Here is a 57,671-nt window from a genome sequence, read left to right as displayed (position 1 = left end):
TTTTTATGATGTGTCAGCCTGGACTTTGCCGTATGCCTACAACATTGATTTTGCCGCCAGCCGCAAAGCGCCATCAGAGCTTGCAGCTGAAGCCTGGACAAAGCCTGCGGCAATAGTGCAGTCGTTTAACGACGGTGCTTACGCCTATGCGCTATCTTGGGCGGATCAACAGGCGCCAGTGCAAACCGCGCGTTTATTGCAGGCCGGCTTCCAGCTCAGAGTGGCGCCGAAGGCATTCAGTGCGGTGACGGCTCAAGGCGTCCAGCAGTTTGCCGCCGGCACTGTGCTGCTGCCTGCTGGTTTGCAGGCTGACGGCTGGCAGCAAAAGCTGCGCGAATTTGCCCAGAAACAGCCGTTAGCGCTCAGTGCATTAACTTCAGGCCTGACGCCTCAAGGCCAGGATTTGGGCAGTAATCAGGTCAAACCGCTGGTGTTACCGGAAGTGTTATTGGTAGCAGGTCCTGGCATCAATTCAACCGAAGCTGGTGAGCTCTGGTTTGCGACCGAGCGACTGGCCGGCGTGTCGCCATCGATGGCCGAGCCGGCACGGCTGAAGCGCCTCGATTTGGCACGCTACAGCCATATTCTGTTGCCGGATGGTAATTACAGCAGCTGGGGCGATGCCGAAGTGGCACAGCTAAAAAGTTGGCTGGAACAAGGCGGCGTGTTGTGGGCGCAAAAAGCGGCAGTCAGCTGGCTGGCGGAGAAGTCTCTGCTGCAAGCCAAGCTGAAAAAAGCCAGTGAATTAAAAGCCTTAGTCACAATGACCGCACCGGTTTATCAGGACAAAGAACAGCTGGCCGGCCGCCAGCGCATTGCCGGAGCGATTTTCCAGACTGAGGTCGATCTGAGCCATCCGCTGACTTTTGGTTTACCGCGTCAGCAACTGCCGGTGTTTAAAAATGACCTGCTGTTGATGGAGCCGGCTGAACAGCCTTTTGTCACTGTGGCCCGTTACAGCGATCAGGCGCAGTTAGCCGGTTATGCCGATCCGGCGCTGGTTAATGCGTTTCGCAATAGCGCCACAGTGCTGGCGCATAATGTCGGCGATGGGCGTATTGTGGCGATGACCGATAACCCGGTGTTCCGTGGTTATTTTGTCGGCTCAGGCCGGTTATTGGTTAATAGTCTTTATTTCGGCAAGTTGTTCGACTCTGGCGACGACAGTGGGGACGGCGACGAATAAAGCCAGGTTTGAGTGCCGGGCGCTGGCGTAATAGCCAGCGTGACCACGCCAATCCGTTGTACACCGGCCTTTCGCAACAGACGACAAAGCTGATTCATTGTTGCACCTGTGGTCAGCACGTCGTCGACCAACAACATCTGTGCGGGTAATGTGGCACCCGTCGATGATTTGAGCCGGAACTGGCGACGCAGCTGGGCCCGGCGCGCACTGGCGCTGGCGCCAAGCTGATGCGGCAGATGACTTTGCGCAACAAAAACATGTAACAACGGCAAGCCGGTGACTGCAGCCACTGTCGCAGCAAGTTGCTGTGACTGATTAAATCCACGTTCACGCAGCCGCTTCGGATGCACCGGCACATAAGCCACTGCGGCGAACTGGTCCTGCAAGCGCCAGAGCGGCAGAGCCAGCGCCAGTTGCTGGCGTAACAGCTGGCCACAAGCCAATTCCTGCTGCAACTTCCAGGCACTGATAAAATGGCTCCAGGGCTGCTGATACCAGCTTAAACTCCAGACGGCATCAAACTGCGGCGCTAAAAGCCCACGACCAACCGCTGGCAGCTGCAACGCATCGCCGCTCAAAGACCAGTACAGCCGCGGCAAAGCAACCTGACAGTGATCGCAAAGCTGGGCGCCGGGTTGATGCACCGGAAAATCACACCACAAACAACAATTTGGCAGGCAGCAGTGTAAAAAGCGCTGCAGCATAAGCTGTATCGCAGGCACAATAGTGGTTTGTATGGCCATCACAATCCTTGTGATTAGATAATTTACATAAATTTAACTATGACGCTGAACGCTGAAAATACCAAACCAACTGTTGTGTTAATCCATGGCTGGGGCCTAAATCATGCGATCTGGCAGCCTGTCGCCGACGCGCTGGCCACGGATTATCAGGTGCTGGCGCTGGATTTACCTGGGTATGGTCTGGCGACGAACTATCCGGATCCTTATAGTCTGGAAGCGATCACTGACCAGCTGGCGAAGCTAATCCCAGCGCAAAGCTTTGTGCTGGGCTGGTCGCTGGGGGGCTTGGTTGCAACTATGCTGGCATTGCGGCATCCGGCTAAAGTGCGGTCACTGGCGTTAGTGGCCAGCTCGCCGTGTTTTCTGCAGCAACCGGATTGGCCCGGCATGAACGCCCAGGTGATGCAGCAGTTCGCCGGCTCTTTATCTGCCAATCTGGCGCTAACAGTGGAGCGTTTTCTGGCTATTCAGGCGATGGGTAGCAGCACTGCGCGACAGGATATTAAGCAGCTGAAGCAGGCGGTGCTGAGCTTGCCATTACCGCAGGCACAGGTGCTGGCTGCTGGTCTTGAAATTCTGGCGACCACAGATTTACGCCCGGAGCTTGCCAGCCTCAGCATGCCGCTGTTTGGCTGCTTTGGCCGGCTGGATTCGCTGGTGCCGGTGGCGATGACCACTATGTTGGCAGAGCTGGCGCCACGCGCGCAGATTTCAGTGCTGGCCAAGGCGTCGCATGCGCCTTTTATCTCCCACCAGACTGAGTTTTTGCACTGGCTCAGACAGTGTTTACAGGCTTAGCAGCCACTGTAAAGTTGCTTGGCCGGATCCAGATCAGAAAAACGGCAGAAAATTGCCGCTAAAGTGGCGACTATTTGCCATTTTCCTTGTCTCAACTGCATGAGTTGGTTACTATTTAATCATAGGTTCATGTTGTGGAGATCCGTCGATGGAATTACAGTCCGCGTACAACTCAGGTTTGCAGGGTTTTCAACGCGCCTCCAATGGCATTACGGAAGCCACTGTGAATATCAATCGCGAAGCGATTAATCAGCAGCGTGCGTTAAATGCCCAGCAATCCAATGCTGCAGCGCAGCAGCCGGAACCTGTCCAGCCAGAGCCGAAAACGCCAGCGCTGGAACAAAGCCTGGTGCAACTCACCACAGAATCACTGTATGCCGAAGCCAATGTGCGGTCGATTAAAACGGCTGACGAAATGCTTGGCACCTTGATAGATGTCAGTGCCTGAGGACTAGCGCAACATGGCGATCACGTCGGTTTACCCAAATGTCACCCCATATGTCGGCAATCCGGCAGTGGATTTGGCACGCCGGGAAAATCTCAAACGTGACATCATCGAACCTGTTGCACAGATGGAACGCAACGCCGCAGAAAAGGGCGTGATTTCCGAAGATAAAAGCCGCAACTCACCACAACAAAATAACCCGACCTACACAGACGAAGTAAAAAATCGCGGCACTGAATTAAAGCAGGCGATCGAAGGCCGTTCGCAGGAGCGGGATCCGGAAGGGCGTTCGGAGCAGGGCAGTTCAGGGCAATCCGGCTCCGGTCGTGATGACCAACAAAGCGCCAGTGAACAGCGCAAACTGGACGAACTGAAAAAACGTGATGCTGAAGTCCGGGCCCATGAACAAGCGCATGCCAACACAGGTGGCGATTTAGCGGCGTCCCCGAGTTATGAGTTTCAGTTAGGGCCGGACGGCCGTCAGTATGCAGTGGGTGGCGAGGTCAATATCGATTTGGCCGTGGTGCCAGGCGACCCGCAAGCAACAATCATTAAAATGCAGAAGGTCAAAGCCGCAGCTTTGGCCCCTGCGGACCCCTCGTCGGCAGACCGGCGTGTGGCTGCGGAAGCTATGCAGCGCGTATTGCAGGCCCAGTCGGAATTGGCGCAGCAAAATGTTGCGTTAAATAACCCGCCGGCTGCTGACGCGGATTATTGGCTGGAGCAGGCTGACGAGCAGCAGCAAGCACAAAATACCCTGACCGGCAGAAACAGCCAAAACTCTCTGCAACCAGATGCGCAGCAGCTGGAACCCGGGCGGCCAGTGAATAAAGGCCCACAGGTTGAACAGCGTAGTCTTGAGCTGGCGGCCTTAATGCAAAAACGCAGTCAGGTTATCAGTAGTTATTACCAGCAGGCGGTGCAGCCGCAGGACAGGCCTTTAATGCTGACTGCCTGAAGTGCAAAGCCATCATCAGCTTACGAATAAAAACGCCGTCAATTGACGGCGTTTTTATTCGGCTGCAAGCAGATGCTGAAGTTACTTCTTCAGCTTGGCCAGTGCTGCGGCAAAAGCGTTACCCATCGCGGCATTGCCGTTGTCTTGCTGACGTGGTGCGGCTTGTGGCCGGCTGCCGCCGGATTTAGCCGGCGCTGAGCGTTCTTTCGCGCCACCAGCAGTTTTCGGCTGTGGCTGTTCGTCCATCCGCATCGTCAGCGCGATGCGCTTCCGTTCAATTTCCACTTCCAGCACTTTGACTTTGACAATGTCACCGGCTTTGACCACCTGATGCGGATCTGACACAAATTTGTCGGTCAACGAGGAAATATGTACCAGACCGTCCTGATGCACACCAATGTCAACAAAAGCGCCAAAGTTGGTGACGTTAGTGACGACACCTTCCAGCAGCATGCCGGGTTTTAAATCGGCCATGGTTTCGACGCCATCTTTAAACTGGGCAGTTTTGAACTCTGGTCGTGGGTCGCGTCCCGGCTTGTCCAGTTCCTTCAAAATGTCGCTGATGGTCGGAATACCAAAATGTTCATCAGCAAATTCAGCAGGGTTAATCGACTTCAGAAAACTGCTGTTACCGATCACGGCGTCGACCGGCTGTTGGTGTTTTGCCAGAATTTTCTCGACGAGCGGGTAAGCTTCCGGGTGCACTGCTGAAGCGTCCAGCGGGTTCGTACCGTTGTTGATTCGCAAGAAACCTGCAGCTTGTTCAAAAGCTTTAGGCCCCAGTCGCGGCACTTTCAGCAGGTCGCGGCGCTGCATAAAGCGGCCGTTGCTGTCACGGTACAGCACGATATTTTGCGCCAGGGTTTTGTTCAGGCCGGCGACGCGGGCGAGTAGGGCCACTGATGCGGTATTCAGATCCACGCCGACCGCGTTTACACAGTCCTCTACCACAGCATCCAGTGATTTGGTCAGCAGACTTTGGTTGACGTCGTGCTGATATTGGCCGACGCCGATGGCTTTGGGTTCGATTTTGACCAGCTCGGCCAGTGGGTCCTGCAAGCGGCGACCAATTGACACCGCACCACGCAGCGATACATCCAGATCCGGGAATTCCTGCGCGGCCAGTTCGGACGCTGAATACACCGAAGCGCCGGCTTCCGACACCATGATTTTGCTCAGCTGTTGTTCCGGCAGCAGCTTGATGACGTCAGCTGCCAGTTTATCGGTTTCGCGGGACGCCGTGCCGTTGCCGATGGCAATCAGTTCGACCTTAAATTGTTTGCAGTAGGCGGCCAGCGTTTTGACTGATTTGTCCCACAGGTTTTGCGGGGCATGTGGGAAAATAGTGGTATTGGCGACCAGTTTGCCGGTCTGGTCGACGACCACGACTTTCACCCCGGTGCGCAGGCCCGGGTCGAGGCCTAGCGTGGCGCGCATGCCGGCTGGTGCTGCCATCAGCAAATCTTTCATATTGCGGGCAAATACGGCGATGGCTTCTTCTTCGGCTTTTTCACGCAACTCGCCCAGCAGGTCATTCTCCAGTTGCAAATGCAGTTTCACTTTCCAGGTCCATTGCACCACAGTACGGATAAAAGCATCGGCGGCGCGGCCTTGCTGACGCAGGTCAAAATGACTGGCGACCATCTGTTCGCAGCTGGCGTGAGCGCTGGTTTCATCGGCGTCCGGCTGTAATTGCAGGTTTAAAATACCTTCATTGCGGCCACGGAACATCGCCAGAGCGCGGTGCGACGGCACGTTTTTCCACAGTTCTGTGTGGGCGAAATAATCGCGGAATTTTGCGCCTTCAGTTTCTTTGCCGGCCACCACAGTGCTTTTTAACACGGCATGTTGTGCCAGATGGCGACGCAGTTTTGCCAGCAGATTGGCGTCTTCGGCAAAACGTTCCATCAGAATATATTTGGCGCCGTCCAAGACGGCTTTGACGTCGGCAAAACCGGCTTCAACGTTGATGTATGGTAATGCGGCCTGTTCCGGCACTAAGTCAGCGTCGGCTAATAATGCATCGGCCAGCGGTAACAAACCGCCTTCAATGGCGATTTGGCCTTTGGTGCGGCGTTTGGCTTTGTATGGGCCGTATAAGTCTTCCAAGCGGGTTTTATTGTCAGCAGCCAGAATGTCCTGCTCCAGCGCCGGCGTCAGTTTACCCTGCTCGTTGATCGTGCGCAGGATCACCTGCCGGCGGTCTTCCAGTTCGCGCAAATAGGTCAGGCGCTGTTCCAGCGTCCGCAGCTGCGTGTCGTCGAGGCCACCGGTGACTTCTTTGCGGTAACGGGCGATAAAAGGCACCGTTGCGCCTTCGTCCAGCAGCTGAACTGCAGCATTGACCTGGTCCGGACGGGCTGCGATTTCAGCTGCGATCTGTTTGATAATCATCGACATGGTGTTATTGAGTTCCTTGCGACGCAGCGATATAGAGCACAGCTGCTGATAAAGTGGCGGCTATTGTCATACGCCTGCACAAAAAAATCCATCCTGTGACGGCTGACAGCAACTACGGCGCTTGGTATAAACCGCGGTGGAACAGGCAAAGTCAGGTCGTGGAGCTGTGGCGGATGAAGACAAAAGTACAAGCTAAAACCAAGTTAGTCACCCGTGAGGGCTATAACCAGCTCAAGGCGGAACATGACGAACTTTGGTTTAAAAAACGGCCCGAAGTGACCAAAATTGTCAGTTGGGCCGCGAGCTTAGGCGACCGTTCCGAAAATGCAGACTACACATTTAACAAGCGTTTGTTAAGGCAAATAGACAGCAGAATCAGATACTTAAGAAAGCGTCTCGAGGATCTGCAAATCGTCGATTATTCACCGCAACAAGCCGGTAAAGTGTTTTTTGGTGCCTGGGTCGAAGTGGAAGACGAAGAGGGCAACAGCCTGAAATTTCGCATTGTTGGCCCGGATGAAATTTATGGCCGCACCGATTACATCTCGATTGATGCGCCGATGGCGCGGGCTTTGTTAAAAAAACAAGTCGACGACAGTGCGGTGGTCACAACGCCGGCAGGCAGTAAAGAATGGTGGGTGACGGAGATTTATTATCCGCAGCAAGCCGGAGCAACTGATTGATTCAGCTGCCAATCAGCTCTAAGCCTTCACTTTAGAACTGTGAATTCACCGCCAGAGGTTGTTATGTCTAAGTATGTCTTGTTGCTGTTTGCGTTGTTTTGCGCTCAGGCCCAGGCCGATGATGAAGCTTATCAACAATGTTTGCTGCAGTATCAGAGCCAGGTGGAGATCCCGGAAGCGGCGGCCTTTGTGCGTAACGCCTGCAACCATGTGCATCGGGAACTGGTGATGCTGCCGCGCAAAAAGGCCTACTGGCAATGTGTGCTGGATTATGTGGCGCCGGTGAAAACCCGTGAAGTGATGGCAGATTTATTACAGGTTTGTCGCGAACGACATGATTTCAGAAAATAAATTCTTTTAAAAACATATAGATAAAATTATTTTTAAAATTTCAGTTTTTGTCATCTACGTGTCACAAAAATATGCTGGCGATCCGGTGAAGGCCTTCGCTATATTCAATCCGAACCTTGAGTTCCAAACTCACCTGCGGAGACAGCAACATGATGAACAAAACTGTATTTACTGTCGTAGCCGTTGCAGCTGTGTTGCTGAGCGGCTGTGCTACTGTGAAACCTGATTATGCTTTTGTGGTAGACCAGGATCAGGTCGCCAAAGCGGATAATCTGAAGCGCCAACAGCGCCAGGTTGCCCATGTAGTCTGGATTAATCCTCCGGTGCGCAAAGTGGCATTAGCGGAGCAACCAAAGCCCTGAGGCCTTAACCACAAAACGGAAAGAATTTGTAACACCTGTACCCGCAATGTCTCGTCAACATTGCGGGTTTTTCGTTTATAGTGGGAAAAATTCTGTGAAAAGGATCCATCATGCAAACTCAGGAAACTACCAAAATTCTGGTTGTCGATGACGATATGCGCTTGCGCGCTTTGCTGGAGCGTTATTTAGTCGAGCAAGGATATATAGTGCGTACCGCCGCCAATTTTGAGCAAATGAACCGGCTGATGGAGCGGGAGAATTTTCATTTACTGGTGTTGGACCTGATGTTGCCGGGTGAAGATGGCTTATCGATTTGCCGGCGCCTGCGTCAGCAGGAAAATGAGATCCCGATCATTATGCTGACCGCCAAAGGCGACGAAGTCGACCGCATCATCGGCCTCGAGATGGGCGCGGACGATTACCTGCCAAAACCATTTAACCCACGTGAATTGCTGGCCCGTATCCGCGCCGTGCTAAGACGGAAATCAAAAGAACTACCGGGCGCGCCGACACAGGAAGAAACTTTAGTCAAATTCGGGCCTTTTGTGTTTAACCTGGCGACCCGCGAGATGCACAAAGGTGACCAGCTGATGCCGCTGACCAGTGGTGAATTTGCCGTATTAAAAGTACTGGTCAGTCACGCCCGTGAACCTCTGTCACGCGACAAACTGATGAATATGGCACGTGGCCGTGATTATTCAGCGATGGAGCGTAGTATTGATGTGCAGGTGTCGCGGTTACGCCGGATGATTGAAGACGACCCGACCAATCCGCGTTATATCCAGACGGTCTGGGGCCTGGGTTATGTGTTTGTGCCGGACGGTGTCGCCAGCTGATGCGGATTTTACCCCGCAGCGCCTTCGGTAAAACGGTGTTTCTGATTGGTTTGTTATTGCTGATCAATCAGTTAGTCTCCTATTTTCTGGTGGCCGTTTATGTGATTCAGCCGACGTTGCAGCAGACCAACCATCTGATCGCAAAACAGATTAAAGTGGTGTTTATCGATGTTGGTGGTGAACAGGGTCTGCTGTCTGAGGAGTTGACGCAAAAGTTTCAGCAGGCGACCGGCATCGACGTGCTGACCGAAGCACAGGCTTTGCGCCAGGGCCTGAACAACGCGATTTATTATCAGTATTTTTCTGATGAGATGTCGCGTGAATTAGGCGGGCCGGCCGAAGTCCGCATTGAGCAGGACCAGCAATTCTCGTTCTGGGTGCGGCCACCGCAGGCACCGCAATACTGGATCAAAGTACCGCTGACCGGCCTCAATGAAACCGACTTCTCCCCGCTGCAAATTTATATCCTGCTGATTGGCTTTTTAAGTGTGGCCGGTGGCTGGTGGTTTGCCAGGCAGTTAAACCGGCCGCTGCAGCAGCTGCAACAGGCTGCGATCCGGGTTGGTCGCGGTGACATTCCGGATCCGTTGCCGGAAGAGGGCTCGACCGAAATCATTGCGGTGACCCGCGCTTTTAACCACATGGCCAATGGCATCCGCCAACTGGAAAAAGACCGCAGTTTGCTGATGGCCGGTGTGTCGCATGATTTGCGTACGCCACTGACGCGTATTCGTTTGGCCAGTGAAATGGTCAGCGAGCAGGATAGCTGGATCCGCGATGGTATCGTCAGTGATATTGACGATATGAACGCCATTATCGACCAGTTTATTGACTATATCCGCCATCACAAAGAAGAGACGTTGGCCGAGGAGAACCTGAATCAGCTGGTGCAGGAACAAGTCGAAGCCGACCGGCTGCAACAGCGGCAAATCAGCGCCGAACTGCTGGACGGTTTGCCGTTGGTGCCGATCCGGCGTATTGCTATCAAGCGGGTGCTCAGCAATCTGATTGAAAATGCGCTGAAATATTCCGATGGTGCCGTCGAAGTACGTACTGGTTATGAAAAAAACCGCCAACGTGTGTACCTGCAGGTGCGGGACCACGGTCCCGGCATTCCGGAAGACCAGATGACACGGATGTTTGAGCCCTTTACTCAGGGCGATACCGCGCGCGGCAGTGCCGGTTCAGGCCTGGGCCTGGCGATTATCAAAAAGATTGTGGATATGCATCATGGTGAGATCCGCCTGCACAATCATGCCTTTGGCGGACTGGTTGCCACGGTCTATCTGCCTGTTCGTAAGGTGAAGCCAACGGCCTGACCCAGAGTAAACATCATAAAAACAACAAAGGCCGCAAATGCGGCCTTTTTGTTGTGTCAGCTATAACACACTCAGGCTTTTGGGCCTGCGCTGCGGATAGCTTCTGACACATCGTACTTTTTGAAGTTATTGGCAAATTCTGCGGCCAGTTTAGCGGCGTATTGGTCATACTGCGCTTTGTCTGCCCAGGTTTCCCGTGGATTCAGCAGTTTGCTGTCAACGCCTGGGATGGCCACTGGCACATTCAGATTCAGCTGCGGCAGGTGAATGGTTTCCACATTCGCCAGCTCACCAGACACGATAGCGTCGATAATGGCGCGGGTCGTCGGGATGTCGAAACGCTGACCAACACCATGTGGACCGCCGGTCCAGCCGGTATTAACCAGGTACACTTTCGAGTTGAATTCACGCACGCGTTTGATCAGCAGTTCTGCATAAACACCAGCCGGACGCGGGAAGAATGGCGCGCCAAAGCAGGTAGAGAAGGTAGATTCGATGGCTGAAGTGGAACCGATTTCGGTTGAACCCACTTTTGCGGTGTAGCCTGACAGGAAGTGGTAAGCCGCAGCTTCTTCAGACAGCACAGACACTGGTGGTAATACACCAGACACGTCACAGGTCAGGAACACGACAGCGCGTGGTTCACCGGCGCGGTTGGCTTCCACACGTTTTTCTACGTGAGCCAGCGGGTAAGCGGCGCGGCTGTTTTGTGTCAGGCTGGCGTCTTTGTAATCCGGTGTGCGGTGAGCATCCAGCACAACGTTTTCCAGAATAGTGCCAAAGCGGATCGCATCCCAAATCACCGGCTCGTTTTTCTTCGACAGGTCGATACATTTGGCGTAGCAACCACCTTCGATGTTAAACACGCTGCCTGGCGCCCAGCCATGCTCGTCATCACCGATCAGGAAGCGTTTTGGATCTGCAGATAAAGTGGTTTTACCGGTACCAGACAGACCAAAGAACAGCGTGACATCACCGGCTTCGCCGACGTTGGCTGAACAGTGCATTGGCAGCACGCCTTTGGCTGGTAACAGGAAGTTCTGCACTGAGAACATCGCTTTTTTCATTTCACCGGCATAACGCATGCCGGCTAACAGCACTTTGCGCTCGGCAAAGTTGATCATCACAGTGCCGTCTGAGTTGGTACCGTCACGGGCCGGATCACAGGCAAAACCTGGTACGTTCAGAATTTGCCAAGCCGTTTTACCGGCAGCATTCCAGCTCACAGGGGTGATAAACAGGTTTTTGGCGAAGATATGTTGCCATGCAGTTTCAGTGCGAACGACCACTGGCAGGTAATGTTCCGGATCTGCGCCGACTTCTAAATGGGACGTGAAGTGCTCACGGTCGTTCAGATAATGTTCTACTTTGCTCCACAGCGCGTTGAAGACGTCTGCGCTGACCGGCTGGTTGACGTTGCCCCACTGAATATCGTTTTCAGTGCTGGCTTCACGGACGATAAAACGGTCTTTTGGCGAGCGGCCTGTTCTGTGACCGGTGCGCACAACGAGGGCGCCGTTGTCTGCCAGAACACCTTCGTTACGGCGGATGGCATGTTCAACCAGATCTGCCACAGATAAATCATTGTGGCTGTTTGTTTGCGTGGTCATTCTCAACAGACTCCTTCGGGTACAGAGCAGGGATTAGAGTTCCTGATCATTGTACCGTAAGTCGACAGGTCGGGCGACAAAAAAATATGCGAAAGACTGATCGGATCTGTGGCTATATAGCCATAAATGCGTGATTTATGCATAAAAATGCATATTAAAGGTACGGTTTTATGCCTTGGTTCTGTTTTTTCTGCGTAATTATTACTGGTTTTGTTTCAGAATTACCCAATAAAATCGTTGTTTGAATTTTCGGTAAAATTGCGACTTAACCGCAATACAACGAAATTTTGTGATTTTTTGGCATCTTTGTGTTAACTGTTTCGCCCAATAACAATAAGTAGTAACAACCAGTTCCTCTGGAGGGAAACATGCAACAACTCGTGAAATCAGCGCTGGCAACGGCGGTAGGTCTGGCTATCAGCGGTAGTGCGGCCGCAGCGACGCTGGACCAGTACCGGATGAATTCGCCATTAGTCACTGATTACATCCCACAACAACAAGATGCAGTTGCACTGACCGATAGCTTTGAAGCTGCCACCCCATCGGGTTTTTATGTCGTGTTAAAGCAGGCTGCTTTATCCGAATTACGTGCCGTAAAAGCTGATGATGCCGCTCTGAATAACCTGACTGCTGATATCGACAGTCTGCAGCAAGCAGTCACCCAGCAACTGCTGACCTTAGACCGCGATGCTGAAATACTGCTGAGTACACGCAATCTGGCATCGGGTCTGGTAGTAAAGGCCTCTGACAGCGCGTTAGAAAGCCTGCGCCAATCAGCGGCGGTCGAAGCGATTTATCCTTTGTATGACAGCAAACCAATGTTGGCACAAAGCGTTGAATATATGAATGCCAAAGGCCTGATCACCTCAGGCACCGCCACTGGCAAAGGCATGCGTGTGGCAGTGTTGGACAGTGGTGTTGACTACACCCATAAAGCTATCGGTGGCGTCGGCACTGTTGCTGCTTACACAGCAGTTGATCAAAAAGCGGCACCGGCCTGGCCACAAGGCAAAGTGTTGGGTGGCTATGATTTTGTTAACAACGACCCAAACCCGATTGACCCAACCACTGGTGGTCATGGCACGCAAGTGGCGTCTTCTGTGTTAGCGACAGCGCCTGATGCCAATTTATATGCTTACACGGTTTGTACCGGCACATGTCCTGCGGCGGCGCAAATCGGCGCGCTGGAAGCGGCGATGGACCCGAATGGCGACGGTGATATGTCTGACCGCGTTAACGTGGTCAATATGTCTTTGGGTGGTCAATTTGGCTCTGCGACCGCAGTGTCTGGTACCCAATTCCTCATTCAGAAAGCGGCAGAGCTTGGCGTCAATATGGTGATCTCGGCCGGTAACGACGGCCCGAATCCGTTCCGTGTCGGTGGCCCGAGCACCACACCAAACGCTTTGTCTGTTGGTGCTATGACACATCCAAGCGGCACCAGCCCTGTGTTTGAAAACAACACTATTGATGGCAAAAAAATCACTATGTTGGGTTCTGCCTTTAACCCAACCAGCGCCTTTGCCTTTGATCAGGCGTCTGCCCCGCTGGTGTATATCAAAGACAACGCTTTAGGCTGCAATACTTTTGCGGCAGATTCGCTGAAAGATAAAGCGGTGTTAATTGATCGCGGTACCTGTAACTTCACAGCAAAAGTGCTGAACGCACAAAATGCTGGCGCTAAGTTTGTCATTCTGGTCAATAACGCTGCCGGTGCAGGGGCTTTCTCCGGCGGTGGTGCTGACCCTGCGGTGAAAATCCCGTCTGTCGGCATTTCGCTGGAAGATGGCGCTGCGATCAAAGCTGCGCTGGATAAAGGCGCTGTCAACTACAGCATTAAGTCGCTTGCTATCAATACCGCCGGTGGTATTGCCACTTTCACTTCACGTGGCCCGGCGATGCAGGGTTTACTGAAGCCGGAAATTACCGCACCGGGCACCAACATTCTGATGGCCGCAGTGGCCTCAGGGGATAAGTTTGCGCTGAACTCAGGGACTTCGTTCTCGGGTCCGTTGACGGCAGGTGCTGTGGCGCAGCTGCGTCAGGTGCTGCCAAACCGCACTGCGCAGGAAATCAAAGCGACCATCATGAACGCGGCGAATCCTGAAGTATACAATCTGCCAAAAGCCCACCCGCAAGCTGTCTTGGCACCAATTTCAGCCATCGGTGCCGGTTTAGTTGATGTGGATAAAGCGGCTAAATTGCCGGTTGCCGCCTGGGTTGAAGACACCGCCTTTAACACCAAACAAGCGGCGTTGTCTTTTGGTCTGCAAAGCATGACGCAGAAAACCACGCTGAAGAAAACCGTTACACTGAAAAACTTCGGCACCGCGGCTAAAACTTATAACCTGCGGATTAAAGATCGGTTTGCCGAAGATACTGCAAGCGGCGCTTTAGCCTGGACTGTTCCGGCTTCTGTCACTGTGCAACCGGGCCAGACTACCACTTTTGATGTCAGTGTCACTGTGGACCCAACCAAATTACCGGCTTTTGGTCTGCAAAACACCACACCAACGCTGCAAAAAGACGCCGCGCTGACCAAGGTTGAATACGACGGCGCGCTGGTATTTGATGATCCGTCAGTCAGCGGTGATTATGACCTGCATCTGGTCTATCACCTGATCCCACAAGCACAAGCCCAACTGGCGGTCAGCAGCAAATTTGTTGACGGCAAATCACAAATCGTGGTGAAAAACACCGGTGCCGTTGCTGCTGATTTGTACTCGACGCAGTTAGTGGCGACAGATGCAAAAGAAGCCGTCACGCACGATATCCGCGCGGTCGCGCTGGATGTGATTTCTGTACCGACCACCACCTGTGCTTCCGGCTATTTACTGGCTCCGACCATCACTTTGGACAAAGGCCTGAATCATTTACTGCAGGCTAACCTGGGTTTTGATTTAGACGTGAATAACGACGGCAAATACGATTTCTCGATGTATAGCCTGTTGTTAACCCGTCTGGGTGATGCCTATGCCGGCGTACCGGGCCTGATGGGTACTTTTGCTGTACCTTATGGCACGACTAATGGTTATGTCTACAACATGTTCCATGCCACAGGTCAGCGTAATGTGACCTTGTCGGCCTGTTTTGACCGCATTGGTCTGACGTCAGGAGATATTGGTAACAAAGTGTCGTTACGTGCTTTTGCTATCAACAATGGTCAGGCATTGGGCTTGGGGTCAAATATCCCGGCTGATGACCTGTTAACAGCACAAGCAGTTATTGCACCGGCTGCCGATGTCACTTTCTCGACTGGTGGCAAAGATCTGACGAAACTCGAGCCTGGCAGCGAAGCTGTGGTAAACGTGCCAAAAGAAGTGACTGGTAAAGGCTTTGTGCTGCTGTCTGATGTTGGTGATGCGATGTTCTCTGCCGATCTGACGCCGGTAGAAAAAGCACCGGTTATCCCAGCTGGTCAGGCGTTCAGTGTCAAAGAAAACTCGGCCAATGCGACCGTGGTCGGCCAGTTAGTGGCTGAAGCGGATTTCAGTAATGGTCTGACCGAATTCTTCCTGGCCGGCAGTACTTCTGCTTCTATCGGCGTGGAAAAAGATGGTCGTGTAGTAGTAAAAGGTCCGCTGGACTTCGATAAAGGCGTTACTTCTGCCACGCTGGAAGTCGTGGCCATGAACACGGCTGGTTTAAGTTCTGCACCGGCCAAAGTGACCGTCAGCATCACCAACGTCGCGGATGAGAAACCGCTGGTGACTTTGGGTAGCCTGGCGACAGACTTACGCGAAGGCACTGCGGCGGGAACTGTGGTTGGCAAAGTGTCAGCGGAGATCCGTGAAGCCGGCGCTACGCTGAAAACTGTCACTGTGAGCCCTGACCTGTTTGCTTATGCGAACGGTAATATCGTGTTGGCCCGTACTGTGGGTAAAGGCGATACCGGAGCTCAAAGCCTCAGTGTGACGGCAACCGATAGTTCCGGCATGACCTCGGACGCTGTTAGTGGCTCAGTGCAGATCGCGAAGAAATCCAGCGGCAGCTTCGGTTTCATCGGTTTACTGCTGTTGCCGTTGGCGCTGCTGCGTCGTGGCCGTCAAGGCTAATCAGTGAACCTGAGAATCAAAGCCTGCAGCAATCGTCAGGCTTTTTCATCAGCATAAAAAAACGCCGGTCAACTGACCGGCGTTTTCTATTCAGATATTAAAAACTTAACTCCGACGACTGCGGCGCAGCCAAACCAGTGGGAGTAACAGCAGGGACAGCAGACCTGCGCCACCACCGCTGCTTTTCTTCTCTGGTGTAACAACGGGTGCCGGCACATCCGTGATGTTCAGCGTGACAGTTGCCGGAGCCGAAGATAACTTGCCGTCACTGGCGACCACACTGAAGGTCGCGACTGTGTTGGCGGTGACTGCTGGCGTGGTGACACTGATGGAAGCTGTAGTACCGCTGACAGTCATTGCCGGACCAGAAGTCTGAGTCCAGGTGTAAGTCAGTGCATCAGCATCCACATCGGCGCCTGTTGCCGCTAAAGTTGCGGTTGAGCTTTCATTGGCGGTGACAGTTGCGCCTGTCACTGTCGGCGCGTCGTTCACTGCAGTGACTGTGACTTCAACTGCAGTCGGGACCAGTTTCAGCCCTTTGCTGTCTTCCGCGCTGTAAGTGAAAGTATCTTTACCGTTAAAGTTGGCTTTTGGCGTGTACAGCACTTTTCCTTCGACGACTTCAACAGTGCCGTTGGCTGGCTGCGCAGCAATAGTCACTTTCGACAGCGCGCCATTGGCGCCGGCAGCTGCTTTGTTGATAGCTTTGGTGGATTTGCCGTCACTGGTCACTTCAACATTGATGATCTTCACAAATGAAGTCTTTTCATTGGCTAAGACATCAATCGCAGCTGACTTGGTATCTTCTGCGGTTGTGGCGCTGTCTTTAGTGCCGAGTTCCAGTGCACCGGTCAGGTCCAGCGCATATTTCATGTCCACAGTACCCGGCGCTTTGAAAGTGACACCAGCGCCAGAGTTAGAACCCGGAGCCGTGCCGGTCGCTGTTGCACCGTTAGCAAAGTACAACGAGTTACCAAGAGTACGACTGACATCCTGCACACCTACGGTCAGTGCTGATGGCGTTGCGCCCATATTCAGATAGTTAAACCGGATATCTTCAGGGCCATTTGTCGCCAGCCAGGTCTGGAAGGTATAGGTTTTGCCTGGTTCTTCAAAGACTTCAGCACCGTTCCATTCGACGACCACATAGTTTTTACCAGCTAAAGTCGCGGTTGCAACATGGATAGTACCAGCACCGGTGGAGCCGCCTGCCAGATCAAGGTCTGTCCAGAACGGCGCTAACAGGTTGGTCGCGGCTGTGGTACTGGGCAGTTTCACGTTTGCCGCCGCAGCCGATGGGGCTGTGGCGCTGTTACTGAGCTGAACAAAACCATTGGTTGATACGTGCAGACGGCCATAAGCTACACCGCCGTAGTTGATGGTGATCCCGCTGGCGCCCAGGTTGTAACTGATGACATTGTCGTCACATTCACCGGAACAGGTTGCTGCAGCTACAGTGTCCTTCAGCACAGTGCCGGTTGGGCTTGCGGCCGCAGCGAGTGACAAACTGGGTTTTTCCACTAAGCCGGTCCAGGCGATCCGGCCTGTATTCGCATTACCGTCCAGCAGAAACTCAGTGGCGCCGTTTAATACCGCAGACTCGGAGCCGGCAACGAATTTAGTACCGGCTGGCGCTGTTGCAAGGATAGTGACTTGTTTGTCGTACACTTTATTGCCAAAAGAGGCGGTCACCTGAGAGGGTTCGCCGGCTTTCATTACGGTGCTGCTGGCGGTTGCCAGTGTCGTCGCATCGGCTGTGTTGGCGACCCGTACCGCAATCGGCATCGTTGCTGTTGGTGCTGTAGTATCAGACGAAGTCCATAACACGTTACCAAATACCCAGTTTCCATAGGTTGCCATAGTACCGTCGACAGACAAGACAAAATCGGCTTTGTCACCGGTGGTGCCGTATGGTTTCAGCGTCACCGACGTTTTATCCAGTTTGCCGGTGGTGTTGCCATCGGTGAATTGCACTGTCGCTGTCCAGGTCACTTCTTTATCCGTCATATTGCGGATTGACCGGGTGAAGTTACAGTTGATCACACATGGATTTTGCGCAAACGACGGTTTATCAAAAGTCGCAGCAGCTTTGACGGCTCTGCTCAAATCCAGCCGGCCGGCACCAATGTCAAACGGCGTTGTTGCTGTGACTGAGTCTTCTTTTTTCAGGCCGTTTACTGCAGTTGAAGTGAGCGCAGTCTTGATTTCGACCGCGGTCCATTTCGGGAATTTCTGCTGCATGATAGCGGCAGCACCAGCGACATGAGGTGCCGCCATTGAAGTGCCGCTCATCAGCTGGAAGCCACGTTTGTCAGCAAACTGATCCGGCGAGGTAGCCGACAGAATATCACTGCCTGGCGCGCCCATATCCGGCTTCAGGATATTGTTATCACCATCCGGCCCCCGCGAGGAGAAATCACTCATATTGTCAGCAAACTGAGCTGAAACTACGCGGCTGGCGAAGCGGCTTAATGTGGCAGTAGAGTTTGGTGCAGTTTCCAGTGCTTTGGCCAGTTTGGTGCCATCGGCTCTGCTGATCATCAGCGACGGAATGGTGGTATTTGGATTCGACATCGATGTCGGCTGACCGTCGTTGTTCTGCACCATAATGACGCCTTTGGCGCCGGCAGCCATGGCGTTATTGATTTTATCGGTGAAAGCACAGGTACCGCGCGAAATCAGCGCAAAACTGTCTTTAAAAGTATCGGCGGGGAAGGCGGTACAAGCCAGGGCATTGCTAGGTGCAGCTTTGGCAGCATCAATGACTTTGGCCACCGGATCCGCTGTTAACCCGCTGATAGTGGCGGCAAACTGCGAGCCGGTGATACCCAGCATCGCGGCTTCAGTGCCGAATTTCACCGTGTTGGCAAAAAAGCGGCCAGTGGTGGTACTGGCAATAGTGATGCCGCTTTCGATACAACCCGGGCAGCCTACCGATTGCGCTGTTGGGCCATTGTTGCCGGCAGAAGTAACCACCACAACACCGGCATCTTCTGCTGCTTTAAATGCGGCCTGATAGGGACTGGTGGCCGGATCGGCACCAGCGCTGCCGCCCCAGGAGTTGTTGATGACATCGGCACCATCTTTCACCGCCCAGTCCAGCGCTTCTATTAACATCACATTCGAGCCGCTGCCGGTGACAGTGCCATCGGCGCGAAACACCTGGAATAAGGCTTTATAGGCCATCAGATAAGCGCCAGGTGCCACCCCGGAGACTGTGACTTCAGTGAAACCATCTTCGCTTGGTTTGCCGTCAACAGTCGGGACTATATTGGTCGCGCCATTAAATTTAATTTTGGCGGGCACACCAACTGCAGTACCGGCGGTATGAGTACCGTGGCCGCCGTTACCGAGCGGGCTCATATATTCCTGTGGCACTGTGGCAAAAGTCGGGGTGCTGAAACGGGCGACAATTAATTTGTTGTTACAAAAGGTTGGTTCAACAGTAGCGCAGTAGTCGTTGTTGGGTTTGCTGGCCGGCGCGGCAAAACCGGTATCTTTAAACAGTGGGCTCTCTGGCCGGATACCGCCGTCAATCACCGCAACTTTGACGCCTTTACCGGCGTTCATGTCACCGCCCAATTGCTCCCATACTGTTTTGGCTTTAATCAGGTCCAGCGACGCATCCATTTGTTCATAATACATCTCTTCGCGGAATACCGCTTTGACGCCGTCAACATTCTGCAGCTGCTCATAGATGTCGTCGGTTGACGTGACGACGACGGCGTTGATGACGGTATCAAAATGGCGGTTAATCTCGGCATTGGGTAAGGCTTGTTTTAACGCGGCGGCAAAGGCGCTACGTTCCTGCGCCAGCACACTGCCTTGTTTTTGTGTGGCAGCTGCAGTGAGATCCAGTTTATTGCCCGGGCCTGCTTGTTCTGTAGCTGCAGCAGTGGCGGCTAATGGCTCACCTTGCAGCTGGACGATGAAATATTGTGGAAAATCCTGTTTTAATGCTTTGTTTTTCAACGAGGTATCAAATTGCAGTTCGCCGGATATTTCCGGTGAGAACGCCTGAGTGATTTCAACATTGGCAGACACCGGCGCGGCCAGTGCGGCGGCGATGGATATCGCCAGCAGTGATGGGGTTGAGGCTTTGACCAACATGTTGCATTTTCCTGAATTGATTATTTTTTTATCCAGCTGGCGGCTTTGAGAGGCGCCTTTGGCTGAGGGACAATGCGACAGATGCCTGTAGGTGCCACAACATCAGAGACAGATCAGGCAACGTCGCCTGAACCAATATAGACGAATATCAGCAATATTGAATGCAAGCGGGTGGAAGCTGAAACGGCAGGAAGGTACGAAACAGCAGCACGTCATTGTAACGTGCTGCTATCAATCAGAATTTTTGTTTCAGTTGCTGCAGATCTGCAGCGTCGAAATGATAAATGGTATTGCAGTACTCACAACTGATGTCCAGCTTGCCCTCAGCAATGTATTCGTCGATGACGTCAGCGCCCAGGCTGATAATGGCTGATTCTGATTTGTCGCGGGAGCAACCGCAGACAAATTGCACTGGCTGGGCTGGGAACAGTTCGACAATTTCCTGATGGAACAGCCGGTACAGGCTTTCTTCCGGCGCTAATGTCAGCAGTTCTTCGCGGGTCAGGGTGTCTGCCAGCAATTCAATATGGGCAAAATCTTCGCGCGATTTTTCCTGGTCAACTGGTAACACCTGCAGTAATAAACCCGCCGCCTGGCTTTGCTGCTCACCAATTTCGGTATGTAGATAGAGCCGCGTTGGCAGTTGTTCCGACTGATTAAAATAGGCTTCTAAGGTGGCGGTCAGGCTGTCGCTGACCAGCGGGATAATACCCTGATAACGTTCGCCCTGGTTTGGTGTAATAGTCACCAGCATATAACCCTGACCAATCAGTTCGGCGAAGCTGTCGCCCTGAATTTCACTTTGTAGCCGCGCTACACCGCGAAATTGCTGCTGGTCGTTGCCATTGACAGCAATAAAGCGCACCGGACCGTCGCCTTGCAGTTGCACCGCAATCTGGCCTTCGAATTTCAGCGTTGCCGTTAACAGACTGGTCGCAGCGACCAGCTCGGCCAGTAACTGCTTCACCGGTTGCGGATATTGATGGCCTGCCAGCATGGCATCCAGGCTGGCACCGACTTTGACCACTTCGCCGCGCACATCGCGTTCGCGGAATAAAAAACGTAGCAGCTGATCAGACTGGCTCATGGCTTCCTCAGTTTTGTGCTTTTAATAACAATAATTGCCGGCGCATTTTTTTGTCCGGCTTAGTTTCCGGATGCGGGGCAAACAACAGATTCAGTTTGCGCAGTTCAGCGCGTTCGGCGCGCAATTGCTGGCTTTCGGCAGTTTCTTCATAAAGCTGCTGCGCCAGCGGGGCGGCCTGACGTTGTTCACAAAGACCACGGACTATCACCGTTTTTTCGTCAGTCCCCTGCGTCAGGCGGATAGTGGCGCCGATTTCTACCGTTTTGCTGGCTTTGCAGCGCTGGCCATTATACTGAACTTTTCCGCCGTCTATCATGTCTTTAGCCAGACTGCGGGTTTTATAGAAACGGCAGGCCCATAACCATTTATCCAAACGTAATATAACTGTGGTATTGTCCTGATTTTGGCTGGGTTGAGTCATTCGTATGTTGCTCCGCTAATCGGCGCGAACATAGCATAATCAGGGCTTTTGCTCCAGTATGACGGGCTGTTCAGTCCGGCTTGTGACGGATATCAGATGTTTATCATCTGTAATTGCAAGGTAAATAACTTTGCTGGTCTTGTTGCTCCTGAGCCAACTGAGTAAGATAAAAACAGTTTAGATACAGAATCATTACAATGAATTGGCAACAAATTTCTGGCCTGGATTGGGCAGCACAGTGGCAGCAGTTTTACGCGAAACTGCCGGTAGCGCTGCTGAATCGTCTTTTTGCACTGATATTCCTGCTGTTACTGGCGTGGCTTGCTGCCCGCTTCAGTTGGTTGTTAATGCCTGCAGCGCCGGCCACAGCTGTCGTAGCACCGGTCGGGGTTGCAACCGCGCCGGCCAGTTCAGCACAAGACATCCAAAAACTGATCGATGCCCGTTTATTTGGCCAGTATCAGCCAAAATCCACCGAACCGGCGCCGGTCCAAACCGTGACCGATGCCCCACAAACCAGCCTGAATCTGAAACTGACCGGTGTGGTCGCGACTGCAAAAAAACCGGAACAGGGCACCGCTGTCATCGAAAATAGCGGCGTTGAACAGGTTTATGCCATCGACGAACAAATCGAAGGCACTGCTGCAGTGCTGAAACAGGTACTGGAAGACCGGGTTTTATTGCAGGTATCCGGCCGGATGGAAACACTGATGTTAGACGGCGTCGAGTACCAGAAACTCAGCGAAGCAAATGGCGCTCTGGATGAAACAGGTCTGGCAGAAGTGGCGCCAGCCCCTGAGTCTTATAGCCCGGCAGCAGAAGAAGTCGCCAGTATGCGGCGGGAAATGCTGAACGAACCTGCCAAGTTTTTTGATTATGTCCGTATTACGCCGCGTCACCGTAACGGCCAAATGTATGGTTATGCCTTGTTACCGGGCAAAGACGCTGAATTATTCGCCCGGATGGGGCTCAGGCCCAATGATGTGGCGATAGAGATTAACGGTGTGCGCCTGAATGATATGCAGCAGGCTTATGGCGTCATTAACGAATTACGCGAGGCGAGCCAAGCGTCGATTAAAATAGAACGTGACGGCGAGATCCGCGACATTCAGGTAAACCTGTCACAATAACAACCTGTACAGAATGGCATATTTTCAATGAAATCAACTATCTTTCGCCTTCCGTCTTTGAAGCTGCAACTGGGTGCCGGTGCCTTGGCGCTGCTGAGTTTTTTCAGTACTGCGGTTGAGTATCAGCCGAATTTTAAAGGCACTGAAATCACCGAATTTATTAATATCGTCGGTAAAAACCTGAACAAAACCATCATTGTCGACCCGCAGGTACGCGGTCGTATCAATGTGCGCTCTTATGAGATGCTGAACGAGCAGCAGTATTACCAGTTTTTCCTTAACGTGTTGGAAGTGTACGACTTTTCCATCGTTGAGATGAAAAGCGGCGTGCTGAAAGTGGTGCGGCAAAAAGACGCCAAAATGTCGAACATCCCGGTGGTGGGTGACAATAACAGCGGCATTGGCGATGAAATGGTGACCCGCGTCGTTCAGGTCAAAAACGTCTCGGTACGTGAACTGGCGCCATTACTGCGTCAGTTTACCGACCAGGCCGGTGGCGGCCATGTGGTGAACTACGACCCATCTAACGTCATCATGATGACTGGTCAGGCTGAAGTGGTGAACCGGCTGGTGGATATTATCCAGCGTGTCGACAAAGCTGGGAACCAGGATATTGAAATTATCCGCTTAAGTTTTGCTTCGGCTGCGGAAGTGGTGCGAATCTTAGAAAATATCTACAAAAAACAAGGACAAGGCGACCAGCCGGAATTCCTTATTCCGAAAATTGTCGCCGACGAGCGCACTAACAGCGTGATAGTTTCCGGCGAATTGCAGGCGCGTCAGCGCGTCGCTGATATCGTCAAACGACTGGATGCGGAACAGGAAAGCCAGGGCAATACCCGGGTTTATTACCTGAAGTACGCCAAAGCGGAAGATTTGGTCAAAGTGCTGCAGGGCGTTTCCAACTCGATGGTGGCGGCAGCCAATTCAGCCCAGACCCAGCAAGCGGCGCAAGGCGGTGGCGGCAGCCGCGGCAGCAACCGCGAAGTCAGTATTGAAGCCCACACTGAAAGTAATTCGGTGATTGTCACGGCGCAGCCGGATATGCTGCGCAACTTAGAAGAAGTGATCCGCCAGGTCGATATCCGCCGTGCTCAGGTGTTAGTCGAAGCCATTATCGTGGAAGTCGGTGAAACTGCCGGCATTAACCTCGGGGTGCAGTTGATTTCGGCTGAAGGCGGTATGACGCAGTTTACCAACTCGGGATTACCGGTTTCGACGGTAGCTGCGGGCGCAGCTGCAGTCGGAAGAACTCAAAAGGGTACAACCACCACAACGGTCACACCGACTGGCACGACGACAGTAACTACACCAGATCAAGAGCCGGATTACACCAATATTGCCCAAGCGCTGGCGGGGGTAAACGGTGCATTACTCGGTGTGGTGAAAGACGACTGGGGCGCCATTATCCAGGCTGTCAAAGCCGATACTGACTCGAACATTCTGGCCACGCCACATATCACCACGTTGGATAACCAGGAATCGTTTTTTATCGTCGGTGAAGAAGTCCCGGTTGAAACGACCACCAGCCCGGGTCAAAACGGTAACAGCCCTTTTACCACCAAAGATCGTAAAGAGATTGGTATCAAACTCAAAGTCACGCCGCAAATCAATGAAGGTACCGCAGTCCGGCTGACCATTGAGCAGGAAGTCTCCAGCCGCGCCGGCGCTATTGACGGAGACCTGATCATCGCCAAACGCGAAATCAAAACCACAGTGATGGCCGACGATGGCGCGACCGTGGTGTTAGGTGGCCTGATTGACGAAGACGTGCAACAAAGTGAATCCAAAGTGCCGCTGCTGGGTGATATTCCGGTACTGGGGCATTTATTCCGCTCCACCAGCACCAGCAAGAAAAAACGTAACCTGATGGTGTTTATCAAACCGACCATTATGCGTGACGGCGGCGTGATGAACGAAGTCAGCCAGCGTAAATACAACTACATGCGCGCGCAGCAGCTACAGAAGCAAGACAATGGCGTGTCGCTGATGCCGGAAACTACCACGCCGGAGATGCCGGTCTGGGGCAAGGAAAAAGCCTTACCGCCGGAAATTCAGCAGCGGCTGGAGCAAATGGACAAAGGCGAGCTGACCCCGGCCAAAGCTGAGGGCAACCAATAAATGGCGGCGGTTGACCTGCCTGAAGGCAGCATCAAAGTCCGTTTACCCTTTGGTTTTGCCAAAAGGCATAAAGTCTTGCTGCAACAGGACGCGGCCGGCTTGTGGCAATTGCTGATCGCACCGGAAACTGCGCCGACAGCCTTGCTCGAGATCCGCCGTTTGCTGAACCAGCCGTTTTCTATTCAGCGTATGAGCGCAGTCGAATTTGAAGCCATGCTGGAAGCGGCCTATCAGCGCGATTCCAGCGAAGCACAGCAGATCATGGAAGACATCGGTAACGAAGTGAATCTGGCATCTTTGGCTGATGAAATTCCGGAAACCGAAGACTTACTGGAAAACGAAGACGACGCGCCGATCATTAAGCTCATCAATGCGATGCTCGGCGAAGCCATTAAACTCGGCGCATCGGATATCCACGTCGAAACTTTTGAAAAAGCCTTAGTGGTGCGCTTTCGTATCGACGGTGTGCTGCGCGAAATGCTGCGGCCAAACCGCAAGCTGTCGAGCCTGCTGGTGTCGCGGATTAAGGTCATGGCCAAACTCGACATCGCGGAAAAACGCGTGCCGCAGGATGGCCGCATCAGTTTGCGCATTGCCGGCCGCGCGGTCGACGTGCGGGTGTCGACGATGCCGTCAAGCCACGGCGAACGCGTGGTATTGCGTTTACTCGACAAAAACAACTCACATTTGAATCTGGCTGATTTGGGTATGACCTTGTCGGTGCAGCAGGCTTTTGCTGAGCTGATTTTAAAACCACACGGCATCATTCTGGTGACAGGCCCAACCGGTTCCGGTAAATCGACCACGCTGTATGCCGGCCTCACTGATATCAATACTAAAGACCGCAATATTCTGACGGTGGAAGACCCGATTGAATACGAGCTGGAAGGCATAGGCCAGACTCAGGTCAACACCAAAGTGAATATGACCTTTGCCCGCGGCCTGCGCGCCATTCTGCGCCAGGACCCGGACGTGGTGATGGTTGGTGAAATCCGGGATCTGGAAACCGCACAAATTGCGGTGCAGGCCAGTTTGACCGGTCACCTGGTATTGTCGACGCTGCACACCAACACCGCTTCCGGCGCTATCACCCGGCTGGAAGATATGGGCATCGAACCTTTCCTGTTATCGAGCAGTTTGCTCGGTGTACTGGCGCAGCGCCTGGTGCGCACGTTATGCCCGCACTGCAAACAAAGCCACGAACCGGACAAAGAAGAACGGGCACTGCTCGGCGTGAAAAAAGCCGAAGCCGCCACGATTTTCCGCGCCGTTGGTTGCGAACAGTGTAACCAGACCGGCTATCGCGGCCGTACCGGTATTCATGAATTAATTGTCGTCGACGAGCATTGCCGTGAACTCATTCACAATGGCAAAGGTGAGCAGTCGATTGAAAAATACATCCGCAGTCAAAGCCCCAGTATCCGCCAGGACGGTTTTTCCAAAGTGCTGGCCGGCATCACCACGCTGGAAGAAGTGCTGCGCGTGACGCGTGAGGATGCATAGTGGCGGCCTTTGAATATCAGGCGCTGGATGCGCGCGGTAAATCGTCCAAAGGTGTGCTGGAAGCCGACAACGCCCGCCATGCCCGGCAGCTGCTGCGCGAGCGTAAGCTGACGCCGGTTAGTATTGAGCTGGCGTCGCAGCAGGAAAAAATTATCGCCAGTGGCCGCAACTGGTTTCAAAGCGGTATCAGTGCCGCCGATTTGGCGCTGATCACGCGGCAAATCGCCACCTTGGTGGAAGCAGCACTGCCGATTGAAAACGCCTTGCTGGCGGTGGCCGAGCAATGCGAAAAGCCGCGGCTGCGCAATATGATGATGGGTGTGCGCTCCAAAGTAGTGGAAGGTTATAGCCTGGCTGAAGGCCTGGCCGAATTTCCGCATGTGTTTGACCATTTGTTCCGCTCTATGGTGGCGGCCGGCGAGAAATCCGGGCATCTCGATGCCGTGTTAAACCGGCTGGCTGATTACACCGAGCAGCGCCAGCATATGCGCAGTCAGCTGATGCAGGCGATGTTATACCCGGCCATTCTGACCTTCTTTGCCGTGATGGTGATTAGCATTCTGCTGGCGTTAGTAGTGCCGAAAATTGTCGAGCAGTTTGACCATATGGGCCAGTCGCTGCCGGGGTCGACCTTGTTTTTGATCGCCGCCAGTGAGTTTATCCGCAGTTATGGTGTCTATCTGGTACTACTGATTATGCTGGCGGTGACTGCGCTGAAACGGGCATTGCGCAAGCCAGCGCTGAAACTGAAGTATGACCGTAGCATCTTGCGTGTGGGGCTTATCGGCAAAGTAGCGCGAGGTCTGAACACAGCCCGCTTTGCCCGCACTTTAAGTATTCTGAATGCCAGTGCCGTGCCTTTGTTAGAGGCGATGCGCATCAGTGCCGACGTGCTGGACAACAGCTATATGAAACAAATGATTGGCGAAGCGACCGGTCGGGTGCGCGAAGGTTCTTCGCTGCGCGCGGCACTGGATCAGACCAAATTATTTCCGCCGATGATGCTGCATATGATTGCCAGCGGTGAAAAAAGCGGTCAGCTCGATGGCATGCTGGAACGCGCGGCCAATAGTCAGGACAAAGAATTTGAAACCCTGGTCACTGTCTCGCTCAAAGTGTTTGAGCCGGCGCTGGTCGCGGTGATGGCCGGTATGGTGCTGTTTATCGTGATGGCGATATTGCAGCCGATTCTGGCACTGAACAATTTAGTAGGAGGAGGTTAATACAATGCAACGTTCACGTGGTTTTACCCTGTTAGAAGTGATGGTAGTTATCGTTATTCTCGGCATCATTGCCAGTATGGTGGTACCTAACCTGATGGGCAATAAAGAGCAGGCCGACAAGCAAAAAGTGGTGGTGGACATTCAGCAGCTGGAAAATGCGCTGGATCTATACAAAATGCAAAACGGTTTTTACCCAACCACAGAACAAGGTTTACAGGCGTTAACCACCCAGCCAACCTCTGAACCAATGCCACGCAGCTACCCGGAAGGTGGTTACATCAAACGCCTGCCCAAAGATCCGTGGAATGGCGAGTATCAGCTGGCAAGCCCGGGTGAGATGGGCAAAATTGATATTTTCTCGCCAGGCCCGGACCGCTCGGCCGGCACTGAAGATGATATCGGTAACTGGAACTTAGATGGTGGCGAAGAGCCACAAAACTGATGATTCCACGCCGCGCCGGAGGTTTTACCCTGATTGAAGTGCTGCTGGTGATCCTGCTCATCGGATTGCTGGCCGCCACTGTGGTGTATTCCTTCAGCGGCGAAAGCCGGCAGCAGCGGCTGGAAAAAGAAACCGAAAAATTACAGGCGCGGGTGCAGCTGGCAGCCGAACTGGCGATGCTGAAAAACGTCGAGCTGGGGCTTTATATCGATGACAAAGGCTACCGCTTTATGCTGTTTGAACAGGATAAATGGCGCAGTATCCGCGAACCGAAAGCCTTGGCCCCTTATGAATTTAAGCCGGGTTTCAGCGCGAAAATTGAACTGGAAGGCCTGGAATGGGCCGAGCAGAATCTGCTGAGCCGTGCCGAGTTTGAGCCGGAAGATGATGGTTTGTCCGAAGCCAATAGTTTTGATGAACTGGCGGTAGAAAAGCAGCTGGAAGCAGAACAAAAACAACAAGCCGAAGCGGATAAAGAGCGGGCAGACGGTAAAGTGAAAAAACCAGTGAAACGGCAAACCGGGATTCAGACCACGCCGCCGCAGAAAAAAGACCCGCGTTATCCGACGGTGTTTATTTTATCCAGCGGCGAAATCAGCCCGTTTTTACTGGAACTAAAAGAAGACAGTGAAAGGCCGGTGCTGACCCAAAGCCTCAAAGCAGTATTCAGTATTCCACTGGAACGGGGGCAGCTTGAACAGGCGCGCTAACGGCTTCACGCTGATTGAACTGATGATCGCGATGGCGGTATTTGCTATCGCCGGTGTGGCGGTGATGCGCGCCACCACCGAACATATCCGTGCTATGGGCATTATCGAAGAGATGACGATGGCCGGTTATGTTGCTGAGAATCAACTGCAGCTGGCGCGTTTAGATACACGCTGGCCACCGCAGCCGGCCGAAGGTGAAACCGAGATGGCGAAAAATCGCTGGAAATGGGTGCTGGAAGTGCTGGAAACCGAAGATGCCGAGTTTCGCATGCTGAAAGTGACAGTGCGGCCGGTGGAAGAGCCGGAACGCGTGGTCAGCACCTTACAGACCTTTATCGGACGGCAACGTGCTGAATAACCGCGGTTTCACTTTTATTGAGATGCTGCTGGCGGTAGCGATTTTTGCGTTGGTTGGGCTGGCGTCTGTGGCTGTGCTGGACAGTGTCACCCGCAGCGACGAAGCCTCCAGAGCCGCGACTTTACGCTTACAACAATTGCAGCGCGCCATGATGGTGATTGAACGTGACTTCTGGCAAATCAGTGCCAGACAAATCCGCGTTAATGGTGAAGCGCCAGTGGCACAAACCTTAGCCGGTGCCGTCAACTGGATTGAAAGCGATGACGATGGTATCACTTTCAGCCATGCCGGTTGGACCAATCCGGGTATGGTGCTGGCGCGCAGTGAAGTGCAGCTGGTCGGTTACCGGCTGAAAGAGCGTCAGTTGCAACGGTTGTATTATTTGTACCCGGATGCAGTGACCGGTACCGAACCGAATATTCAGCCGCTGCTGGAAGACATCGATGAGCTGAAATTCCGTTATCTGGTCAAAGAAGATGGTCAGGAACAATGGAAAGAATTCTGGGACCAGGCTAACTGGCCACTGGCGGTGAAAATGACGCTGAAATCGCCACAACTCGGTGTGATTGAGCGGGTATTTGGCTTGCCGCCGCAGGGGGCCCGATGAATAACCGGCTGCCATTGCGGCAACAAGGTGTCGCGCTGATCGCCGTGATGATGGTGGTGGCTTTTGTCGTGCTGATAGCGGTCAGTATGAGCGGGCGCCTGCAGCTGGAATTACAACGGCAGATTAATTTGCAGCAGCGTCAGCAGGCGATTTGGCTGGCGTTAGGCGCTGAGCAGTTCATTCAACGGTTACTGAAAAAGTCCGCCGCGGGCAAAGAAACCACCAACCTGAGTCAGGAGTGGGCGACGCAGGGTGCCGTGTTTCCGGTGGAACAGGCAACGATCAGCGGCACTGTCACCGATCTGCAGGCGTGTTTTAACCTGAACTCGTTATTGCCGGCCGGTAACAGCAATAACCCAGGCACTAACCCCGGTAACAACAGTGGTGACAACCCAAATAATAATCCGGGCCGGGATGGTAATGCGCCGAATAACAATAACAGCGGCGATAGCGCAAACAGAGCCAAACCAGGCCAGCAAACCCCGGCGCAACAGGCGTTTTTAAGGTTGCTGGAGCAAAATGCGGTGGATTTATCGCTGCCGCCGGATTATCTGGTCGCGCGGGTCACCGACTGGCTGGACCCGGACAGTACCTTACAAAGCGCCGGTGGTGCCGAAGAGAACGACTATGCCGCGCTGGAGATGCCGTATTACAGCGCCAATAGTCTGATGGTCAGCAAGTCCGAACTGCGGGTGATCCTCGATATGACGCCGGCGGATTATGCACTGGTCGCGCCACTGGTCTGTGTGATCCCACAGGTCAGCACGCTGCAGCTCAACGTCAATACGATGACCGAGCAACAGGCACCGGTGTTGGCTGCGTTGATCCCGGGCTTGAGCGAAGAGGACGCCAAAAGCGTGATCAGCGGCAGACCGGAAAAAGGCTACGACAGTGTCGATGATTTTTTCAGTAGCAACAGTTCGGTGTTCAGCCAAACGCCGACTGCTGAAGTAAAAGCATTATTTGCCGTGAAATCGGCATATTTTCAGGCAGAGATCAGCATCGATACTGCCGACAGTAATTTTAGTATGACCAGCCTGCTGAAACTGGATGATGAACAGGTGCAGGTGGTCGCGCGGCGCTTTGGAGGCCCAGGGTGAGTGAACAATTAATCATCAGACTTGGCAGTGTGCCGCAGCAGCCGTTGTGGTGGCTGATTTGGTCAGCAACGTCGGCCGAAGTGATAGCCTCAGGCCAGCTGGCGGATGCCAGTGAACTGACGGGGTTGGCTGAGCGCATTGGCGTCAACCGGCCATTAACAGCCTTGTTGCCGGCCTGTGATGTGGTACTGAAAGAAGTGGCATTACCCGGCAAACCGAACCGGCAAATGTTGCAGGCTTTGCCTTACATGTTGGAAGAGGAACAGGCCGAAGATATCGAACAGCTGCTGGTGTTACCGGCCCAGACTATTCAACGCGACAGCCAGTATCTGCAGCAAGTGGCGGTGCTCAGACGCAGTCTGCTCGAGCAATGGCTGGAGCTGTTACAACAAGCCGGTTTTGCGCCGCGCCGGTTATTGCCGGATGCGTTGTTATTACCGCTGCTGGAACAGCCGGTTGCCGTGCAGCTTGGCAGCCAATGGCTGCTGCGTCAGAGCGACTGGCAGGGCAGTTGTATTGACGACAGCTGGTGGCCGGACTATCTGCAGTTAGCAGCATTGCCAGAAATTTTGAGTTACAGCCCGTGGCCGGACAGCTGCAGCGCACAGCCGCATCAGCTGGCGCCGGCTGAATTGCCGCTGGCCTTGTTGGCACAACGCCTTGATACAGTGTCGTTTAATTTATTACAGGGCGCTTATGCGCCGAAAAAGGCCAGCAATAAACATTGGGCGCAGTGGCGCTTAAGCGGCAGTCTGGCAGCGGCTTGTGCAGTGTTGTATTTAAGCCTGGTCGGTGTCGAAGCCTGGCAGTTCAGCCGCGAAGCGAACACAGCCCGGACTGAGGCCAGTGCCTTGTATAAACAGCAGTTCCCGCAGGAACGCATCGTCAATCTGAAACGCCAGGTTGAACGCAAACTGGCGGCCAGCGGTGCACAGGGCCAAAACAGTCTGCTGGCGATGCTCGGTGGCATGACACCAGCCTTAGGCGGGGCCGAACCAGTGGTGCTGAATAACCTGAAATTTGACAGTAAAAAATCTGAATTGAAGTTGCTGGCCACTGCCGCCAGTTTTCAGCGTTTTGAAGCGTTAAAAGCCCAGTTACAGCAGCAGGGTTATCAGGTTGATCAGGGCGCGCTCAGTCAGATTGACGGCAAAGTGCAGGGTACGCTGACGCTGCGGAGTAAATCATGAAAGCAGTTTTGTTATGGTGGAATGGTCTGCAGCGCCGTGAGCAGCAATTATTAAGCGTGCTTGGTGTGGTGGGCGGTATCGGTTTGTTTTATGCGCTGGTGTGGTTACCGCTGCATCAGGCGCGCGACAGCCAGGCGCTGGCAGCGAAGACCGCGGCCGAGCAGCTGGTCTGGCTGAAAGGTAAAATGCCGCAGCTGGCCGCTGCGCCGGCAAGTGCTGGCGGCGGCAGTCTCAGCGACAAAGTGTCGCAAAGCAGCCAGCAATTTCAGATTAAAGTCAGCCGGATGCAGCCAAAAGATGAACAGCTCGACCTGATGCTGGATGATGTGCCCTTTGAGCAGTTGTTACGTTGGTTGCAGTTACTGCAAGGGGAACATGGCGTGCGACTGGTGCAGCTGGAAGTGACGGACACCGACATGCCGGGCGTGGTCCGGGTGCGGCGCCTTGTTCTGGAATAACGACTGGAATAGTGACAGGAATATCTGCTGAAATAAGGCCAACGGCCAGCTGAGCGCCCAGGGCGGTCACAGCAATTGAGAGAGATTGATGAAGAAGTTCGGATTTATTGTCACTGGTCTGTTGGCTTATGTGATTTTTATGGCGGTGCTGACGCCGGCCTCGGTCTGGCTGAAGTTAGTGCCAATGCCGCCTGAAGTGCAGCTGGGTAAAGTGCAGGGTACTTTGTGGCAAGGCCAGATGGATGTGGTGTCGCGGCCACCGGTTTATCTGACCAACCTGCGCTGGCAGCTGGAGCTCTCGTCATTGTGGCGCGGCCAGCTCGGTGTGCGGCTGCAGGCCGGTGATGTCAAAGATGACAGTCAACCCTATCTGAACCTGACAGGACAGGTCAGCCCGCGCAGCTATGCACTGCAGCAGGCAACGCTACGCTGGCCTGTGGCTGGTGTGATGCGCAATCTGCAATTGCCGATGCCGGTCGATGCCAGTGGCACCTTAGTGCTGAACATCAATAACTTTGCCAAAGGCGAGCCTTATTGTGCCGCCCTGGATGGCAGCGCCAGCTGGCAGCAAGCCAGGCTGAAATCACCGATAGGCTGGCTGGATTTACGCCAGATTGACGCCACGCTCAGCTGTGAACAAGGCAATCTGCGGCTGGTGACCAAACCGGATAATCCGCTGGCGCTGGCAGTGACGGCCGACGTAATGGCCGGCCGTTACCAGTTAGCCGGTACGTTAAAACCGGACGCCTCGATGCCGAAAGAAGTCCATGAAGCCATGCGTTTTGTGTCACAGCCGGATGCGCAAGGTCGTTACAACATTCAGTTCGGTGGCCAGATCCGTACGCAGTAACGCTAACGTTTCGGTGTTTACGAGCTCCGATAAAATAAAAGAACAGTGGGTTTTGACCTGCTGTTCTTGAATAGTCACAACCAATAGGCTAGTTCAGAGCTCTTCAGTTACCTATTTTATAGTTAAAGATTTTACTCTCCTGACCTGAATAGCTTTCAGGCAGAACACAAGCAATTGAATAACTTGCGTCGGCATAGTTCACGACGTTAGTAAAAGTAAGTGTGTAACCACCAACTGCAGTCGTCGTGGTACTTTGGTTTTGCAAGACTGATGAAGAACCGTCTGCCGCGTATGTATACAAAGAACAGCTTAGGCTCTTACTGGGATTAGCATCATAAACTCGGATAGCCACATTGTATACTGCACCTGTATTCGGCACATCACACCAATAAGACAAGGTCGTGGATGGATTTGGATTTGCCACGGAGCCGTCAGTCCGATACACCTTGTTGGGGGCATCACACCGATGTGCCGAATAAACGGTCGTATTTGCATTTGCATTACAAGATGTGGCCAAAGCGGCTAGTATTAATCCGGTGAATAACTTCATATTTAACTCTCCATTGTTAAATTATTAACATATCCGTGTAATGAAAAGTTGTCAATCCTGTTTTTCCTGCCGTTGACGGACACGGGGTGACGATTGAATAGCCGGTACCAAAGTGTGGTAGTTGCTGACAGAGTTGAATTCATCAATCTGCCGCACCGGTTGCTGGCTGTCTGGGTTGGCCACTGCCAATAAATGAGCGATACCAAACTGCTGCGCGGCGTGCAGAATCGGCAGGCTGTCGTCGACAAACAGCGTGCGTTTGGCATCAAACCCGAGCCGTGCCTGCAGCTGTTGCCACAAGGCCTGTTGTTCTTTGGTCACGCCAAATTCATGGGTCGAAATCAGTTCGTCAATATAAGCGGCGAGCGGTGTCAGTTCGACTTTCAGTGACAGGCTGTCCGGATGTGCATTGGTCACCAGCACGATGCGGCGGCCACTTTGCTGCAGCGCCTGCAGGAATGCCGGGGTGTCTTCGCGCATGGCGATTTTGTCGCTGATCTCGCGTTTAAGTGCGGTGATGGGCAAGTTCAGCCGGCGTGTCCAGTAGTCGAGGCAATACCATTCGATTTTGCCCTGCAGCACGGCGTATTCCGATCGCAAGGTGGCGCGCGCTTCGGCCTCATCGATGCCGGTTAATTCACTCCAGCGTTTAGGTAAATGCTCCAGCCAGAAGTGATTGTCAAAATGCAGGTCGAGCAAAGTGCCGTCCATATCCAGTAAAACAGTATCGATCGCCGACCAATCCAGCATAGGTTTTTCCATCTTTCCGATTTATAGTAGTGCAGGCAAAGTGATGTGCCATTGTAGCAGAGGCAGAGCTATGGCGGACAAACCGCATTCAAGGCAAAAACCGCGCATTCTGGCGCAGGAAATCGTGGCACAAAGCCGCCTGTTTAAGATTGAACAGGTGCAGTTGCAATTCAGCAATGGTGAAGAACGTTTATTTGAACGGATGCGCGGCACTGGTCGTGGTGCTGTGATGGTGGTGGCTTGCCCTGATCCACAACATTTTTACCTGATCCGTGAATATTGCGCCGGCACTGACGATTATCAGCTGGGGTTCCCGAAAGGGTTGATCGACCCCGGTGAAACTGCGCTGCAGGCGGCTGATCGCGAACTCAAAGAAGAAGCTGGTTTTGGCGCTACCTGGCTGCAGGAGCTGCGCAGTGTGGCACTCGCCCCCGGATATTTTAATGCTACAATGCAGATTGTGCTGGCTGGTGGCCTTTATGCCGAACGGCTGGAAGGCGACGAACCCGAGCCATTAGAACTGGTGCAATGGCGCTGGGACCAACTGGACGAATTGCTGGCACAGGCCGATTTTACTGAAGCTCGTAGCGTGGCCGCATTATTCCTGGCCCGCAAATATCTGGACAGCCACCCCGATGTTTTTAAGTAAACTGCTCGAACCGGTTAAAATCACGGCGCAACAAGCGGGTGAGCGCCTGTGGCAGATGTATCTCAGTGGCGAGGTTCAGGCGGAAATTAAGTCTGACAATAGCCCAGTGACCGCCGCCGACTACGCCGCCAATCAAATCATTATTGAGCAATTATCCGAACTGACACCGGACATCCCGGTGATTTCAGAAGAAAGTCATTTAGTGCCACTGGCGCAGCGTCAGCACTGGCCACGTTACTGGCTGATAGACCCGATGGACGGTACGCAGGAATTTGTTGCCCGCAGCGGTGATTTTGCCGTCAGCATTGCGTTGGTTGAGCACGGCTGGCCGGCGCTGGGCGTGATTTATTGGCCAAAAGAACAAATCTGGTATTACGCCACCCGCGGCCATGGCGCTTTTAAACAACAACGCCATCTGATTAATCACATCAAAGTACGGCAGCACCAAGAGGGCGACCCGCTGCGCATTGCAGTCAGTCGCCGCCAGCCGCAGCACCTGATCAGCGCCTTGTTGGCTCCGCAGCAACAGGCGGAATTTATTGCGCTTGGCAGTTGTTCACTGAAAAGTTGTCTGGTCGCCGAAGGCGGGGCGGATTGTTATATGCGGCTTGGCCCGACCGGCGAGTGGGACACCGGCGCCGTGCATATCATTGTCGAAGAAGCCGGTGGCCGTATTCTCGACAGCCAGTTTTTTCCACTGAGTTACAATCAGCGTGAAACCTTAGCCAATCCGGATTTTATGGTGATAGGCCAGTCTACGCTGGCCTGGCACGAACTTATCCAGCCACATCCGACTCCACGCCCGATAACCGACTGACCTCCGGCAGCAGCGGTTGCTGTTGCTCCAGCCGGGCGTGCCAGTGCTCTGCCGGTGCCGGCCGGCCAAACAAATACCCCTGCAGCAGCGGAAAACCGAGTTTTGCCAGAAACTTGCGCTGAATGTCATTTTCCACGCCTTCTGCCACTGTGGTCAGATTCAGTGCCCGGGCCAGCTGCAGCGTGGTATGCAGCACTTTGACCTGCTGACGGTGATGTGGAATGGCGGCGACAAAACGCCGGTCTATTTTCAGCGTATCTGCCGGCATATCCACTAACTGACTCAAGGACGCATGGCCGGTGCCAAAATCGTCGATGGCGATACTGAAGCCATATTGGCTGAGCGCGCGCAGCCGGGTGTGCAACGCCGGTTGCTGTGTAGCGAAATGGGTTTCAGTGATCTCCAGCTGTAGCCGTTTCGTCAGCCAGGGATAATGTGCACTTTGCGCCAGCAAATAGGCAAAAAAGCTGTCATCGAGTAGTTCCGGACCGGCCAGATTAATGGCGATGGGATAGGACCAGTGCCGCTCCTGCCACTGCGCCAGAATGTCGATGGCCAAATCCAGCACCAGCTGACTCAGTGCTTTCATACAGCCGTGCTGGGCGGCGAGGGCAATAAACAAATCCGGTGCAATCCACTGGCCCTGATGTTGCCAACGGCATAAAGCTTCAAAGGCTTTGATCTGACCTTCGCCATTGACCTTGGGTTGCAAGTGCAGTTCTAACTGGCGTTGGCGGATAGCGTCCTGCAATGCATTCGCCAGCGCATAGGTCTGTTGCAATTCAGCGGCCTGTTCCGGCGCGAATTGCACCATCGGCAGATTATTGTCAGCCTGCTCGAGCGCGATTTCGCATTGTTCGAGTAAGGTCGCAGCATCAGCGTGGCCTTCGCTCAGGCAATAACCCAGCTGGTAACGCAGCTGTACCTGCTGAGTACCGATGACCAAAGAGTCTGGCAATTGTTGATGAATTAATTCCGCTTGTTGCGCCGGTGTCAGCGGCTCGGGCTGGATCGGCAGCAACAGTGCAAATTTCACGCCGCGCAAACGGCCCAATAACGCATCCGAGCGCAGGGACTGACGCAGCTGACTGGCAAATTGCTGTAGCACCTGGCTGCCAAATTCGTAGCCAAATTGCTGATTCAGCGTTTTGATATGGCAGAGCCGGATAATGACACAGAAGCGCAGTGGCCAGCCCGGCTGGTCGTGCATCCGTTCGTCGGCCTGTTGGCGGAAAAATTCGGCTTTAGGCAGGCAAGTCAGCCGGTCATACAGTTGCCAGACGTGCTGATGCTGGTGTTGCTGGTCCAGCTGCTGTTTTAACTCGACCATCGCCGTCACATCCTGCAATTGCAACACATGATGCTGCTGACGGGTCCGCACCATATGTTTGAGCTGCAGGTGCCGCCCCGGCTGATTGCGGGCGATACAGGGTAAATCCTGCGCCAACCAGAAGGCATTATCGTTGCAGCCTTGTTCCGGCAGCAGCACCTGGCTCAGATAACAATGGCTGTCCACGTTGATACCCAGCCATTGGCAGGCCTTGGTATTGGCCTTGATGATCCGGCCATTGCCGGCACAGAGTAGCGTCGCTTCGCCATTGTTTTCAAACAGTTCTGCATAAAAATCATGGCTTTGCGACAGCTGTTTGTGCGCTTGCTGCAGACCGGCGCTATGGCGCTGAATAGTGCGGATAATCCGGGCCGACGCCAGCGGCAGGCAGAGGTTAAAAAACAGGAAAATCAGCCCGTGCAGGTAGGCGTGTGTTTGTGGCAGTGTGATGGAAAAATCGAATATGCGTGGTAACGGCTGGTTGTACAGCAAAAAAGCAAAAGGGATAAAGTTCAGCAGCATCAGGCCAACCATGACCCGCAGCGGAAAAAACATCAGTGCGATAGTCGGCAAGGCGTACAAAAATACAATGCCCAGCTTGGCCATTTCAAAGTCGGGGTTAAATAGCAGAATGGCCAACCCGGCACAGATCACCAGCAGCAAAAAACCGACGGCGCTGAAACTCAGCGATGCTTTGGAGCGGCGCAGCAGTAACAACAGCGCCAGGTAAAAACCCGAGGTGATGGCAATAATATGGTAAGCACCAATCTGCCAGGCTTGCCAGGAACTGTGTACACAAATGACCAGCACCAGCAACAAACCGGAAAGGACCATAATACGGAACACACTGAGCTGCCAGTTATCCGGGCTTGCCGTTGCCAGATCTGCTGGAGTCAGTTTGAGATATTGACGCAAGGCGCGCAGCACTACTTCAAATCCTTGCTAATGAATATTGTATCCTGAACAGGTACCATAACAAAGTTAGCGGGCTATCAGCAACAGATTGCTATTCTGTTGCCGGATCATTTTGTAATAACTGCTGATATTGGTGTTTGGTTAACAAATCAACGGATTCGTGCAGCTCTGAATACAGGATCAGCACCTGGCCTTGCTGGATTTGTTGCAGCACTGCGGCGGCTTTCTCTGCCAGGCTGACTTCTTCGTCACCATAATCTGTGCCTTCTCGCAGCACATAACTTTCAATCAGTCGTTGCAGTGTGTCAGCGTTTAATTGTTGCCATGGGATCAGCATCAAAGAGGTTCCTGTGTGTGAGAAAGATGATTCAGCCATGCTGGTACCACCTGATCCAGCCAGTACTGCGGCCGCCACGGTGTGCCACTGAGAAAACCGACGTGGCCGCCGTGTTGACACAGCTGTAATTGCACGGCCGCCGGCAGTTGTGCCGGAATTGCTGCAGGCGCTAGGAATGGGTCATCTTTGGCGTGGATCAGCAACAAAGGTTTTTGTACTCGTGGCAGGAAGTTTAAGCCACTGCAGCTGTGGTAATAATGTTCAGCATCGCGAAAGCCATGGAGTGGCGCGGTCAGCAGGTCGTCAAACTGGCGGATACTGCGGATTTTACCGATATCTTTCGGCGTCAGCGCTAACGGGAAATCGGCGTGCACGGCCAGTTTGCGCTGCATAGTGCCCTTGAGGCGACCGAGCAGATAACGCTGATAGATTTTGCTGAAACCCTGATTAATCCGGTCGCTGCTTGGCGCCAGCGCTAAGGGGGCACAGACCGCCACCGCACCGCTCAGCAGATTGTCAGCACCGGTTTCACCACAATATTTCACCAGCACATTGCCGCCGAGCGAAAAACCAACCGCTAATAAAGGCCGCTGCGGATAACGGCTGCGGCAAAGTTGTAAAAACAAGGCAAAGTCGGCGGTATCACCGGAATGATAAGCACGCGGCAATTTATTGGCGACGCCATGACAACCGCGAAAATGCATCAACACCACGCCATAACCCTGTTGGCGCAGACTATGAAACATGCCCCGCACATAGTGGCTATGAATATTGCCTTCCAGGCCATGCAATAACACTACTAAGGGTTTACTGCAGTCCTCGGCGTCCAGACTCCAGTTCAGTTGCAGCTCGTCTTTATCCGGCAGCTGCAGCATTTCTACCCGGGTGTGAAGCGGCCGGCGCGGTGCCAGATATTTCGCCAGAATAGTTTGCAGATGGGCGTTCCCCAGGCCTGATGCGGGCTTAAAAGCGGGTAATGGCGCAGACTGCGATGCGACTTGCAATTTTTAACTCCTGCTACAACAATGGTTTTTTAACTGTTCGGACCAGAATAATGCAAAGACGACAGTTTATCATGCTTGGCCTCGGCGCGGGTGTCGGCCTGAGTCTTGGCCTCACGCTTTATCCAGTGTTGCAGAGCAGCACGCAGCAACGCAGCGACGCCGCAACCTTAGTGCTGGATGCTTTGTTACCTGCGCTGTTACAAGGTGCCTTACCGGCAGAAGCTGCCGCTCAGCAGGCGGCGCTGCGGCGTAGCCGCGATGCCGTGCTGCAATTCCTGCCGTTTTTACCACGCCGGCAACAGGCCGAGTTACAGCAGCTGTTTTTGTTATTACAGCAACGGCTGGGCCAGCTGGCGTTGCTCGGGCATTGGCTCAGCCTGAATGAGATGCCGCTGCCAAGCCGGTTGCAACTGCTCAGCAGCTGGCGTGACAGTTATCTGGCAACGCTGCAGCAGGCCTATCATGGTCTGCGCGAATTATTGTACGGCGCTTATTATGGCCAGCCGCAACATTGGCCCGCGTTAAAGTACCAGCCGCTGGAGTTTAATCCTTATGTATGATCCGATCGCCGAAGGGCTGACCCGCGGCTGGCGGCATATTGATGCCAGTACGCTGACAACCGATCAGACATTTGACACCGACGTGGTGATCATCGGTACCGGCGCCGGCGGCGGTATTGCCGCAGAGTTGCTGACGCAGGCCGGCTTTAAAGTGCTGATGTTAGAACACGGCGCTTTGTATTCCAGCAGTGATTTCCGCCAGCAGGAACGTTGGGCCTACCCGCAGCTGTATCAGGATGGCGCCGGCCGCAAAACCAAAGATCAGGCCATCTCAATTTTGCAGGGCCGTACCGTCGGTGGCTCGACCACGGTGAACTGGACTACCTCAATCCGCACGCCAGCCAACACGCTGCAATACTGGGAAGACACCTTCGGGCTGGATTTTGCCAGCAGCGGCGCACTGGAGCCTTTTTTAGATTTAGCGACAGGCCGGCTGAATATCAGCGAATGGGCTTTGACGCCCAATCACAATAACGGCGCGCTGCAACGTGGCTGTCAGGCGCTTGGCTGGCAATACACTGTGATTCACCGTAACGTCAAAGGCTGTGCCAATACCGGTTATTGCGGCATGGGCTGCCCGCTGAATGCCAAACAGTCAATGCTGGTGACCACTATTCCGGTGGCGCTCGATGGCGGTGCCACGCTCATCAGTCGGGTGTCGGCACGGGAGCTGGTCTGGCGCGGCAATCAAATTCAGCAGCTGTGGGCGGTGCCGGTCGATGCACAGTTCCAAACCGACCCGCGGCTTAAAATCCGCATCCGCGCCCGCCACTATGTACTGGCGGGCGGTGCGATAAACAGCCCCGCCTTGTTATTGCGCTCAAAAGTGCCGGACCCATCCGGCCGGCTTGGCAAACACACTTACTTGCATCCCAGTGTGATCTCCGGCGCTTTGTTTGCGGAAGCCGTAAACGGCCATCAGGGTGCGCCGCAGTCGATCTATTCTGACCAGTTTGTCTGGGCTGACGCTGCGCAGGCTGGCTTTAAACTGGAAGTGCCACCGTTACATCCGGTGTTGATGGCCAGTAAATTGACCGGAATGGCCGAAGTGCACGCCGATCTGATGCGTCAGTTTAATCATCTGCAAGTGATGATTGCGTTGTTACGTGACGGTTTTCACCCGGACGCTCAGGGCGGTGCAGTACAGCTCGACAGCGACGGCGAGCCGCAGCTGGATTATCCGCTGACTGATTATTTATGGGATGGGGTGCGGCGGGCTTATCTGGCGATGGCCGAGTTGCAGTTTGCCGCGGGCGCAGCTGCGGTCTTGCCGGTGCATGACGACGCACAGCTGTATCGCAGCTGGTCCCAGGCTAAAACCGCGATTGCGGAACTGCCGCTGCAGCGGTATCGGGCAACCTTAGCCTCAGCTCATGTGATGGGCGGCTGTAATATGAGTGCCGACCCGGCGACTGGCGTCGTCGACAGTTTCGGTGCGCATCAGCAGCTGAAAAACCTGACGATTTGTGATGGCTCGATTTTGCCAAGTAGTCTGGGCGCAAATCCGCAATTAACGATTTATGCGCTGAGCTGGCGGATCAGTACTGAGCTGATAAAAAAACTGTCGGTGTGATTGCTCATACCGACAGCAACATTGGCAAAGAGTTCGGGCCAACAAAGCGCTTTGCATCAGTCCGGTTGGACAGGAGCTGGTGCGTCGCGCAGTCTTTACAAGTGACGAGAGAACACAGCAATCAGGCAATAATCAACCGGTTAGTCGTTCGGGCCGGCGTGGCTGATTTTGTAGATAAAGTACACCGCATAAAATGTGCAGAGTCCCAGCACAATCGCCAGACCAGTAAAAGAAATGAAGATGACCGGGTCATTCATAAATTCGTGCCACAGGTTCATGATGTTTGCCTCCATTGACTTGATGAAGGCAGTTTAGTCAGCGGCAGGCGGGCAAACCCTGATACAGATCAAGCTTTGACGGGGGAAAATGGCTGTGACAGCCCCAGTTGCAGCAGGGCTTGATCCAGATCAACAGTTAGCTGCTGTTCGATTGAGGCAGGCACCTGATGGCTGTGCAGATATTGCTGGCGTAAGGTGCTGGCCGGCACAATGCAGTCTGCGGCATCGGCACAACACTGCACCAACGCACGCTGCTCTAACCGCTCCGTCGTCAATTCAGTATCGAGCAGTTGTTGGCGCAATTGCACTAACAATGGGTCTGCTGGCTGCTCCTTCAACACGCGACTGACTTCACGCCGGATTTGGCGGATCTGTTGCGTGGTCAGATGCTGCGGGCTCAGCGCCTGCATTAACTGCGGCAATGGCGGCAAACTCGGCCGCCAGGCGCTCAGCAGCAACAGATTCACATTGCAGTTGTATTGGTCTTGCAGGGCCAACAGTTCAGTCTGCAGCAAAGGGTAAAGTGCCAGACTGAACTGCCAGAACTGTGCTGCGTGGTCGGTTTCAGCCGGCAGCTCAGTTGAGCTTGTATCAGTTGACCTTTTATCAGTTAACCTTTTATCAGTTGACACCGTTGGCCTGCCAGAAATTCTCGGTTTTGAGCTCCAGCTGTTCCTGCGCTTCAAACCAATTGAGCTCGACGTCACCCAGTTCATTGCTGAGTTTGGTTTGCTCGGCCAGCAACTTAGTCAGGTCGGCTTTACGGTTGGCATCGTACAGGCTGACATCGGCCAGTTCAGTTTCAATGTTGTTAAGCCGTGCCTGCAGTTTTTCCTGCTGTTGTTCCAGTTTTTCAATTTGTTGCTTCAGCGGCCGCAGCAAATTGCGCAGGTCGGCTTCGAGGCGTTTCTGATCTTTACGCTGCTGCGCTACCGGCGCTTCGGTGCTGGCTGGCGTGGTTTTTTGCTGCTGCAGCTTGCTGTCGTTTTGCAGCCACTGGTAATAGTCCTGCAAATCGCCGGCAAAAGGGGCCACTTTGCCATGCGCCACCAGATAAAACTCGTCAGTGGTAGAAGCCAGCAAATGCCGGTCGTGCGACACGACGACAATAGCACCTTCAAACCCCTGCAGCGCCATCACAATGGCTTCGCGCATGTCGAGGTCCAGGTGGTTGGTCGGTTCATCGAGTAACAGCAGGTTTGGCCGCTGATAAACCAGCAGCGCTAACACTAACCGGGCTTTTTCACCGCCGGAAAAAGGCCCGCACGGCGCTAAAGCTTTATCACCATGAAAACCAAAACCACCGACATAATCCCGCAGGCTCTGTTCTGTCGCTTGCGGTGCCAGCCGCACTAAATGTTGCAGCGGCGAATCCTGCGGCCGCAGTGTTTCCAGCTGATGCTGAGCAAAATAACCGATGCTGACGCCGTTGGCGTACCATAAATCACCGGCCTGCGGTGGCATAGCGCCGGATAAAAGCTTGATTAACGTCGATTTACCGGCACCGTTGCGGCCTAATAAACCGATGCGGCTACCCGGCAACAGCTGAAAATTAATCTGCTGTAAAATTGAAGTGTCGCCATAACCGGCGCGCACGTTTTCTAATTTCAGTAATGGGTTTGGTAAAGCCCGTGGCGGCAGGAACTCAAACTGGAAGGGCGAATCGACGTGTGCCGGCGCCAATAACGTCATACGTTCTAAGGCTTTAATCCGGCTTTGCGCCTGTTTGGCTTTGGTGGCCTGAGCGCGGAAGCGGTCAATATAAGATTGCAGATGCGCAACCTGACGCTGTTGTTTTTCATACATCGATTGTTGTTGCGCCATTTGTTCAGCGCGCTGACGTTCAAACTGGCTGTAGTTGCCGCGGTATAAATTCAGTTTCTGATTGTCGATATGCACAGTGTTATCGATGACGGCATCAAGAAAATCGCGGTCATGGCTAATCAGCAGCAAAGTGCCGTCAAAGTTACTCAGGTATTTTTCCAGCCATAATACTGCGTCTAAATCGAGGTGGTTGGTCGGTTCATCGAGCAGCAGCAATTCAGCGCGTTGCATCAGCGCCCGCGCCAGATTCAGCCGCATCCGCCAGCCACCGGAGAAAGATTTCACGCTGTGTTGTTGCATGTCACCACTGAACCCGAGGCCGTCGAGCAACGTACCTGCTTTGGCTTCAGCACGATAACCATCCAGTGTTTCAATCTGATGGTGCACTGCGACCAAATCGGTGTCGGCAGCGGCATGGCGCACCAGCAACAGCAACGGATATAACGATTCGTCGCCCTGCAGCACATAGTCCATGGCGCTGATGTCCAGCGCCGGTGTTTCCTGCGCCACAGTGGCTATGGTCCAGCTCGCCGGAATACTGACACTGCCGGCGTCCGGCTGCAGTTTGCCCTGCAACATGGCAAACAGCGAGGATTTGCCACAGCCGTTGGCGCCGATAATACCGACCTTTTGGCCCGGAAATACGGTAAGATCGGCGTCTTGTAATAAAGCCAAAGCGCCGCGGCGTAATTCGATGTTCTGAAGTTGGATCATAAAAACTATACCCGTCGGAAGAGGCTGCTAATGTAATCGGAATGGCCCGGCAAACCAAGTATTGCCGCGGTTTTTACTCAGTGGGAGTCAGATATTTTCATGCAAAACCGCAAAAAAAAGCGCTTTATCGCCGGGGCGTCCTGCCCGAAATGTAAAGCCATCGACACCATGATGTTGTTTCTGGAAAACAACGTGGAAAAAGTCGAATGTGTGCAATGTGGTTATCAGATGGCACAACCGGGCACTGAAATCGAAAAAGCCGCGCGCCCGGCTGAGACTGTGATTGGCGTATTTAAACCGGAATAAACAATTAATAATGCGGCGGTGGCGGTTCTTCGTCAGTGCGCAGAATGCCGCTGTCGGTATTGCCCTGTAATTTTTCGGCCAGGATCAAGACATGGCGCTGCAGTTTTTCAATGCGGCGCTGGTGCTCCAGCAATTCATTGTTGAGTGCCTGTAAAGTGTCTTCCTGAAAAGCGACTTTGCTCTCCAGTTCAACCACTTGTTGTTGTAATTGCTCATGACTGTTGTGCAGTGTCATGGTTTGAACTCCCAGTATTCGGCCAGACCACTGGAACTCAGGGTCAGCACCTGCCCGTTATTGAGCAGCGCGACATCATACACTACGGCACCCGGTGGTTTGGCATAAGGTGAAGGACTGACTGCCCAGTCTTTGACCAGTTGACCGGTCTGAACGTTCCAGATGCTGGCGCGCTGCGAAGGCGAACCAGTCAACAGCCATTTACCATCGCTGCTAAAACGCGCGCTGCTAAAAACACGGCCCCGATCCAATTTCAGTTTACTCAGCACACGGCCAGTTCTGATATCCAGCAGCTGCGCCTGCTGCAAACTATCTGCACTGAACAGGTAACGCCCTTGAGTATCCAGCGCCACCCGGGTCACCCGGTTCGGATGCGACATACTCTGCAGGATTTGCGCGCTGTCGGTATCCCAGAAATAACTGTGTAAATCGCTGCTGCCAGTGAGGGCATAACGGCCATTGGGCGACAGCGCCACTGCATTGATATTTTCACTATGGCCCTGAAACTCCAATCGCCGGCCGCTTTTGAGTGTGATGTGCTGGATTTTGCCATCGCTTTGGCCAATCAGCAGGTGACGACCATAATCCGACACTGCGATGTCGCGTACTGTGACACCGGCTTGCATGGCCCAAAATCCAAGATTTTTACCGTCTTGCAGGTCCCACAGCGCGACATTGACCGGGTCTGCACTGAGTAAATACTTGCCGTCTGCGCTGAACGCCAGATGGGTCACCAGATTTTGCGTGGGGTCACCGTGGCTTAAACGGTATTTGGCGCTGCCAGCCTGCAGGTCCCAGACGATAATGCCTGAGGTCAGACTACTGACGGCCAATAACTGACTGACGGGGCTAATCGCGCCTGCAACTGTGCCTTCTGCGCTGATCACTTGCTGGCGCAGTAAATCTTTTGGAACTTCTGTGCAGCTTATCAGCCAAAGGCTGAGAAAAATGGCCAGATATTTAGATCTAAGTGTTAACGTCATCCGCACAAGCCTGTAGTATAGCCGTGGTTGAAGGTTAGTCCTTTCTGCTTATCACAACACAATTTTGCAGTGAAGTCTGCAGTTTATTTGGAGAGTCAAATGCGCGTAGCAATGAAGGTGTCGCTGATCGCAGCCGCCCTGATTTCATTATCAGCTTGTCAAAAAGAAGCTGCTGAACCAGCTGCACCGAAGCTGGATACCGACACCGCCAAGCAGTCTTATGCTCTGGGTCTGTCAGCCGGTAAGTACCTGAACAATGCAGTTGAAGAACATAAAAAGTTAAACCTGACGCTGGATTCTGCCCTGATCCTGCGTGGTGTGCAGGATGCAGCCGGTGGCGGCAAACCAGCTATGGCTGAAGAAGACATTCAGAAAGTGCTGACCGCACTGGACGAGCAATTCCGCAACAAACAAGCCGAAATGGCAAAAACTAAAGCAGAAGAAGCCAAAGCCAAAGGCGTTGCTTACTTAGCTGAAAACGCCAAAAAAGCTGGCGTGACCACTACAGCTTCAGGCCTGCAATACGAAGTGATCACTGCTGCGGATGGCGCCAAGCCAAAAGCAGAAGACACTGTCAAAGTAAAATACAAAGGTACACTGACTGACGGTACTGAGTTTGACAGCACTGAGAAGAACAACAACGGCGAGCCAATCGAGTTCCCGTTAAACCGCGTGATCAAAGGCTGGACTGAAGGTGTGCAGCTGATGGGCGTGGGTTCTAAGTTCAAGTTCACAGTGCCATCAGAACTGGCTTACGGTGAAAACGGCATGGGCCCAATCCCGGCGAACAGCGTCCTGGTGTTTGAAGTTGAACTGGTTGGTATTTCTGCTCCTGAAGCCGCTGCACCTGCAGGCGAAGAAGCAAAAAAGTAGTCATAGCTACACCGTATAAAACGCAATAAAGCCGGCAATGCCGGCTTTATTTTTGCGTTTATTTCAGAGTTTTCTCAGGCCGAGACACCCTGGGTATGTTTCAGGAATAAGGTTTGGATCAGTTCATCTTCCAGACCAAAACGCTCTTCCAGCGCCTGACCCAGCCGGGACAAATCAGCATCAAAGCTGCTCAATGTCTGATTCGCTGCTTCGTCGGCAAATTTGTCGTTAAATTCCAGAGCCAAATCGGTCGACGCGGCAATCTTCGGACACAAAGCCTCAGCTAAAGCTTTGCTATGCGCGCCATTGGTCGCACATTGCGAGACAATCTGGTCATAAACTTCAAAATGGCCAGCAGATAAATAATCCATCAGCAGCTGACAGAAATGCAGAATGTGCTGTTGTTCCGGCAATTGCTGGCCGGCGTTTTGTTTGTCGAAAGGCGGCAATGCCGCGAGTTTGCAATAACAGACGATGAGTTGCTGCCGCTCTTCCAGCCAGTTATCAATCGCTGTCAGAGAGCCTCCCCATTGCTGCCGGGCACTCTGTAGCCGGTTGTACATAAGCGGTTCCTTGTAAAACTTAACCTGTCTGAATAATGCTAATTAAAAGAATTCTGCGATAAAGATCAACACATTTTTGATTGGTCGGTTCAGTCTGAGCCGTTATCATGGTATTGAATCGCCACTTTGTTTCGAAAGGTTATCCATATGAGTAAGCACAGCCTGAGTCTGGCCGGGGTGTCACAGGCGTATTGGTTTGTCGTTTGTCAGGGCAAATTGTGGTTACCACAAACTGAAATTCCATTTGGCTCCTGGGCTGAATTTGGTTTGTCGGAACCTGAGCAACTGTGTCAAATCGGTGAGTGGCAACAACAGCCTTGTCTGCTGGCGGTGTATCAGGATCAGCTCAGTGTGCCTGAACAGTGGCAAAGTGCGCGGGCGTTGCTGGACCATCCACAATTACACTGGTTTGAGCTGGCGGCGCGTGCGACGCAATTTGCGCTGTTTTTACAGACCCATAGATATTGTGGTCAGTGTGGCTGTGGCATGCGTCTGGTCAGCTGGGAACTGGCGATGTTATGCCCGCAGTGTGGGCATCGCACGTATCCGCGGATTTCACCTTGTGTGCTGGTCGCCATTCGCAAAGACGACAGTATTTTGCTGGCCCGCTCTAACCGGCACAAACCTGGTTTTTTTTCGATCCTGGCTGGTTTTGTCGAATCAGGTGAAACCTTAGAACAAGCCGCGGTGCGTGAAGTTGCTGAGGAAGTGGGGGTACAGGTCGGAAATTTACGTTATGCCGGCAGTCAGCCCTGGCCATTCCCGCATTCGCTGATGATGGGTTTTTATGCAGATTATGTCAGTGGCGATATTGTCTGCCAGCCAGACGAAATCGCCGAGGCGGATTGGTTTAAACTTGATGAATTGCCGGAAATACCACCAGTACAGACGCTGTCAGGTCAGATGATTCGTTATTTACAGCAAGAGTTTGATTAAGCTCAGTAAAAAGGCTGGTAAAACCAAATAAAAAAGCCACAATTGTGGCTTAAGTTTGAGTGTCGGGCCCGTATAATCGGGCTCTTCATTGTAATTTTCTTCACTAGCGCGTCAGTTTTATACCAAATCGTCTGCGAGGCTGGCAAGTGTATAAATGCAGAAAAACAGAATTATTTTCATTAAATTGCAAAGATAGTGTGCTGGCAGCACAGCTGCTAGAATGACAGTACTCAGTATGACGGTAGAGCAAAGATGCAGCTAAAAAACGATCGATACTTAAGAGCCCTTTTAAAACAACCTGTTGACCGCACGCCAATCTGGATGATGCGCCAAGCCGGACGTTATTTACCTGAGTATCGTGCTACCCGCGCTCAGGCCGGTGATTTTATGTCATTGTGTAAAAACCCTGAACTGGCCTGTGAAGTGACGTTACAGCCATTACGCCGTTATCCGCTCGACGCCGCAATTCTGTTCAGCGACATTCTGACCATCCCGGATGCAATGGGCATGGGCCTGTATTTCGGTGAGGGCGAAGGCCCGAGATTCACCAAACAACTCAGCGATTTTATGGACGTGGTGCAATTACCGGTGCCGGACCCGGAAGTTGAACTGCGTTATGTGATGGACGCGGTGCGCACCATCCGCCGTGAACTGAATGGCGAAGTACCGCTGATTGGTTTTGCCGGTAGTCCGTGGACGCTGGCGACTTACATGCTTGAGGGTGGCAGCAGCAAAACCTTCTCTAAAATCAAAAAGATTATGTATTCAGAGCCGGAGGTGATTCACATCCTGCTCGACAAACTGGCCCAAAGCGTCATTTTGTATCTGAATGCACAGATTGCCGCCGGCGCCCAGTCAGTGATGATTTTTGATACCTGGGGTGGCGTGCTGACGCCAAATTCTTATCGTGAATATTCATTGAGTTACATGCAGCAAATTGTCGACGGTCTGACCCGTCAGGTCGATGGCACGCCTGTCCCTGTGACCCTGTTTACCAAAAACGGCGGCTTGTGGCTGGAGGATATCGCGGCGACCGGTTGTGATGCAGTAGGCCTGGACTGGACCATTGATATCCGTTCTGCCCGTCAGCGTATTGGCGACAAAGTGGCGTTACAGGGCAACATGGACCCGGCATTCCTGTTGGGCACGCCGGAACGGATGCGCTTAGAAGTACAGGCGATTCTGGACGGTTATGGTCAGGGCTCAGGCCATGTCTTTAACTTAGGTCACGGCATCACACCAGATGTTGACCCGGAAAAGGTCAAAGTATTTATTGAAGCCGTGCAGTCGTTCAGCCGGACTTATCATCTGGATAATGACCTCTAACATATTGAAATAAAATCAAAAAGCCAGTCAGTTGACTGGCTTTTTTGTTTCTGAACATAATCCCGACATCGCCTCAAGCAGGATATATCTTCTTATTGGCTTGCCTTACATCTGCTGATTGCTGAATGACCTTTCACAAAATTTCTTGCATATCGTTATTTTGCGATATATATTTCGTTTTATCGCGATATATGGATATAAAACATGAGCTCAACTGACATCGATGAAGTAATCAAGGCGCTGTCGCACCCGGTGCGACGGGAGATCCTGAATTGGCTGAAGCAACCAGAACTGTATTTTGCCGATCAGGAGCATCCGCTGTCGCTGGGCGTCTGTGCCGGCAAAATTGATCAAAAAACCGGATTGTCGCAATCGACAGTCTCAGCCCATCTGGCCACTTTGCAGCGCGCTGGCCTCATCAGCAGCCGCAAAGTTGGACAATGGAATTTTTTCTCCCGCAATGAGGCCGCTATTGCAGAATTTCTGGCCCGTTTGCAACAACAGCTTTAATGGAGTCGTTATGCCTGCGCTTTTTGACCCTTTACAATTAGGTGACCTGACCCTGCCGAACCGGGTTGTGATGGCGCCTTTAACCCGTTGCCGTGCGGATGAAGGCCGGGTGCCAAATCAGTTGATGGCAGAATATTACACCCAGCGTGCCAGCGCGGGCCTGATCCTGTCAGAAGCGACCTCGGTCAATGCCATGGGCGTTGGTTATCCGGATACACCGGGCATCTGGTCAGATGCTCAGGTTGCCGGTTGGCGCTTGGTCACTGACGCCGTGCATGCGGCCGGCGGCCGGATTTTTCTGCAACTGTGGCATGTCGGTCGCGTGTCGGCACCTTTATATCTGGATGGTGCCACGCCCGTGGCACCAAGTGCTGTGCGACCGGCCGGTCATGTCAGCCTGGTGCGCCCGCTGCAGGATTTTGTCACGCCACGCGCGCTGAGCCTTGAAGAGATTGCGGCGACAGTAGCTGATTACCGCCAGGCAGCAATCAACGCCAAAGCCGCCGGTTTCGATGGTGTACATATTCACGGCGCCAACGGTTATTTACTGGACCAGTTTTTACAGGACAGTACCAATTTACGGGATGACCAATATGGTGGTTCTGTTGAAAACCGGGCGCGTTTGTTACTCGAAGTCACAGATGCCTGTATTGAAATCTGGGGTGCCGGCCGGGTTGGCGTGCATCTGGCGCCGCGGATGGACGCACACGATATGGCCGATAGTAATCCGACCGCAACCTTTGGTTATGTCGCCACTGAGCTTGGCAAAAGGCGTATTGCGTTTTTGTCGACACGGGAACATGCCGCAGCGGACAGCCTGACGCCCCTGCTGAAACAACGGTTTGGTGGTGTGGTCATCGCCAACGAGCAATTTGATAAAACGCAGGCCAATCAGTGGCTGGCCGAAGGCAAAGCAGATGCCGTGGCTTTTGGCATTCCGTTTATTGCCAATCCGGATTTGCCGGCACGACTGGCAGCAGACGCACCATTAAACCCGCCGCGGAAAGAGTTGTTCTATGGTAAAGGTCCGGTTGGTTATACCGATTATCCGACGCTGTAACACGAAGCTTTTCAACATAAAAAAACGCCGGCGATTGCCGGCGTTTTGTCTTACAAATCATCAGACTCAGAACAAACGGTTTAAGCCATTCATTGCTGCGACGCGGTAGGCTTCAGCCATGGTCGGATAGTTAAAGGTGGTATGCACAAAGTATTCGACGTTATTGCCGCCGTTTTTCTGCATCATAATGGCCTGGCCGATGTGGACGATTTCGGCCGCACGCTCACCAAAACAATGGATGCCTAAGATTTCCTTGGTGTCGCGATGGAACAGCAGTTTCAGGCTGCCGACACTGGTGTTGGCAATTTGCGCCCGTGCCAGATGTTTAAACTGTGCCCGGCCTACTTCATACGGAATGCGGGCCGCGGTCAGCTGTTGTTCGGTTTTGCCGACTGAACTCATTTCCGGAATGGTGTAAATGCCAACCGGAATATCTTCTATCAGCCGGGTATCACAGTGGCCGTGAATAATCGAATTGCCGGCAATGCGGCCCTGGTCATAAGCCGCACTGGCGAGGCTTGGATAACCAATGACATCGCCAACAGCGTAAATATTATCAACCGCCGTCTGATAATTCTCATTCACCTTCAGCTGACCACGACTGTCAGCTTTGAGTCCGACGGCTTCCAGGTTCAGCGCATCCGTGTTGCCGGTACGGCCATTGGCAAACAGGATACAGTCGGCTTTCATCTTTTTGCCGGATTGCAGATGCAGAATGACGCCGTCATCTAAACCTTCAATCGATTCAAACTCTTCACCATGGCGAATGGTCACGCCTGAATTCCAGAAATGGTAACTGAGCGCATCAGAGATCTCGGCATCCATAAAAGACAACAAACGGTCGCGGGTATTGACCAAATCGACCCGTACGCCAAGGCCGCGGAATATTGAAGCGTATTCACAACCAATAACTCCGGCGCCAAAGATGATGATGTGCCGTGGATCTTCACTCAGTGACAAAATGGTGTCGCTGTCAAAAATATGCGGATGATTAAAGTCCACATTGGCCGGGCGGTAAGGCCGGGAGCCAACCGCGAGTACAATCGTCTGGGCGCTGATCACCCGTTCCGGACCAGTTGGCGGCACAATTTTAATATGATGTTTATCAACAAAAGAGGCGTCGCCGGCAAAAACTTCAACCCGGTTGCGATCGTAAAAACTGCTGCGTAACCGGACTTGTTTGCGGATCACACCAGCGGCATGTTTCAGAATTTGCGGAAAGGTCAGATTGGACGACTGATTGTCCATCTGAAACAGTGGGTTTTCATTGTATTCAATAAAACGGCTGACGGAATGGCGCAACGCTTTAGAGGGAATAGTACCCCAGTGAGTGCAACCGCCACCGACCTGAGTATGGCGCTCAATCACTGCTACTTTTTTACCGCTTTTCGCCAGATTCATCGCGGCGCCTTCACCGCCAGGGCCTGTGCCGATGATAATAGCGTCGTACTCGAATTGTTCTTGAGGTTGCCCTGTGGGCTTTTTATTGGACACCTGAAATTCCGCCTGTTACCTGCCTGCAATGCCAAGATAATAGCAGCTGAAATTCAGGGAACAGAAGCAGAAAAGCCGACTTCCGTCGGCTTTTCTGTTGGTTTTACCGGAGCTTAGGCATATTGACTGATAAACAGTTGCCACTGGCGCTGTTGCAGCTGCCAGTTTTGCTTCAATTCAGCGCAGTGCTTGCCTAAATCAAAATCGTTATAACTTTGTAGCAGCTGGTCTTTCTTCTGCTGCAAGCCCGCTTTTTTCTGCTGCAGTAGCTGTTTTTGCAAATCGAAATAAGCCTGCATCCGTTCCACTAATAACGCGTATTCCTGCTCCATTTTCTGCAGCAACTGCTCAGCGTCCGGCAATTGCAGCTGCAGCGCTTTCGCCTGTGCCCGCTTGAGTTGCATCAGTGCTTTGGCTTTGACAATCTTATCTTCCGGGCAGACCTTCAGATTACGGGTCAGACCCACAAAAGAACAGCCTTTAATCAGCCATTTCGTCGGGTCAAAATGCCACCAGCGAATGCCGTTGCGATAATCGAACTCAAAAATATGGTGGAAGTTGTGGTAACCCTCGCCATAAGTGACCAGAGCCAGCCAGCCGTTATCCCGCGCGGTATTAGTATCGGTATAAGGTTGTTTGCCCCAGATATGCGCCAGCGAGTTAATAAAAAAGGTGAAGTGGTGGCTCAGGACCAAGCGCAGCACGCCGACACTGAGTAACATGCCGAGCATACTGCCAGTCAGTACGCCTAATAACAGCGGTATACCGAAGTTGGTCAGCACCGTCAGCAGCAGGTAATTGTTGTGTTGCCACATCACAATTTTATTGCTTTGCAGGTCACGCACGTTGCTGTAGTCACTGTAGCGCTGCGCCTGGTATTCCCGCAGCATCCAGCCGATGTGGCTGAACCAGAAGCCTTTTTTTGCGGAGTAGGGGTCTTTGTCATTTTGGTCGACAAACTTGTGGTGTACCCGGTGATCCGAAGACCAATGCAACGCACTGTTTTGCAAGGCAAAAGCTCCGCCGATAGCAAAAAACAGCTGTAGCAGCGGATGGGCGTCATAAGTTTTGTGTGCCCACAGACGATGATAACCTGCCGTAATAGACATACCGCAATAACCCAGGCACAGCACTGTGGCAATAATTTCAGTCCAGCTGAAACCAACAAGAATGGCATAAGCAGGAACGCCGATCGCCGCCACTGCAAAGGTCAGGCTGAATAACAGCACGTTGGTCCAGATAATGGGGTGTTTTTCCATGATAGGTACTTTTAGCTTACAACTGTAAGCTAATTTTACTGTGCATTGAAGCGCGGTCAAGGTATAAAATGGGCTTTTAGCGTATGTGTGAACAGGTAACACCAGTGTCGAGAGCCCAGCAAAAAGAAAAGACCCGCCGCGCCATCATTGATGCTGCTTTTGCCCAGCTGAGCCCGGACAAAGGCTTTTCTAGCCTCAGTCTGCGCGAAGTAGCGCGCGAAGCTGGTATCGCGCCAACATCGTTCTACCGTCATTTTGCCGACATGGATGAGCTGGGTTTAACACTGGTGGATGAAGCCGGTCTGATGTTACGACAGCTGCTGCGTCAGGCACGTAATCGTATTGAGAAAAACGGCAGTGTGATCAGGACTTCGATTGAAACCTTTATGGAGTTTGTCGTTGGTAACAGTAACGTGTTCCGGTTGCTGCTGCGTGAGCGTTCCGGTACCTCGGCAGCATTTCGCCGTGCTGTAGCACGTGAAATTCAACATTTCTGCGCTGAACTTGCCGATTATCTGCGTAAAGAAACAGCTTGCCCGGACGAGTATGCGCAGATGCAGGCCGAGGCGATGGTGACCTTGGTGTTCCACGCGGGGGCTGACGCGCTGGACGCGAGTCCGGAAACCCGGGTGCAAATCACTTTAAGAACTATCCTGCAGCTACGTTGGTTGGCGCATGGCGCGGCCGGTTACGGGCGCCGGCCAAAAGACTGACAGCTGTCAGTCCGTCTTTCGCCGCAACCAGACGCCGGATTCCATATGATGGGTATAGGGAAACTGGTCAAAGAAGGCAAACTGCCGGACTTCGTGTGTTTGTGTCAGGGTCTGCAGGTTGTCAGCCAAGGTCGCCGGGTTACACGAAATATACAGAATGTCGTCAAACCGGCTGACCAACTGAACGGTAGCAGGGTCCAAACCAGCCCGCGGTGGGTCGACCAAAATGGTGTTGAGTGCCAAACCATTTAAATCAATATGTTTCAGCGCATTCCCTTGTGCCAGCGCTGCGCTGACATCTTCCGCCGACATCGCTAACACTTGCACGTTGTCGATTTGATTTTGCTTGATATTCAGCTCCGCCGATTTAATCGACACTTTTGACAGCTCTGTCGCCACTACCTGACGGAAATAAGGCGCAAGCGCCAGTGAGAAATTACCATTACCACAATACAGTTCCAGTAAATCGCCTTGTAATTGCCGGGCGATATTGCAGGCCCAGCCGAGCATTTGTTGGTTCACTGTGGCATTTGGCTGACTGAAACTGTTTTCGACCTGCTGATAGCTGAGTTGTCGGTTGTCGACTTGCAATTGCTCGGTAATAAAATCCCGGTCGACCAGAATTTTCTGTTTGCGGGCGCGGCCAATAAAATCCAGTGGATGGTCTGTGGTCAGCTCTGCTTTCAGGTGCCGGACTTCGTCTGCCCATTCTGCCGGTACTGGTTTTTTATAAATCAGTGAAACCAGCAGTTCCCCGTTAAGCCCAGACAGATAATCAATCTGATACAAACGGTTACGTAGCAATGGCCGGCGTTTCAGCGCGTTGATCAGCCGAGGCATAAAATCGGCGATGGTTTTGATCGCAACCGGAAAATAGTCAATGCGGTGGCGGGTCTTGGTTTCTGGGTCAAACATGATGTGATAGAGGTCATCACCGTCGTGCCAGACGCGGAATTCGGCCCGGCAACGGTAATGCTCGGCCGGAGACGGGAAAATTTGCGCGGGAGGCATGCTAAAACTGCTAAAGAGCTGACCGACCTGCTGCGCTTTTTCCGCCAGTAGCTGTGCGTATTGTGCGGGGAAAACCTGACCTGGTTGCATGATGTTGTCTCAGAACTAAGGGGGCGCACATTTTAGAGACTTTTCACGCAGAAACCAAATGCTCTGACCGGTGCTGTTGTGCAGATCGCAATTCTGGCAAAATAACGCCGGCAACTCGTGGGAGCAGATATGCGGATAGGATTTATCGACAGCGGTGTGGGTGGTCTCAGTATTCTGACCACGGTCAGAGCAAAAGTGCCGGCCCACTATATATATGTAATGGATAATCAATATCTGCCGTATGGTGAAAAGTCCGAAGCATTTATCCAGTCCCGTCTGGCGCAATTGTCTGCGTTATTAATAGAGGAAGGCGCTGATCTGATTGTGATCGCCTGCAATACTGCGACCACTCAGGCGGTAGCTTCATTGCGTCCGCAGTTTGACGTGCCTTTTGTTGGTACTGTGCCGGCGATTAAACCCGCCGCCGCACAATATTGTCAAAGTGGCTTCACGGTGTTGGCCACACCGGCGACCTGTCGTAGCAGCTATTTGCAGGGATTGATCGCTGAGTTTGCACCTGGCTGTCCGGTCGGGACCGCTGGTTCCAGTGAGTTAGTCCGGCTGGCCGAGCTGAAAGTCTGGTATCAGCAGGATGTCTGCAGTGCTGTCGCTGCTGAGTTATCTCGCTTGGGATTGCTGCAACAACGGCCTGCAGCCTTGGTTTTAGGCTGTACTCACTTTCCGTTTTTAAAGGCTGAGCTGGCGGCTTGTCTGCCGGATACTGTTTTTCTGGATACTGCGGAAGCTATTGCGCGCCGGGTACATGCATTGGTTGCGGTGGACGGGAATGTGACTAGTGCATCTGAAGAATATCGCCACTTATATATAAGTAGTGGCGCTTTAGATGAACGACAGCGGGTACGGGTGGCTGAACTCGGTTTCGACCAATATCAACATTGGTCAAAACCGGCAACAACTTGCTAATTACTCGTCACTGTCATCATTGTCCTGACGCTCTTTGGCTTCGCGGACTTTCAGCGTACGACCTTCATACTCAAAATCATTCAGCTTCTGAATGACTTTGGCAGCATCTTTCGCTGCAACTTCAACAAATCCAAAACCACGGCGCCGGCCGGTCTGGCGATCTTTCATTAAACGGACATTTAATACGGCGCCGGATTGCTGGAACAGATCCCGTACTGCTTCTTCGTTCGCTTTATAAGGCAGGTTGCCGACATATAAAGTGACCGAAGGACCACTGGCAGTCACAGTGACAGATTTTGCGGCTGTTGTGGTCGGCGCAGACTCCAGTGGTTTCAGTTCCACCAGCATCGGGACCAAAATACCAGCCAGCACCACACCGATGGTTACTGCAGCGGCTGTATCTAATGTCAGGCTGCTCAGGACAAAGCTGAAAACGAGGTAAGTGATAATAGCGAGTGCCAGGGTAAATGGCAGTGAGGATTTTAAACTTGGCAACATATGGAATTCCTGATTCTGCAAAAGGTAAGTAAATACAAAGAAAGCTTTCTACTTATAGTAGTCAATCAGCATCTTAACCAGTAGTTCGCAGGAAGCCAAGCAACTAAGCGGTTGTAAAATGGGAGTTTTTGTTTGGAAAATACACGTTTTGCGGCTTATTTGTCCGAACGATCGCAAAACCCCAACTTTTCTCAAATTTGTGCTTGCGTAAGTTTCGTGACGGCCTATAATGCGCGCCATGCCGACGGGGTGAAGCGAAATGCGAAACGCCGGGTGAGTTTGAAAAGTGAAAAATAGTCGATAAAAAGACGCTTGACACGAAATAAAAACTGACTAAAATGGCCGCCTCGCAGCGAGGTTGGGGTGAAAGCCTCGAAATCGCAAGCAAGGCAAGTAAGTAGGTTGAGCAGAGTAGTTTATTTAAATAGTAAATTTCTCTGCTTGACTTAAAATCTGGGAAGTGTAAGATACGCCTCCCGCTTCGAAGTCGAAGCACGCTCTTTAACAATTAGCAATCAATCATCTGTGTGGGC

At 52.9% G+C, this 57,671-nt stretch carries 55 protein-coding genes (1 of these 55 running past the window's edge); 34 read left to right on the top strand and 21 right to left on the bottom strand.

What is annotated here, in order from left to right; all coding sequences use genetic code 11:
- A protein-coding gene (locus ABNT34_RS01245; RefSeq protein ID WP_348728058.1) for a M14 metallopeptidase family protein crosses the window boundary here: on the top strand, positions 1-1,186 show its end. 1,358 nt of this gene lie to the left of the window's left edge; only the last 1,186 of its 2,544 coding nucleotides appear in the window; the start codon falls outside the window, past its left edge; it ends in the stop codon at positions 1,184-1,186.
- On the opposite strand, the gene ABNT34_RS01240 is transcribed toward ABNT34_RS01245, so the two are convergent.
- Positions 1,132-1,929, bottom strand: a complete 798-nt coding sequence (locus tag ABNT34_RS01240; RefSeq protein ID WP_348728056.1) for a phosphoribosyltransferase family protein — start codon at positions 1,927-1,929, stop codon at positions 1,132-1,134. The two genes, ABNT34_RS01245 and ABNT34_RS01240, sit on opposite strands and share 55 nt — an antisense overlap.
- 39 nt (positions 1,930-1,968) lie before the next feature.
- Here ABNT34_RS01240 and bioH point away from each other — a divergent pair, with 39 nt between their 5' ends.
- From bioH to ABNT34_RS01225, 3 genes are all read left to right on the top strand, one after another.
- A complete protein-coding gene (gene bioH / locus ABNT34_RS01235) occupies positions 1,969-2,727 on the top strand; it encodes a pimeloyl-ACP methyl ester esterase BioH (protein ID WP_348728054.1) in 759 nt (252 codons plus the stop codon).
- Positions 2,728-2,875: 148 nt separating this feature from the next.
- Entirely contained in the window at positions 2,876-3,175 is a 300-nt protein-coding gene (locus ABNT34_RS01230; protein WP_348728052.1) for an excinuclease ATPase subunit, read from the top strand.
- A gap of 13 nt (positions 3,176-3,188) precedes the next feature.
- Entirely contained in the window at positions 3,189-4,130 is a 942-nt protein-coding gene (locus ABNT34_RS01225) for a putative metalloprotease CJM1_0395 family protein (protein WP_348728050.1), read from the top strand.
- 81 nt (positions 4,131-4,211) lie between these two features.
- Here ABNT34_RS01225 and ABNT34_RS01220 read toward each other — a convergent pair whose 3' ends face one another.
- The gene (locus ABNT34_RS01220) at positions 4,212-6,530 is read right to left on the bottom strand and encodes a Tex family protein (RefSeq protein ID WP_348728048.1); all 2,319 of its coding nucleotides are present in this window, start codon (positions 6,528-6,530) and stop codon (positions 4,212-4,214) included.
- Positions 6,531-6,703: 173 nt separating this feature from the next.
- Here ABNT34_RS01220 and greB point away from each other — a divergent pair, with 173 nt between their 5' ends.
- From greB to envZ, 5 genes are all read left to right on the top strand, one after another.
- Positions 6,704-7,213, top strand: a complete 510-nt coding sequence (gene greB / locus ABNT34_RS01215) for a transcription elongation factor GreB (protein WP_348728046.1) — start codon at positions 6,704-6,706, stop codon at positions 7,211-7,213.
- A gap of 63 nt (positions 7,214-7,276) precedes the next feature.
- Positions 7,277-7,564 (top strand): VF_A0006 family four-cysteine protein, encoded by a 288-nt coding sequence (locus ABNT34_RS01210; RefSeq protein WP_348728044.1) that lies wholly within the window; start codon positions 7,277-7,279, stop codon positions 7,562-7,564.
- Positions 7,565-7,713: 149 nt separating this feature from the next.
- Positions 7,714-7,926, top strand: coding sequence for a hypothetical protein (locus ABNT34_RS01205; protein ID WP_031570280.1), 213 nt, complete (start codon positions 7,714-7,716; stop codon positions 7,924-7,926).
- A 110-nt stretch (positions 7,927-8,036) separates the two neighbouring features.
- Complete coding sequence (gene ompR, locus ABNT34_RS01200; RefSeq protein ID WP_348728042.1) at positions 8,037-8,762, top strand: two-component system response regulator OmpR; 726 nt, start codon at positions 8,037-8,039, stop codon at positions 8,760-8,762.
- On the top strand, positions 8,762-10,081 hold the full coding sequence (gene envZ / locus ABNT34_RS01195; protein ID WP_348728040.1) for a two-component system sensor histidine kinase EnvZ: 1,320 nt from the start codon (positions 8,762-8,764) through the stop codon (positions 10,079-10,081). Before ompR ends, envZ begins: the two co-directional genes overlap by 1 nt.
- Before the next feature lie 71 nt (positions 10,082-10,152).
- Here the strand turns inward: envZ and ABNT34_RS01190 are convergent, their stop codons facing one another.
- On the bottom strand, positions 10,153-11,691 hold the full coding sequence (locus ABNT34_RS01190; protein ID WP_348728038.1) for a phosphoenolpyruvate carboxykinase: 1,539 nt from the start codon (positions 11,689-11,691) through the stop codon (positions 10,153-10,155).
- Between the two features lie 368 nt (positions 11,692-12,059).
- Here ABNT34_RS01190 and ABNT34_RS01185 point away from each other — a divergent pair, with 368 nt between their 5' ends.
- The gene (locus ABNT34_RS01185; protein WP_348728036.1) at positions 12,060-15,746 is read left to right on the top strand and encodes a S8 family serine peptidase; all 3,687 of its coding nucleotides are present in this window, start codon (positions 12,060-12,062) and stop codon (positions 15,744-15,746) included.
- Between the two features lie 105 nt (positions 15,747-15,851).
- On the opposite strand, the gene ABNT34_RS01180 is transcribed toward ABNT34_RS01185, so the two are convergent.
- From ABNT34_RS01180 to hslR, 3 genes are all read right to left on the bottom strand, one after another.
- The gene (locus ABNT34_RS01180) at positions 15,852-19,856 is read right to left on the bottom strand and encodes a S8 family serine peptidase (RefSeq protein ID WP_348728034.1); all 4,005 of its coding nucleotides are present in this window, start codon (positions 19,854-19,856) and stop codon (positions 15,852-15,854) included.
- A 235-nt stretch (positions 19,857-20,091) separates the two neighbouring features.
- Positions 20,092-20,943 (bottom strand): Hsp33 family molecular chaperone HslO, encoded by an 852-nt coding sequence (hslO, locus tag ABNT34_RS01175; protein ID WP_348728032.1) that lies wholly within the window; start codon positions 20,941-20,943, stop codon positions 20,092-20,094.
- Between the two features lie 7 nt (positions 20,944-20,950).
- Entirely contained in the window at positions 20,951-21,364 is a 414-nt protein-coding gene (gene hslR / locus ABNT34_RS01170; protein WP_348728030.1) for a ribosome-associated heat shock protein Hsp15, read from the bottom strand.
- Positions 21,365-21,561: 197 nt separating this feature from the next.
- Between hslR and gspC the strand changes: the two genes are divergently transcribed.
- The 12 genes from gspC to ABNT34_RS01110 all read left to right on the top strand — a co-directional run bounded on the left by gspC (position 21,562) and on the right by ABNT34_RS01110 (position 33,056).
- Positions 21,562-22,494: a type II secretion system protein GspC gene (gene gspC / locus ABNT34_RS01165; protein WP_348728028.1), complete on the top strand. Its 933-nt coding sequence runs from the start codon at positions 21,562-21,564 to the stop codon at positions 22,492-22,494.
- Between the two features lie 27 nt (positions 22,495-22,521).
- The gene (gene gspD / locus ABNT34_RS01160) at positions 22,522-24,615 is read left to right on the top strand and encodes a type II secretion system secretin GspD (RefSeq protein WP_348728026.1); all 2,094 of its coding nucleotides are present in this window, start codon (positions 22,522-22,524) and stop codon (positions 24,613-24,615) included.
- Complete coding sequence (gene gspE / locus ABNT34_RS01155) at positions 24,616-26,118, top strand: type II secretion system ATPase GspE (protein WP_348728024.1); 1,503 nt, start codon at positions 24,616-24,618, stop codon at positions 26,116-26,118.
- Positions 26,118-27,341: a type II secretion system inner membrane protein GspF gene (gene gspF, locus ABNT34_RS01150; protein ID WP_348728022.1), complete on the top strand. Its 1,224-nt coding sequence runs from the start codon at positions 26,118-26,120 to the stop codon at positions 27,339-27,341. The genes gspE and gspF overlap by 1 nt, the downstream gene beginning before the upstream one ends.
- Before the next feature lie 4 nt (positions 27,342-27,345).
- Positions 27,346-27,783: a type II secretion system major pseudopilin GspG gene (gene gspG / locus ABNT34_RS01145; RefSeq protein WP_348728020.1), complete on the top strand. Its 438-nt coding sequence runs from the start codon at positions 27,346-27,348 to the stop codon at positions 27,781-27,783.
- Positions 27,783-28,493: a type II secretion system minor pseudopilin GspH gene (gspH, locus tag ABNT34_RS01140; protein WP_348728019.1), complete on the top strand. Its 711-nt coding sequence runs from the start codon at positions 27,783-27,785 to the stop codon at positions 28,491-28,493. The genes gspG and gspH overlap by 1 nt, the downstream gene beginning before the upstream one ends.
- Positions 28,477-28,851, top strand: coding sequence for a type II secretion system minor pseudopilin GspI (gene gspI / locus ABNT34_RS01135; protein WP_348728017.1), 375 nt, complete (start codon positions 28,477-28,479; stop codon positions 28,849-28,851). Before gspH ends, gspI begins: the two co-directional genes overlap by 17 nt.
- On the top strand, positions 28,841-29,458 hold the full coding sequence (gene gspJ / locus ABNT34_RS01130; RefSeq protein WP_348728015.1) for a type II secretion system minor pseudopilin GspJ: 618 nt from the start codon (positions 28,841-28,843) through the stop codon (positions 29,456-29,458). The genes gspI and gspJ overlap by 11 nt, the downstream gene beginning before the upstream one ends.
- Positions 29,455-30,558, top strand: a complete 1,104-nt coding sequence (gene gspK / locus ABNT34_RS01125; RefSeq protein ID WP_348728013.1) for a type II secretion system minor pseudopilin GspK — start codon at positions 29,455-29,457, stop codon at positions 30,556-30,558. Before gspJ ends, gspK begins: the two co-directional genes overlap by 4 nt.
- Entirely contained in the window at positions 30,555-31,748 is a 1,194-nt protein-coding gene (gene gspL / locus ABNT34_RS01120; protein WP_348728012.1) for a type II secretion system protein GspL, read from the top strand. The genes gspK and gspL overlap by 4 nt, the downstream gene beginning before the upstream one ends.
- Positions 31,745-32,206, top strand: a complete 462-nt coding sequence (gene gspM, locus ABNT34_RS01115; protein WP_348728011.1) for a type II secretion system protein GspM — start codon at positions 31,745-31,747, stop codon at positions 32,204-32,206. Before gspL ends, gspM begins: the two co-directional genes overlap by 4 nt.
- 88 nt (positions 32,207-32,294) lie before the next feature.
- Positions 32,295-33,056: a type II secretion system protein N gene (locus ABNT34_RS01110; protein ID WP_348728010.1), complete on the top strand. Its 762-nt coding sequence runs from the start codon at positions 32,295-32,297 to the stop codon at positions 33,054-33,056.
- 103 nt (positions 33,057-33,159) lie between these two features.
- On the opposite strand, the gene ABNT34_RS01105 is transcribed toward ABNT34_RS01110, so the two are convergent.
- Together ABNT34_RS01105 and yrfG are read right to left on the bottom strand one after the other, a co-directional pair.
- Positions 33,160-33,606: a hypothetical protein gene (locus ABNT34_RS01105; RefSeq protein ID WP_348728009.1), complete on the bottom strand. Its 447-nt coding sequence runs from the start codon at positions 33,604-33,606 to the stop codon at positions 33,160-33,162.
- Positions 33,607-33,657: 51 nt separating this feature from the next.
- Complete coding sequence (gene yrfG / locus ABNT34_RS01100) at positions 33,658-34,356, bottom strand: GMP/IMP nucleotidase (RefSeq protein ID WP_348728008.1); 699 nt, start codon at positions 34,354-34,356, stop codon at positions 33,658-33,660.
- Positions 34,357-34,426: 70 nt separating this feature from the next.
- On the opposite strand from yrfG, the gene nudE reads away from it, so the two are divergent.
- On the top strand, positions 34,427-35,005 hold the full coding sequence (gene nudE / locus ABNT34_RS01095) for an ADP compounds hydrolase NudE (protein ID WP_348728006.1): 579 nt from the start codon (positions 34,427-34,429) through the stop codon (positions 35,003-35,005).
- Positions 34,992-35,822, top strand: a complete 831-nt coding sequence (gene cysQ, locus ABNT34_RS01090) for a 3'(2'),5'-bisphosphate nucleotidase CysQ (RefSeq protein WP_348728004.1) — start codon at positions 34,992-34,994, stop codon at positions 35,820-35,822. The genes nudE and cysQ overlap by 14 nt, the downstream gene beginning before the upstream one ends.
- Here the strand turns inward: cysQ and ABNT34_RS01085 are convergent.
- The 3 genes from ABNT34_RS01085 to ABNT34_RS01075 form a co-directional block, all read right to left on the bottom strand.
- Positions 35,782-38,079, bottom strand: coding sequence for an EAL domain-containing protein (locus ABNT34_RS01085; RefSeq protein ID WP_348728002.1), 2,298 nt, complete (start codon positions 38,077-38,079; stop codon positions 35,782-35,784). The genes cysQ and ABNT34_RS01085 overlap by 41 nt on opposite strands.
- A 79-nt stretch (positions 38,080-38,158) precedes the next feature.
- On the bottom strand, positions 38,159-38,404 hold the full coding sequence (locus ABNT34_RS01080; RefSeq protein ID WP_348728001.1) for a YheU family protein: 246 nt from the start codon (positions 38,402-38,404) through the stop codon (positions 38,159-38,161).
- A complete protein-coding gene (locus ABNT34_RS01075) occupies positions 38,404-39,408 on the bottom strand; it encodes a hydrolase (RefSeq protein WP_348727999.1) in 1,005 nt (334 codons plus the stop codon). Before ABNT34_RS01075 ends, ABNT34_RS01080 begins: the two co-directional genes overlap by 1 nt.
- 50 nt (positions 39,409-39,458) lie before the next feature.
- On the opposite strand from ABNT34_RS01075, the gene ABNT34_RS01070 reads away from it, so the two are divergent.
- Positions 39,459-39,968: a hypothetical protein gene (locus ABNT34_RS01070; RefSeq protein WP_348727997.1), complete on the top strand. Its 510-nt coding sequence runs from the start codon at positions 39,459-39,461 to the stop codon at positions 39,966-39,968.
- Entirely contained in the window at positions 39,961-41,541 is a 1,581-nt protein-coding gene (locus tag ABNT34_RS01065) for a GMC family oxidoreductase (RefSeq protein ID WP_348727995.1), read from the top strand. Before ABNT34_RS01070 ends, ABNT34_RS01065 begins: the two co-directional genes overlap by 8 nt.
- Before the next feature lie 140 nt (positions 41,542-41,681).
- On the opposite strand, the gene ABNT34_RS01060 is transcribed toward ABNT34_RS01065, so the two are convergent.
- From ABNT34_RS01060 to ABNT34_RS01050, 3 genes are all read right to left on the bottom strand, one after another.
- Positions 41,682-41,819, bottom strand: a complete 138-nt coding sequence (locus ABNT34_RS01060; protein WP_348727993.1) for a DUF3149 domain-containing protein — start codon at positions 41,817-41,819, stop codon at positions 41,682-41,684.
- 68 nt (positions 41,820-41,887) lie between these two features.
- Complete coding sequence (locus ABNT34_RS01055) at positions 41,888-42,451, bottom strand: DUF2390 domain-containing protein (RefSeq protein WP_348727991.1); 564 nt, start codon at positions 42,449-42,451, stop codon at positions 41,888-41,890.
- On the bottom strand, positions 42,441-44,357 hold the full coding sequence (locus tag ABNT34_RS01050; protein WP_348727989.1) for an ATP-binding cassette domain-containing protein: 1,917 nt from the start codon (positions 44,355-44,357) through the stop codon (positions 42,441-42,443). The genes ABNT34_RS01055 and ABNT34_RS01050 overlap by 11 nt, the downstream gene beginning before the upstream one ends.
- Positions 44,358-44,456: 99 nt before the next feature.
- On the opposite strand from ABNT34_RS01050, the gene ABNT34_RS01045 reads away from it, so the two are divergent.
- Positions 44,457-44,663: a YheV family putative zinc ribbon protein gene (locus ABNT34_RS01045; RefSeq protein ID WP_348727987.1), complete on the top strand. Its 207-nt coding sequence runs from the start codon at positions 44,457-44,459 to the stop codon at positions 44,661-44,663.
- A 4-nt stretch (positions 44,664-44,667) separates the two neighbouring features.
- Here ABNT34_RS01045 and ABNT34_RS01040 read toward each other — a convergent pair whose 3' ends face one another.
- A complete protein-coding gene (locus tag ABNT34_RS01040) occupies positions 44,668-44,898 on the bottom strand; it encodes a SlyX family protein (protein WP_031570193.1) in 231 nt (76 codons plus the stop codon).
- Positions 44,895-45,881: a hypothetical protein gene (locus tag ABNT34_RS01035; RefSeq protein ID WP_348727986.1), complete on the bottom strand. Its 987-nt coding sequence runs from the start codon at positions 45,879-45,881 to the stop codon at positions 44,895-44,897. The genes ABNT34_RS01040 and ABNT34_RS01035 overlap by 4 nt, the downstream gene beginning before the upstream one ends.
- 99 nt (positions 45,882-45,980) lie before the next feature.
- Between ABNT34_RS01035 and ABNT34_RS01030 the strand changes: the two genes are divergently transcribed.
- The gene (locus tag ABNT34_RS01030) at positions 45,981-46,754 is read left to right on the top strand and encodes an FKBP-type peptidyl-prolyl cis-trans isomerase (RefSeq protein WP_348727984.1); all 774 of its coding nucleotides are present in this window, start codon (positions 45,981-45,983) and stop codon (positions 46,752-46,754) included.
- 74 nt (positions 46,755-46,828) lie between these two features.
- On the opposite strand, the gene rsd is transcribed toward ABNT34_RS01030, so the two are convergent.
- Positions 46,829-47,317, bottom strand: coding sequence for a sigma D regulator (rsd, locus tag ABNT34_RS01025; RefSeq protein ID WP_348727983.1), 489 nt, complete (start codon positions 47,315-47,317; stop codon positions 46,829-46,831).
- A gap of 147 nt (positions 47,318-47,464) precedes the next feature.
- Here rsd and nudC point away from each other — a divergent pair, with 147 nt between their 5' ends.
- The 4 genes from nudC to ABNT34_RS01005 all read left to right on the top strand — a co-directional run bounded on the left by nudC (position 47,465) and on the right by ABNT34_RS01005 (position 51,149).
- On the top strand, positions 47,465-48,253 hold the full coding sequence (nudC, locus tag ABNT34_RS01020; RefSeq protein WP_348727981.1) for an NAD(+) diphosphatase: 789 nt from the start codon (positions 47,465-47,467) through the stop codon (positions 48,251-48,253).
- A 252-nt stretch (positions 48,254-48,505) separates the two neighbouring features.
- Positions 48,506-49,579: a uroporphyrinogen decarboxylase gene (gene hemE / locus ABNT34_RS01015; RefSeq protein WP_348727979.1), complete on the top strand. Its 1,074-nt coding sequence runs from the start codon at positions 48,506-48,508 to the stop codon at positions 49,577-49,579.
- Between the two features lie 204 nt (positions 49,580-49,783).
- The gene (locus ABNT34_RS01010; RefSeq protein ID WP_348727977.1) at positions 49,784-50,089 is read left to right on the top strand and encodes a helix-turn-helix transcriptional regulator; all 306 of its coding nucleotides are present in this window, start codon (positions 49,784-49,786) and stop codon (positions 50,087-50,089) included.
- Between the two features lie 10 nt (positions 50,090-50,099).
- A complete protein-coding gene (locus ABNT34_RS01005; protein ID WP_348727975.1) occupies positions 50,100-51,149 on the top strand; it encodes an alkene reductase in 1,050 nt (349 codons plus the stop codon).
- Between the two features lie 66 nt (positions 51,150-51,215).
- On the opposite strand, the gene sthA is transcribed toward ABNT34_RS01005, so the two are convergent.
- Complete coding sequence (gene sthA, locus ABNT34_RS01000) at positions 51,216-52,643, bottom strand: Si-specific NAD(P)(+) transhydrogenase (RefSeq protein WP_348727973.1); 1,428 nt, start codon at positions 52,641-52,643, stop codon at positions 51,216-51,218.
- A gap of 113 nt (positions 52,644-52,756) precedes the next feature.
- The gene (locus tag ABNT34_RS00995; protein ID WP_348727971.1) at positions 52,757-53,902 is read right to left on the bottom strand and encodes a fatty acid desaturase; all 1,146 of its coding nucleotides are present in this window, start codon (positions 53,900-53,902) and stop codon (positions 52,757-52,759) included.
- 104 nt (positions 53,903-54,006) lie between these two features.
- On the opposite strand from ABNT34_RS00995, the gene fabR reads away from it, so the two are divergent.
- Positions 54,007-54,615, top strand: coding sequence for an HTH-type transcriptional repressor FabR (gene fabR / locus ABNT34_RS00990; RefSeq protein WP_031566597.1), 609 nt, complete (start codon positions 54,007-54,009; stop codon positions 54,613-54,615).
- Positions 54,616-54,621: 6 nt separating this feature from the next.
- Here the strand turns inward: fabR and trmA are convergent, their stop codons facing one another.
- Complete coding sequence (gene trmA, locus ABNT34_RS00985; RefSeq protein ID WP_348727968.1) at positions 54,622-55,716, bottom strand: tRNA (uridine(54)-C5)-methyltransferase TrmA; 1,095 nt, start codon at positions 55,714-55,716, stop codon at positions 54,622-54,624.
- 129 nt (positions 55,717-55,845) lie between these two features.
- Here trmA and murI point away from each other — a divergent pair, with 129 nt between their 5' ends.
- Positions 55,846-56,640: a glutamate racemase gene (murI, locus tag ABNT34_RS00980; RefSeq protein WP_348727966.1), complete on the top strand. Its 795-nt coding sequence runs from the start codon at positions 55,846-55,848 to the stop codon at positions 56,638-56,640.
- Here the strand turns inward: murI and ABNT34_RS00975 are convergent, their stop codons facing one another.
- A complete protein-coding gene (locus tag ABNT34_RS00975; protein ID WP_348727964.1) occupies positions 56,641-57,138 on the bottom strand; it encodes an RNA-binding protein in 498 nt (165 codons plus the stop codon). It abuts the gene before it with no gap.
- Positions 57,139-57,671: the final 533 nt, after the last annotated feature.

The sequence above is a fragment of the Rheinheimera texasensis genome (genome assembly GCF_964031785.1).
GTDB classification, from domain to species: Bacteria; Pseudomonadota; Gammaproteobacteria; order Enterobacterales; family Alteromonadaceae; genus Pararheinheimera; species Pararheinheimera texasensis_A.
The sequence above is the reverse complement of the archived record's forward strand: the minus strand, read 5'-3'. Positions and strand labels throughout refer to the sequence as shown.

Coding starts and splice junctions, on each gene's coding strand:
- ABNT34_RS01240 (WP_348728056.1), bottom strand. CDS start 1,929: ATGGCCATACAAACCACTATTGTGCCTGCGATACAGCTTATGCTGCAG.
- bioH (WP_348728054.1), top strand. CDS start 1,969: ATGACGCTGAACGCTGAAAATACCAAACCAACTGTTGTGTTAATCCAT.
- ABNT34_RS01230 (WP_348728052.1), top strand. CDS start 2,876: ATGGAATTACAGTCCGCGTACAACTCAGGTTTGCAGGGTTTTCAACGC.
- ABNT34_RS01225 (WP_348728050.1), top strand. CDS start 3,189: ATGGCGATCACGTCGGTTTACCCAAATGTCACCCCATATGTCGGCAAT.
- ABNT34_RS01220 (WP_348728048.1), bottom strand. CDS start 6,530: ATGTCGATGATTATCAAACAGATCGCAGCTGAAATCGCAGCCCGTCCG.
- greB (WP_348728046.1), top strand. CDS start 6,704: ATGAAGACAAAAGTACAAGCTAAAACCAAGTTAGTCACCCGTGAGGGC.
- ABNT34_RS01210 (WP_348728044.1), top strand. CDS start 7,277: ATGTCTAAGTATGTCTTGTTGCTGTTTGCGTTGTTTTGCGCTCAGGCC.
- ABNT34_RS01205 (WP_031570280.1), top strand. CDS start 7,714: ATGATGAACAAAACTGTATTTACTGTCGTAGCCGTTGCAGCTGTGTTG.
- ompR (WP_348728042.1), top strand. CDS start 8,037: ATGCAAACTCAGGAAACTACCAAAATTCTGGTTGTCGATGACGATATG.
- envZ (WP_348728040.1), top strand. CDS start 8,762: ATGCGGATTTTACCCCGCAGCGCCTTCGGTAAAACGGTGTTTCTGATT.
- ABNT34_RS01190 (WP_348728038.1), bottom strand. CDS start 11,691: ATGACCACGCAAACAAACAGCCACAATGATTTATCTGTGGCAGATCTG.
- ABNT34_RS01185 (WP_348728036.1), top strand. CDS start 12,060: ATGCAACAACTCGTGAAATCAGCGCTGGCAACGGCGGTAGGTCTGGCT.
- ABNT34_RS01180 (WP_348728034.1), bottom strand. CDS start 19,856: ATGTTGGTCAAAGCCTCAACCCCATCACTGCTGGCGATATCCATCGCC.
- hslO (WP_348728032.1), bottom strand. CDS start 20,943: ATGAGCCAGTCTGATCAGCTGCTACGTTTTTTATTCCGCGAACGCGAT.
- hslR (WP_348728030.1), bottom strand. CDS start 21,364: ATGACTCAACCCAGCCAAAATCAGGACAATACCACAGTTATATTACGT.
- gspC (WP_348728028.1), top strand. CDS start 21,562: ATGAATTGGCAACAAATTTCTGGCCTGGATTGGGCAGCACAGTGGCAG.
- gspD (WP_348728026.1), top strand. CDS start 22,522: ATGAAATCAACTATCTTTCGCCTTCCGTCTTTGAAGCTGCAACTGGGT.
- gspE (WP_348728024.1), top strand. CDS start 24,616: ATGGCGGCGGTTGACCTGCCTGAAGGCAGCATCAAAGTCCGTTTACCC.
- gspG (WP_348728020.1), top strand. CDS start 27,346: ATGCAACGTTCACGTGGTTTTACCCTGTTAGAAGTGATGGTAGTTATC.
- gspH (WP_348728019.1), top strand. CDS start 27,783: ATGATTCCACGCCGCGCCGGAGGTTTTACCCTGATTGAAGTGCTGCTG.
- gspK (WP_348728013.1), top strand. CDS start 29,455: ATGAATAACCGGCTGCCATTGCGGCAACAAGGTGTCGCGCTGATCGCC.
- gspM (WP_348728011.1), top strand. CDS start 31,745: ATGAAAGCAGTTTTGTTATGGTGGAATGGTCTGCAGCGCCGTGAGCAG.
- ABNT34_RS01110 (WP_348728010.1), top strand. CDS start 32,295: ATGAAGAAGTTCGGATTTATTGTCACTGGTCTGTTGGCTTATGTGATT.
- ABNT34_RS01105 (WP_348728009.1), bottom strand. CDS start 33,606: ATGAAGTTATTCACCGGATTAATACTAGCCGCTTTGGCCACATCTTGT.
- yrfG (WP_348728008.1), bottom strand. CDS start 34,356: ATGCTGGATTGGTCGGCGATCGATACTGTTTTACTGGATATGGACGGC.
- nudE (WP_348728006.1), top strand. CDS start 34,427: ATGGCGGACAAACCGCATTCAAGGCAAAAACCGCGCATTCTGGCGCAG.
- cysQ (WP_348728004.1), top strand. CDS start 34,992: ATGTTTTTAAGTAAACTGCTCGAACCGGTTAAAATCACGGCGCAACAA.
- ABNT34_RS01080 (WP_348728001.1), bottom strand. CDS start 38,404: ATGCTGATCCCATGGCAACAATTAAACGCTGACACACTGCAACGACTG.
- ABNT34_RS01070 (WP_348727997.1), top strand. CDS start 39,459: ATGCAAAGACGACAGTTTATCATGCTTGGCCTCGGCGCGGGTGTCGGC.
- ABNT34_RS01065 (WP_348727995.1), top strand. CDS start 39,961: ATGTATGATCCGATCGCCGAAGGGCTGACCCGCGGCTGGCGGCATATT.
- ABNT34_RS01060 (WP_348727993.1), bottom strand. CDS start 41,819: ATGAACCTGTGGCACGAATTTATGAATGACCCGGTCATCTTCATTTCT.
- ABNT34_RS01050 (WP_348727989.1), bottom strand. CDS start 44,357: ATGATCCAACTTCAGAACATCGAATTACGCCGCGGCGCTTTGGCTTTA.
- ABNT34_RS01045 (WP_348727987.1), top strand. CDS start 44,457: ATGCAAAACCGCAAAAAAAAGCGCTTTATCGCCGGGGCGTCCTGCCCG.
- ABNT34_RS01040 (WP_031570193.1), bottom strand. CDS start 44,898: ATGACACTGCACAACAGTCATGAGCAATTACAACAACAAGTGGTTGAA.
- ABNT34_RS01035 (WP_348727986.1), bottom strand. CDS start 45,881: ATGACGTTAACACTTAGATCTAAATATCTGGCCATTTTTCTCAGCCTT.
- ABNT34_RS01030 (WP_348727984.1), top strand. CDS start 45,981: ATGCGCGTAGCAATGAAGGTGTCGCTGATCGCAGCCGCCCTGATTTCA.
- rsd (WP_348727983.1), bottom strand. CDS start 47,317: ATGTACAACCGGCTACAGAGTGCCCGGCAGCAATGGGGAGGCTCTCTG.
- nudC (WP_348727981.1), top strand. CDS start 47,465: ATGAGTAAGCACAGCCTGAGTCTGGCCGGGGTGTCACAGGCGTATTGG.
- hemE (WP_348727979.1), top strand. CDS start 48,506: ATGCAGCTAAAAAACGATCGATACTTAAGAGCCCTTTTAAAACAACCT.
- ABNT34_RS01010 (WP_348727977.1), top strand. CDS start 49,784: ATGAGCTCAACTGACATCGATGAAGTAATCAAGGCGCTGTCGCACCCG.
- ABNT34_RS01005 (WP_348727975.1), top strand. CDS start 50,100: ATGCCTGCGCTTTTTGACCCTTTACAATTAGGTGACCTGACCCTGCCG.
- ABNT34_RS00995 (WP_348727971.1), bottom strand. CDS start 53,902: ATGGAAAAACACCCCATTATCTGGACCAACGTGCTGTTATTCAGCCTG.
- trmA (WP_348727968.1), bottom strand. CDS start 55,716: ATGCAACCAGGTCAGGTTTTCCCCGCACAATACGCACAGCTACTGGCG.
- murI (WP_348727966.1), top strand. CDS start 55,846: ATGCGGATAGGATTTATCGACAGCGGTGTGGGTGGTCTCAGTATTCTG.
- ABNT34_RS00975 (WP_348727964.1), bottom strand. CDS start 57,138: ATGTTGCCAAGTTTAAAATCCTCACTGCCATTTACCCTGGCACTCGCT.